The organism is Cellulomonas sp. plas2, assembly GCF_057221735.1.
The window spans coordinates 397,291-453,924 of sequence record NZ_CM170155.1; the positions used below are offsets into that span (position 1 = coordinate 397,291).

50 protein-coding genes and 1 pseudogene (2 of these 51 cut by a window edge) are annotated in these 56,634 nt (G+C 75.2%); 30 read left to right on the top strand and 21 right to left on the bottom strand.

Features of this window, described 5'->3' with window-relative positions; genetic code table 11:
* Positions 1 to 9, top strand: the 3' end of a protein-coding gene (locus tag AC2TDM_RS01755) for an SDR family oxidoreductase (RefSeq protein ID WP_090034650.1). Its footprint begins 672 nt before the window's first position; the window shows 9 of its 681 coding nt (coding positions 673–681); its start codon lies beyond the left edge, outside the window; it ends in the stop codon at positions 7 to 9.
* A 2-nt stretch (positions 10 to 11) separates the two neighbouring features.
* Here AC2TDM_RS01755 and AC2TDM_RS01760 read toward each other — a convergent pair whose 3' ends face one another.
* The 4 genes from AC2TDM_RS01760 to AC2TDM_RS01775 form a co-directional block, all read right to left on the bottom strand.
* Positions 12 to 737, bottom strand: a complete 726-nt coding sequence (locus tag AC2TDM_RS01760; protein WP_090034647.1) for a hypothetical protein — start codon at positions 735 to 737, stop codon at positions 12 to 14.
* On the bottom strand, positions 734 to 1,690 hold the full coding sequence (locus tag AC2TDM_RS01765) for an ATP-binding cassette domain-containing protein (RefSeq protein ID WP_090034644.1): 957 nt from the start codon (positions 1,688 to 1,690) through the stop codon (positions 734 to 736). The genes AC2TDM_RS01760 and AC2TDM_RS01765 overlap by 4 nt, the downstream gene beginning before the upstream one ends.
* On the bottom strand, positions 1,687 to 2,061 hold the full coding sequence (locus AC2TDM_RS01770; protein WP_090034643.1) for a GntR family transcriptional regulator: 375 nt from the start codon (positions 2,059 to 2,061) through the stop codon (positions 1,687 to 1,689). The genes AC2TDM_RS01765 and AC2TDM_RS01770 overlap by 4 nt, the downstream gene beginning before the upstream one ends.
* 103 nt (positions 2,062 to 2,164) lie before the next feature.
* Positions 2,165 to 2,803 carry a hypothetical protein gene (locus AC2TDM_RS01775; protein ID WP_484635641.1) on the bottom strand — a complete coding sequence of 213 codons (639 nt, stop codon included), beginning with the start codon at positions 2,801 to 2,803 and terminating at the stop codon, positions 2,165 to 2,167.
* A 242-nt stretch (positions 2,804 to 3,045) separates the two neighbouring features.
* Between AC2TDM_RS01775 and AC2TDM_RS01780 the strand changes: the two genes are divergently transcribed.
* Positions 3,046 to 4,179, top strand: a complete 1,134-nt coding sequence (locus tag AC2TDM_RS01780; RefSeq protein WP_484635642.1) for a hypothetical protein — start codon at positions 3,046 to 3,048, stop codon at positions 4,177 to 4,179.
* Between the two features lie 157 nt (positions 4,180 to 4,336).
* Here AC2TDM_RS01780 and AC2TDM_RS01785 read toward each other — a convergent pair whose 3' ends face one another.
* The 3 genes and pseudogenes from AC2TDM_RS01785 to AC2TDM_RS01795 form a co-directional block, all read right to left on the bottom strand.
* Positions 4,337 to 4,486, bottom strand: coding sequence for a hypothetical protein (locus tag AC2TDM_RS01785; RefSeq protein ID WP_484635643.1), 150 nt, complete (start codon positions 4,484 to 4,486; stop codon positions 4,337 to 4,339).
* A gap of 92 nt (positions 4,487 to 4,578) precedes the next feature.
* Positions 4,579 to 5,301, bottom strand: a pseudogene (locus tag AC2TDM_RS01790) (methyl-accepting chemotaxis protein); the annotation flags it as partial.
* 7 nt (positions 5,302 to 5,308) lie between these two features.
* A complete protein-coding gene (locus AC2TDM_RS01795; protein ID WP_484635644.1) occupies positions 5,309 to 5,851 on the bottom strand; it encodes a PAS domain-containing protein in 543 nt (180 codons plus the stop codon).
* Between the two features lie 150 nt (positions 5,852 to 6,001).
* Here AC2TDM_RS01795 and AC2TDM_RS01800 point away from each other — a divergent pair, with 150 nt between their 5' ends.
* The 4 genes from AC2TDM_RS01800 to pntB all read left to right on the top strand — a co-directional run bounded on the left by AC2TDM_RS01800 (position 6,002) and on the right by pntB (position 11,187).
* Positions 6,002 to 6,454, top strand: coding sequence for a hypothetical protein (locus tag AC2TDM_RS01800; protein ID WP_484635645.1), 453 nt, complete (start codon positions 6,002 to 6,004; stop codon positions 6,452 to 6,454).
* A 141-nt stretch (positions 6,455 to 6,595) separates the two neighbouring features.
* Positions 6,596 to 7,939, top strand: a complete 1,344-nt coding sequence (locus AC2TDM_RS01805; protein WP_090034629.1) for a hemolysin family protein — start codon at positions 6,596 to 6,598, stop codon at positions 7,937 to 7,939.
* A 207-nt stretch (positions 7,940 to 8,146) separates the two neighbouring features.
* Positions 8,147 to 9,769, top strand: a complete 1,623-nt coding sequence (locus tag AC2TDM_RS01810; RefSeq protein WP_484635646.1) for a Re/Si-specific NAD(P)(+) transhydrogenase subunit alpha — start codon at positions 8,147 to 8,149, stop codon at positions 9,767 to 9,769.
* Entirely contained in the window at positions 9,769 to 11,187 is a 1,419-nt protein-coding gene (pntB, locus tag AC2TDM_RS01815) for a Re/Si-specific NAD(P)(+) transhydrogenase subunit beta (RefSeq protein WP_484635647.1), read from the top strand. Before AC2TDM_RS01810 ends, pntB begins: the two co-directional genes overlap by 1 nt.
* Positions 11,188 to 11,233: 46 nt before the next feature.
* Here the strand turns inward: pntB and AC2TDM_RS01820 are convergent, their stop codons facing one another.
* The gene (locus AC2TDM_RS01820; protein ID WP_484635648.1) at positions 11,234 to 12,421 is read right to left on the bottom strand and encodes a LacI family DNA-binding transcriptional regulator; all 1,188 of its coding nucleotides are present in this window, start codon (positions 12,419 to 12,421) and stop codon (positions 11,234 to 11,236) included.
* Positions 12,418 to 14,373 carry a heparinase II/III domain-containing protein gene (locus AC2TDM_RS01825; protein ID WP_484635649.1) on the bottom strand — a complete coding sequence of 652 codons (1,956 nt, stop codon included), beginning with the start codon at positions 14,371 to 14,373 and terminating at the stop codon, positions 12,418 to 12,420. The genes AC2TDM_RS01820 and AC2TDM_RS01825 overlap by 4 nt, the downstream gene beginning before the upstream one ends.
* A gap of 234 nt (positions 14,374 to 14,607) precedes the next feature.
* Here AC2TDM_RS01825 and AC2TDM_RS01830 point away from each other — a divergent pair, with 234 nt between their 5' ends.
* From AC2TDM_RS01830 to AC2TDM_RS01875, 10 genes are all read left to right on the top strand, one after another.
* Positions 14,608 to 15,627, top strand: coding sequence for a hydroxyacid dehydrogenase (locus AC2TDM_RS01830; protein ID WP_484635650.1), 1,020 nt, complete (start codon positions 14,608 to 14,610; stop codon positions 15,625 to 15,627).
* Positions 15,624 to 17,684, top strand: coding sequence for a DUF2264 domain-containing protein (locus AC2TDM_RS01835; RefSeq protein ID WP_484635651.1), 2,061 nt, complete (start codon positions 15,624 to 15,626; stop codon positions 17,682 to 17,684). The genes AC2TDM_RS01830 and AC2TDM_RS01835 overlap by 4 nt, the downstream gene beginning before the upstream one ends.
* Entirely contained in the window at positions 17,681 to 18,979 is a 1,299-nt protein-coding gene (locus AC2TDM_RS01840; protein ID WP_484635652.1) for an ABC transporter substrate-binding protein, read from the top strand. Before AC2TDM_RS01835 ends, AC2TDM_RS01840 begins: the two co-directional genes overlap by 4 nt.
* 7 nt (positions 18,980 to 18,986) lie before the next feature.
* On the top strand, positions 18,987 to 19,940 hold the full coding sequence (locus AC2TDM_RS01845) for a carbohydrate ABC transporter permease (protein WP_090034612.1): 954 nt from the start codon (positions 18,987 to 18,989) through the stop codon (positions 19,938 to 19,940).
* A complete protein-coding gene (locus AC2TDM_RS01850) occupies positions 19,940 to 20,845 on the top strand; it encodes a carbohydrate ABC transporter permease (RefSeq protein WP_484635653.1) in 906 nt (301 codons plus the stop codon). The genes AC2TDM_RS01845 and AC2TDM_RS01850 overlap by 1 nt, the downstream gene beginning before the upstream one ends.
* 5 nt (positions 20,846 to 20,850) lie before the next feature.
* The gene (locus tag AC2TDM_RS01855) at positions 20,851 to 21,570 is read left to right on the top strand and encodes a hypothetical protein (protein ID WP_484635654.1); all 720 of its coding nucleotides are present in this window, start codon (positions 20,851 to 20,853) and stop codon (positions 21,568 to 21,570) included.
* A 65-nt stretch (positions 21,571 to 21,635) separates the two neighbouring features.
* A complete protein-coding gene (locus AC2TDM_RS01860) occupies positions 21,636 to 22,418 on the top strand; it encodes a ThuA domain-containing protein (RefSeq protein ID WP_484635655.1) in 783 nt (260 codons plus the stop codon).
* 25 nt (positions 22,419 to 22,443) lie between these two features.
* A complete protein-coding gene (locus tag AC2TDM_RS01865; RefSeq protein WP_484636372.1) occupies positions 22,444 to 23,346 on the top strand; it encodes an ABC transporter ATP-binding protein in 903 nt (300 codons plus the stop codon).
* Between the two features lie 100 nt (positions 23,347 to 23,446).
* Entirely contained in the window at positions 23,447 to 24,487 is a 1,041-nt protein-coding gene (locus AC2TDM_RS01870; RefSeq protein ID WP_484635656.1) for an ABC transporter substrate-binding protein, read from the top strand.
* Position 24,488: 1 nt separating this feature from the next.
* Positions 24,489 to 26,618 carry an iron ABC transporter permease gene (locus AC2TDM_RS01875; RefSeq protein WP_484635657.1) on the top strand — a complete coding sequence of 710 codons (2,130 nt, stop codon included), beginning with the start codon at positions 24,489 to 24,491 and terminating at the stop codon, positions 26,616 to 26,618.
* Between the two features lie 33 nt (positions 26,619 to 26,651).
* On the opposite strand, the gene AC2TDM_RS01880 is transcribed toward AC2TDM_RS01875, so the two are convergent.
* Complete coding sequence (locus AC2TDM_RS01880; protein WP_484635658.1) at positions 26,652 to 27,791, bottom strand: LacI family DNA-binding transcriptional regulator; 1,140 nt, start codon at positions 27,789 to 27,791, stop codon at positions 26,652 to 26,654.
* Between the two features lie 232 nt (positions 27,792 to 28,023).
* On the opposite strand from AC2TDM_RS01880, the gene AC2TDM_RS01885 reads away from it, so the two are divergent.
* The 3 genes from AC2TDM_RS01885 (at position 28,024) to AC2TDM_RS01895 (ending at position 30,935) form a co-directional block, all read left to right on the top strand.
* Entirely contained in the window at positions 28,024 to 29,187 is a 1,164-nt protein-coding gene (locus AC2TDM_RS01885; protein ID WP_484635659.1) for a Gfo/Idh/MocA family protein, read from the top strand.
* Positions 29,188 to 29,240: 53 nt separating this feature from the next.
* Positions 29,241 to 30,146: a sugar phosphate isomerase/epimerase family protein gene (locus tag AC2TDM_RS01890; protein WP_484635660.1), complete on the top strand. Its 906-nt coding sequence runs from the start codon at positions 29,241 to 29,243 to the stop codon at positions 30,144 to 30,146.
* Positions 30,147 to 30,215: 69 nt separating this feature from the next.
* Complete coding sequence (locus tag AC2TDM_RS01895; RefSeq protein ID WP_484635661.1) at positions 30,216 to 30,935, top strand: hypothetical protein; 720 nt, start codon at positions 30,216 to 30,218, stop codon at positions 30,933 to 30,935.
* Between the two features lie 19 nt (positions 30,936 to 30,954).
* Here AC2TDM_RS01895 and AC2TDM_RS01900 read toward each other — a convergent pair whose 3' ends face one another.
* On the bottom strand, positions 30,955 to 31,206 hold the full coding sequence (locus AC2TDM_RS01900) for a hypothetical protein (protein ID WP_484635662.1): 252 nt from the start codon (positions 31,204 to 31,206) through the stop codon (positions 30,955 to 30,957).
* Between the two features lie 77 nt (positions 31,207 to 31,283).
* Here AC2TDM_RS01900 and AC2TDM_RS01905 point away from each other — a divergent pair, with 77 nt between their 5' ends.
* Both AC2TDM_RS01905 and AC2TDM_RS01910 read left to right on the top strand, forming a co-directional pair.
* Positions 31,284 to 32,198, top strand: coding sequence for a ribonuclease Z (locus AC2TDM_RS01905; RefSeq protein WP_484635663.1), 915 nt, complete (start codon positions 31,284 to 31,286; stop codon positions 32,196 to 32,198).
* 133 nt (positions 32,199 to 32,331) lie between these two features.
* Positions 32,332 to 33,798, top strand: a complete 1,467-nt coding sequence (locus AC2TDM_RS01910; protein WP_484635664.1) for a DUF4214 domain-containing protein — start codon at positions 32,332 to 32,334, stop codon at positions 33,796 to 33,798.
* An 11-nt stretch (positions 33,799 to 33,809) separates the two neighbouring features.
* Here AC2TDM_RS01910 and AC2TDM_RS01915 read toward each other — a convergent pair whose 3' ends face one another.
* Both AC2TDM_RS01915 and AC2TDM_RS01920 read right to left on the bottom strand, forming a co-directional pair.
* Positions 33,810 to 35,939, bottom strand: a complete 2,130-nt coding sequence (locus AC2TDM_RS01915; RefSeq protein WP_484635665.1) for an FAD-binding protein — start codon at positions 35,937 to 35,939, stop codon at positions 33,810 to 33,812.
* 55 nt (positions 35,940 to 35,994) lie between these two features.
* The gene (locus tag AC2TDM_RS01920) at positions 35,995 to 36,789 is read right to left on the bottom strand and encodes a 3-ketoacyl-ACP reductase (protein WP_484635666.1); all 795 of its coding nucleotides are present in this window, start codon (positions 36,787 to 36,789) and stop codon (positions 35,995 to 35,997) included.
* A gap of 628 nt (positions 36,790 to 37,417) precedes the next feature.
* Here AC2TDM_RS01920 and AC2TDM_RS01925 point away from each other — a divergent pair.
* A complete protein-coding gene (locus tag AC2TDM_RS01925) occupies positions 37,418 to 38,017 on the top strand; it encodes an NAD(P)H-dependent oxidoreductase (RefSeq protein WP_484635667.1) in 600 nt (199 codons plus the stop codon).
* Positions 38,018 to 38,035: 18 nt separating this feature from the next.
* Here the strand turns inward: AC2TDM_RS01925 and AC2TDM_RS01930 are convergent, their stop codons facing one another.
* From AC2TDM_RS01930 to AC2TDM_RS01955, 6 genes are all read right to left on the bottom strand, one after another.
* Positions 38,036 to 39,271 (bottom strand): MATE family efflux transporter, encoded by a 1,236-nt coding sequence (locus AC2TDM_RS01930; protein WP_484635668.1) that lies wholly within the window; start codon positions 39,269 to 39,271, stop codon positions 38,036 to 38,038.
* A 133-nt stretch (positions 39,272 to 39,404) separates the two neighbouring features.
* Positions 39,405 to 40,418, bottom strand: coding sequence for a phosphotransferase family protein (locus AC2TDM_RS01935; protein ID WP_484635669.1), 1,014 nt, complete (start codon positions 40,416 to 40,418; stop codon positions 39,405 to 39,407).
* A gap of 1 nt (position 40,419) precedes the next feature.
* Complete coding sequence (gene lacZ / locus AC2TDM_RS01940; protein WP_484635670.1) at positions 40,420 to 43,482, bottom strand: beta-galactosidase, LacZ type; 3,063 nt, start codon at positions 43,480 to 43,482, stop codon at positions 40,420 to 40,422.
* Complete coding sequence (locus AC2TDM_RS01945) at positions 43,479 to 44,276, bottom strand: carbohydrate ABC transporter permease (RefSeq protein WP_090034582.1); 798 nt, start codon at positions 44,274 to 44,276, stop codon at positions 43,479 to 43,481. Before AC2TDM_RS01945 ends, lacZ begins: the two co-directional genes overlap by 4 nt.
* 4 nt (positions 44,277 to 44,280) lie before the next feature.
* Entirely contained in the window at positions 44,281 to 45,222 is a 942-nt protein-coding gene (locus AC2TDM_RS01950; protein WP_484635671.1) for a carbohydrate ABC transporter permease, read from the bottom strand.
* Between the two features lie 133 nt (positions 45,223 to 45,355).
* Complete coding sequence (locus AC2TDM_RS01955) at positions 45,356 to 46,672, bottom strand: ABC transporter substrate-binding protein (protein WP_484635672.1); 1,317 nt, start codon at positions 46,670 to 46,672, stop codon at positions 45,356 to 45,358.
* A gap of 347 nt (positions 46,673 to 47,019) precedes the next feature.
* On the opposite strand from AC2TDM_RS01955, the gene AC2TDM_RS01960 reads away from it, so the two are divergent.
* The gene (locus tag AC2TDM_RS01960) at positions 47,020 to 48,054 is read left to right on the top strand and encodes a LacI family DNA-binding transcriptional regulator (RefSeq protein WP_090034669.1); all 1,035 of its coding nucleotides are present in this window, start codon (positions 47,020 to 47,022) and stop codon (positions 48,052 to 48,054) included.
* A 102-nt stretch (positions 48,055 to 48,156) separates the two neighbouring features.
* Here the strand turns inward: AC2TDM_RS01960 and AC2TDM_RS01965 are convergent, their stop codons facing one another.
* Positions 48,157 to 48,399: a hypothetical protein gene (locus tag AC2TDM_RS01965; RefSeq protein WP_090034576.1), complete on the bottom strand. Its 243-nt coding sequence runs from the start codon at positions 48,397 to 48,399 to the stop codon at positions 48,157 to 48,159.
* A 90-nt stretch (positions 48,400 to 48,489) separates the two neighbouring features.
* On the opposite strand from AC2TDM_RS01965, the gene AC2TDM_RS01970 reads away from it, so the two are divergent.
* Positions 48,490 to 49,512, top strand: coding sequence for an alpha/beta hydrolase fold domain-containing protein (locus AC2TDM_RS01970; protein WP_484635673.1), 1,023 nt, complete (start codon positions 48,490 to 48,492; stop codon positions 49,510 to 49,512).
* A 130-nt stretch (positions 49,513 to 49,642) separates the two neighbouring features.
* Here the strand turns inward: AC2TDM_RS01970 and AC2TDM_RS01975 are convergent, their stop codons facing one another.
* On the bottom strand, positions 49,643 to 50,710 hold the full coding sequence (locus AC2TDM_RS01975; RefSeq protein ID WP_484635674.1) for an alpha/beta hydrolase: 1,068 nt from the start codon (positions 50,708 to 50,710) through the stop codon (positions 49,643 to 49,645).
* Between the two features lie 132 nt (positions 50,711 to 50,842).
* Between AC2TDM_RS01975 and AC2TDM_RS01980 the strand changes: the two genes are divergently transcribed.
* The 6 genes from AC2TDM_RS01980 to AC2TDM_RS02005 form a co-directional block, all read left to right on the top strand.
* Positions 50,843 to 51,967, top strand: coding sequence for a LacI family DNA-binding transcriptional regulator (locus tag AC2TDM_RS01980; protein WP_484635675.1), 1,125 nt, complete (start codon positions 50,843 to 50,845; stop codon positions 51,965 to 51,967).
* 7 nt (positions 51,968 to 51,974) lie between these two features.
* Positions 51,975 to 52,184 (top strand): PxKF domain-containing protein, encoded by a 210-nt coding sequence (locus AC2TDM_RS01985; RefSeq protein ID WP_484635676.1) that lies wholly within the window; start codon positions 51,975 to 51,977, stop codon positions 52,182 to 52,184.
* A gap of 119 nt (positions 52,185 to 52,303) precedes the next feature.
* Positions 52,304 to 54,925: an ATP-dependent chaperone ClpB gene (clpB, locus tag AC2TDM_RS01990; RefSeq protein ID WP_484635677.1), complete on the top strand. Its 2,622-nt coding sequence runs from the start codon at positions 52,304 to 52,306 to the stop codon at positions 54,923 to 54,925.
* Between the two features lie 67 nt (positions 54,926 to 54,992).
* Positions 54,993 to 55,652, top strand: a complete 660-nt coding sequence (locus AC2TDM_RS01995; protein WP_090034566.1) for a UdgX family uracil-DNA binding protein — start codon at positions 54,993 to 54,995, stop codon at positions 55,650 to 55,652.
* A gap of 201 nt (positions 55,653 to 55,853) precedes the next feature.
* A complete protein-coding gene (locus AC2TDM_RS02000; RefSeq protein WP_090034563.1) occupies positions 55,854 to 56,453 on the top strand; it encodes a recombinase family protein in 600 nt (199 codons plus the stop codon).
* Positions 56,450 to 56,634, top strand: the start of a protein-coding gene (locus AC2TDM_RS02005) for a hypothetical protein (protein WP_484635678.1). Its footprint extends 466 nt past the window's final position; only the first 185 of its 651 coding nucleotides appear in the window; it begins with the start codon at positions 56,450 to 56,452; its stop codon lies beyond the right edge, outside the window. Before AC2TDM_RS02000 ends, AC2TDM_RS02005 begins: the two co-directional genes overlap by 4 nt.

Sequence of the window (56,634 nt, forward strand, 5' to 3'; positions counted from 1 at the left end):
GAGGGCTGACGTCAGGCGGGGGCGCGGCGCAGGACGAGCCACGCGCCGGCGCCGGCGAGCACGCCGACGAGCGCCAGCAGCGTCGACAGCACCAGGGGCCCGAGCGAGCCGAACCAGGCGAAGAGCCCGGCCCAGCCGTCCACCCGCCCGACGGCCCACAGCCCCACGACGACCAGCAGCGCGGTCGCGGCCAGGAGCGTGACGATCCCGGTCGCCCGCCAGCGCAGGTACGCGGCGGCGAAGGGCAGGGTGAGCCCGGCGGCGAACACCATGGGCAGCGCGTACACCACGGGCAGCTGCCACGCGGGCACCTCGGTGAACCAGGCGACGCGGAAGAACCGGCCGCCGAGGCCGAAGCCGTCGGTGAGCGCCTCCAGCCCGTGGAGCGCCGTCAGCGCCAGGCTGCTGACCGCGGCGTAGGCCAGCAGCATCAGCGCGGTGCCGCCCAGGAACGACCGTCGGGTCACGCCCATGCCGACGAGGTAGGGGAAGCCCCGGCTCACCAGCACGGCGACCATCGCCATCGAGTAGCCGTACAGGCTGCTGATGCCGCCGGTGCCGCCCTCGGCCGCACCCTCGACGAGGACCCAGACGAGCAGGTTGATGACGAGGGCGCTCCCGAGGACCACCCAGGGCAGGACGAGGACGTTGACGGCGTCCATCGCCTGCACGCGGGCGACGGTCAGCGCGCGGTGGGCGGGCAGCCGCACGGGGGCGGTGGCGAGGGTGGCGCTCATCGCAGGACCTCCTGGAGGGGACGGGCCGGTTCGGCGGCGGTGGTCAGCCCGACGACGACCTGCTGCAGGGACACGGGCGCGAGGTCCACGCCCAGCCTGTCGGCACGGGCGCGCTCCTCCCGGGTGGCGCGGGTCGCCACGGTGGCGCGGGCGGTCCCGCCCAGCACCTCCCGCCGCAGCAGGCGCCGGCCGCCGGTGAAGGCGTCGACGGCCGCGGACGGCCCCGTGACCTCCACCGCGCTGCCGCGCACCTCGTCGGCGTCCGCGTCGAGGACGACGCGGCCGTGGTCGACGACGACGACCCGCTCGAGCAGGTGGTCGACCTCGTCGATGAGGTGCGTCGAGAGCACCACCGTGCGCGGCTCGAGCGCGACCTCCTCGAGCAGCGCGTCGTAGAACAGCTGCCGGGCCACGGCGTCGAGGCCGAGGTAGGGCTCGTCGAACAGCGTGACCTCCGCGCGTGCGGCCAGCCCGACGACGACGCCGAGCGCCGAGGTCATGCCGCGCGACAGCTTCTTCACCGGCCGCCGGGTCGGCAGCGCGAACCGGTCCACCAGCTCGGCGGCGCGGTCGTCGTCCCACCGCGGGAACAGCAGGGACGCGGCGCGCAGGACGTGGTGCACGCGGAAGCTCTCCGGGTAGACCTGCGACTCCTTGACGAAGCAGAACCGGCCGGCCAGGCGCGGGTTCTCGAACGGGTCCTCCCCGAGCAGCCGGGCCGTGCCGGCCGTCGGGCGGTCGAGACCGGTGAGGAGCCGTAGGAGGGTCGTCTTGCCGGCGCCGTTGCGGCCCAGCAGGCCGTGGACGCGCCCCGCCTCGAGCGCGAGCGTGGCGCCCTCGAGCGCCGTGGTGGCGCCGTAGCTGCGCGTCAGCCCGGACGTCGCGATCGCGACGTCGGTGCTCGCTCCGGTGCGGGTGCCGGTGCTCGGGCCGGTGCTCGGGCCGGTGCTCATCGGACCGCCCCCGCCCCGCGCGTGGCGTCGACCACCAGACGCGCGACCTCGTCGGGCGCGAGGCCCAGCCGGCCCGCCTCCCGCACGAGCGGCGCGACGAACTCGTCGACGAACGCGGCCCGCCGCTGCTCCTGCAGCCGCGCCCGCGCCCCCTCGGACACGAACATCCCGATCCCCCTCCTCTTGTGGAGCACCCCGGTCGCGACGAGCTCGGCCATCCCCTTGGCCACGGTGGCCGGGTTGATGCGGAGGAAGGCCGACAGCTCGGTGGTCGACGGCACCTGGCTCCCCTCGGGGAGCGTGCCGTCGAGGACGTCGCCGGCGATGCGCTCGGCGACCTGCACGAAGATCGGGCGGCTGTCGTCGAGCACGCGGCGCCCTCCTGGTTCAGTGGTTCGTTACTCCACTAATGAACCAGTGAGCAGGAGAGGGTGTCAAGAGGTGACGGTGCGGGAAGCGGGAGCCCCGCGGGCGTCAGCGGTAGCCGACGAAGAGCGCGCCGGAGGCGTCGATCGACAGCGTGGTCGTCAGGGCGGAGGTCGCGCCGTCGCTCCAGACGCCGGTGCCGCTGCAGACGAGGACGACCGAGCGACCGTCCGCGGCGGGCACGGCGTAGTCCGCGCGGTGGTCGGTGGTCGCCGTGCTGCCCGTGACCGCGGTGAGGGTGCGTCCGTCGGTGGCCTGCTCGGCCGACAGGGCCACGGCGCGCGCCTCGATGGCGGCGCAGTCGACGTCGGTGAGGGGACGGAACGTGGCGGGGTCGGGGTTGGTCGGGGAGTCGGCGGTGACGCCGGCGGTGGCGTCGTCCGTGCTGCCGTCCGTGCTCTCGCCCGTGCTGTCGTCCGTGCTCTCGCCCGTGCTGTCGTCCGTGCTCTCGCCCGTGCTGTCGTCCGTGCTGCCGTCCGTGCCGGCGGGGGCGCTGCCGTCCGTCGCGCCGCCGCCGGCCTCTCCTGTCGCAGGGGCTGGCGTGGCCCCGGTCGCGGAGGTGCGCCAGGGCGCCTCGTCGCCGAGCACGACGACCGTGCCCACGACGAGCACGGCGCCGAGTGCCGCGCCGGTCAGGAGCCCGGCGACCGTCCGGCGTCGGTCGGGACGGGGGCGGGGCTCGGTCATGGGTCTCCAGCGGCGGTGGTGGCGTGGCGTCGGGTGGCCGTCCTGATCCTCCGCCGCGGACGGGCCCCGACACAGGTCGTGGGCCCTTTTTCACCCGGCCCTCCGCCGTCCGACCGGCGGCTCGACCTGCCCGGGCACCGTGGCAGGGACGTACGTCCCGTCACCCGTGCACGGGACCGCGCGATCGTACGGGGGCCGAGAGACGGCACCCGCTCGGGGACCCCCACACCTGAGGAACGACCATGACCCGCCCGACCGACCACCTCCGCCGGACGACCGGCCCCACGGCCCACCGCACCGCCGGCCGCCGGGTCCGCCGCACGCTCGGCGCCACGGCGCTGCTCGTCGCGCTGACCGCCCTGCCCGCCTCCGCCCACGAGCGCTGGTTCTCCGAGAACCAGCCCGGCGGCGAGTGGTCGTTCTTCCTGCGCCCGTTGCCGCTGGCGCTGACGGCGCTCGTGGTCGTCGTGGCGCTCGCGTGGCGGTGGGCGGCGCGGCTGCTGCCCCGCCCCGAGCTGCGGGTCCTGGCGCCGGTCGGCCGGCTGACGCCCTACGTGCCGCGGCTGCTGGCCGTGCACCTCGGCGTCTCGCTGCTCGCGTTCGCGGTGACGGGCAGGTTCCTGGCGCCCTCGACCCACCTCGACGACGTGCCCGGCGCGGCGTTCGCCGGCGTCGTCGAGGCGGCCATCGGCATCTGGCTCATCTCCGGCGTCCGGCTGCGCGCCGCCGCGCTGCTCGTCGCCCTCCTCGGCCCGGCCACCGCCGTCACCTCGGGGCCGGTGGCGCTGCTCGAGGCGGCCGACGTCGTCGGGATCGCCGCCTTCCTCGCGGTCCTGCCGCCGTCCGACGCCGCCTTCGGCCGGGTCGAGGCCGACGCGCGCCGCGAGCGGTGGGCCCTGCTGCTCCTGCGGCTGGGCGTCGCGACGGCGCTGGTCACCCTGGCGTTCTCGGAGAAGTTCACGAACCCCGCGCTGGCCCGCGAGACGCTCGAGCAGTTCCCCCAGCTCGACGTCTTCGCCCTCGTCGGCCTGCAGGTGCCGGTCGACGTGTTCATCGTGGTCGCGGGCACGGTCGAGCTGCTCTTCGGGGCGCTGGTCCTGTCCGGCGCGATCCCGCAGGTCGCGGTGCTCGTCGCCATGGTGCCGTTCAACGCGACGCTGCTGCTGTTCGGCACGACCGAGGCGATCGGGCACCTGCCGGTCTACGGCGTGTTCCTCACGCTGCTGGCCTACGGCTCCGACCCGCGCACCGCGGCCGCCGTGCCGTGGCTGCCGGCGCCGGCCGACCTGCGGGCCGCCCTCTCGTCCGGTGCGGCCGGCCTGCGCGGCCTGCGGCCGGCCACGGCGGCCCGCGCCCTCGTCGGCGCCACCCGCTGAGGCGCCCTGCCGAGACGGACCTGCGCGCGCAGCACGACGACCGCCGCCCGGCACCTCGCGAGGTGCCGGGCGGCGGTCGTCGTCGTGCGGGGTCGGGACAGGGTCGGTACAGGGCCGGTGCAGCTCGGTGCAGCTCTCTGCAGCTCGGTGCGGAGTCTCACCCGCGCCGCATGGCGTGGAGCACGTCCAGCGCCTCCGTGCGCAGCACCTCGGCCATCTGCGCGAGGCCCTGGCCCTGCGCGTGGTCGCCGGCGCCGGACTGCCCGGAGTCCACGGCCTCGGCGATCGCCGCGACCATGCGGTCCATCTCGTCCATCGTCTGGCCGAGGTGCTCGATCGTCGAGTCATGCCCGCGACCGCGGACTGCAGCGACCCCACCTGCGCGGTGATGCGCTCCGTGGAGGTGCCGGTGCTGTCCGCGAGGGACTTGACCTCCTGCGCGACGACCGCGAAGCCGCGCCCGTCCTCCCCGGCGCGCGCGGCCTCGATCGTCGCGTTGAGCGCGAGGAGCCGGGTCTGCGACGCGATGCGCGCGATGAGGTCGACGACGGCCCCGATCTCGCGCGCCGTGCCGTCGAGCTGCCCGACCGCCGCGAGGGTGCCGCTGGCCTCGGCCACCGCGTTGCCGGCGTTGCCCGCCAGGCTCGCCGCCGACGCGCTCATCTCCACCGCTGCGGCGGCGAGCTGCTCGGCCAGCGCCATGACCGTGCCCTCGAAGGCGTCGGCCGTGGCGAGCCGCTCGGCGGCGGCCGCGTCGATGGCCGCCTGGCTCTCGGCCATGCGCCGGCGGGCGGCGTTGATCGTCGTCGCCCCGTGCTTGAAGGCCCCGGTCATGCCGGTCGGCAGGAACTCCCGGTAGTACCGGCCCTCCGACGCGGCCGCCAGCGAGGCGCCGGCCTCCCGGGTGAAGGCGTCGGTGCGGTCGAGGAGGCGGTTGACCGCCTGCCGCGTCTCGCACAGGCCGGCGACGTCCTCCATGCCGTCGACGTGCGCGACGCGCACCTCGAGGTCGCCGAGCGCGGCGGCCTGCATGACGCGCCGGATCTCGGCCACGACCGCGGCGGTCGCGTCCTCGGCGGCGCGGGCCGTGCTGCCGGCCCGGGGGCGCAGCGTCCTGGTCATCGTGCCCTCACCATCCCTGCGAGCCCGCGAGGGCCCACACCATCTCGTCGTAGTCCTGCCCGGCGGTGGACAGGTGCGTGTCCAGCGCGGCCCGGCCCGCGACGACGGCGTGGCGTGCCGCCCCCTGCTGCCGCTCCGCGGCGACGAGCGCCCGGTACAGCGGCTGCACCTGGTCGAGCGCCGCGCGCGTGGGCACCCGGCGGTTCGAGTGGTAGCCGACGACCGTGCCGGCCGGCGAGAGCGACGGCGTCACGTGCGCGAGGACCCAGTAGTGGGCGCCGTCGGCGGCGAGGTTCACCACGTAGGCGAAGATCTCCTGCCCGGCGACGATGCGCTCCCAGAGCAGCCCGAACACCGCGCGCGGCATGTCGGGGTGCCTGATGAGGTTGTGCGGCTTGCCGATCGCCTCGTCCTCGCGCAGCGCCGAGACGCGCAGGAACACGTCGTTGGCGTACGTGAGCCGACCCTGCAGGTCGGTCTTGGTGACGATGATCTCGTCGGGGTCGAAGGTGCGCTCGACCCCGGTGGGTCGCACGGCTGCTGCGTGCATGGGTCCTCCCCTGGACATGCGGAACCACCCCCCTCATCGGCAGCGGGGGACGTCCCCTGAACGGCCGAGCGCCGTCGGACGGCGTCCTCGGGCGGGCGCGCCGGGACCGCGCACCGCCCCCCGGGCGGCCGGCGGTGCCAGGATGTGGCCATGACCAGCGCGTCCACGGGTCCGGCCACGGGCTCGACCACCGGCCCGGCCCCCGCCCCCGTCACCAACAAGGCGTACGGCGCCCTCGTCGGCATCGCCTCCCTCGGGATCCTGCTGCAGGGCCTGTGGGCGGGGCTGTTCATGGCGGCCTGGGGCGGCGGCGGGCAGTCCGCGGACACGTGGGAGTTCGTCCACGCCCGCGGGGCGGACGTCACGCTGCTCGTCTCGGTGGTTGCGCTCGTGCTCGCGGTGACGAAGCTCAAGGCCCGCCGGGACCTCGTCGTCGGGACCGTCGTGCTCGTCGCCCTCCTCGTGCTGGAGTACGTGCTCGGGTCGCTCATGGCGGACGCCGGCGCGGCCTCGCTGACCGCCGTGCACGTGCCCCTGGCGATGCTGCTCATGGCGGTCGCCGTGTGGCTGCCGCTGCGGCACCGCCCGCGCCCGGTGCGCTGACGCGAGGAGGGGTCGCGCCCCTCGGGGAACCCGCGGAGGGCGTCCGGCGTTGTGCCCGGGCGTGAGCGATCCCTCTGCGAGTCCCGGCCACCCCCCGTCCCGCCGCGCGCCCGGTGCGCGTGCCACGGGGGGTGGGCACTGATGGACTCCGGCACCCTGACCAACCTCGGGCTGGTCCTCGTCTTCATCGTCGTCGGCGGCGTCTTCGCCGGCACGGAGCTCGCGCTCGTCTCCCTGCGGGAGAGCCAGCTGCGCCAGCTCGAGCGCGACGGCGGCCGCGGCGCCAAGGTCGCGGCGGTGGCCCGCGACCCCAACCGCTTCCTCGCCGCGGTGCAGATCGGCGTGACCGTCGCCGGGTTCTTCTCCGCGGCCTACGGCGCCTCGACGCTGGCGCCCGACCTCGCACCGGTCCTCGTCGGGCTCGGCCTGCCCGAGGGGCTCGCGCAGACGGTCGCGCTGGTCGCGCTGACGCTCGTCGTCGCGTTCCTGTCCCTCGTGCTCGGCGAGCTCGTGCCCAAGCGCATCGCGCTGCAGCGGTCGGCCGCCGTCGCGCGGCTGGTCGGGCCCCCGCTGGACCGGTTCGCGCAGGCCATGCGGCCGGTGATCTGGCTGCTGTCGGTGTCCACCGACGCCGTCGTGCGGCTCTTCGGCGGGGACCCCTCCGCGCGCTCGGAGGAGATGACGAACGAGGAGCTGCGGGACCTCGTCGTCACCCACCGGGACCTGCCGGAGGCGGAGCGGCGCATCGTCGCCGACGTGTTCGACGCCTCGGACCGGTCGGTCAAGGAGGTCATGCGCCCGCGCGGCGAGGTCGCGTTCCTCGCCGCCGACCTGCCCGTCACGACCGCGCGCGAGCAGGTGGCGGCCCTGCCGTACTCGCGCTACCCCGTGACCGGGGAGGACTTCGACGACGTGCTGGGCTTCCTGCACGTGCGGGACCTGCTCGTGCCCTCGCCCGCCGGCGCGACCGTGCGCGACCTCGTCCGGCCGGTCCTCGCGGCCCCGTCGACGAACCGGGTGCTGACGACGATGGCCACCATGCGCCGCGAGGGCGTGCACCTCGCCGTCGTCGTCGACGAGTACGGCGGCACCGACGGCATCGTCACGCTCGAGGACCTCGTCGAGGAGCTCGTCGGGGAGATCCGCGACGAGTACGACGCCGAGGCCTCGCCCGTGTCCCGCACGACGGGGTCGGTGGACGCCGGCATCACCATCGAGGAGCTGGCCGAGCGCACGGGCGTCGTCGTGCCCGAGGGTCCGTACGAGACCGCGGCGGGGTACGTGCTGTGGCGGCTCGGACGGCTGGCGCGGGTCGGGGACGTCGTGCCCGCCGGCGACGAGGACGCCGCGCGGCTCGAGGTCGTGGCGGTCGACCGGCGCCGCATCACGCGCCTGCGGGTGGTGGCGCCGACGAACGCGGCGGGGCTGGTCGGGACGGCGGAGGCGGGGACGAACGCGCAGCCGAGCGCGCAGCCCACCGGGTAGCCGCCGCGTAGCCGACCGCCTGGCCGACCGCCTGGCCGATCGTGTAGCCGACCGGGCGGGGGCACGGGCAGGACCGACGTCATGTCCCGTGTCCCCGGTCGGTGGGACGCTCTTCCTGCGGGGGGTCGCCGCCCGCTAGAGTGCGGCAAGCGCTTTCCAACCGGCGCGGCGCGGGAGCCGCCGCCGGCTCGACGACGAGGAGCAGGCATGAGGATCGGCGTCCCACGGGAGTCACGACCCGGAGAACGGCTCGTCAGCGCCACCCCGCGCACGGTGGCGCAGCTGGTGGCGCTGGGGTACGAGGTGGTCGTGGAGCGCGGTGCGGGCGCCGGGGCGACGCACCCCGACGAGGCGTACGCGGCCGCCGGTGCGCGCGTGGCGGACGTCGACGCGGTGCTCGGCGCTGACGTGGTGACGACCGTCGGGGTGCCGTCGGAGGACCGGCTGGCGGCCCTGCGTCCGGGGACCACGCTCGTGTCGATGCTGGCACCGGCGGCGCGGCCCGCGCTCGTCGAGCGGCTGGCCGCGCAGGGCGTCACGGCGCTGGCGCTGGACGCCGTGCCGCGCATCTCCCGGGCGCAGGCGCTGGACGTGCTCTCGACGATGTCGAACGTCGCCGGGTACCGCGCGGTCATCGAGGCGGCGGCCGAGTACGGCGGCATGTTCACCGGCCAGGTCACCGCCGCCGGGAAGACGGCCCCGGCCACCGTGTTCGTCATCGGGGCCGGTGTCGCGGGCCTCGCCGCGATCGGCGCGGCGGGCAGCCTGGGCGCGCAGGTGCGGGCCTTCGACGTCCGGCCCGAGGTGGGCGAGCAGATCGAGTCGATGGGGGCGACGTTCGTCCAGGCGCGGGCGGCCCAGCAGGCCGTCTCCGCGGACGGGTACGCGGCGGCGCTGACCGCGGAGCAGGAGGCGCTGACCGCGGCGATGTACGCGGAGGAGAGCGCCCGGGCGGACGTCGTCATCACGACGGCGCTGGTGCGCGGCACGGCCCCGACGACGATCACCGCGGAGATGGTCGCGGCCATGCGGCCCGGGTCCGTCGTCGTCGACCTGGCGGCGTCGGGCGGCGGCAACTGCGAGCTCACCGTCCCCGGGGAGCGGTACGTCTCGGAGAACGGCGTCGTCGTCCTCGGGTACACCGACCTGACGAGCCGGATGCCGGCGCACACCTCGCAGCTGGTCGGCACCAACGTCGTCAACCTGCTCAAGCTCCTCACGCCCGGCAAGGACGGCGTGCTGGTGCTCGACCTGGAGGACCCGGTGCTGCGCGGCATGACGGTCGCGCACGGCGGGGAGGTGCTGTGGCCGCCGCCGCCGGTGCAGGTGTCGGCGGCGCCGGTGACCGCCTCGGCGACGAGCGCGGTGGCGGGTGCGGCGACGAGCGCGGCGACGAGCGCGGTGGCGGGTGCGGCGCCCGGGGTGACGCCGACCGTCGACCCGGCCGTCGACCCTTCCGCGCGGGCGGCGCGCGAGGCGGCGGCCGGGCGTCGCCGGGCGGTGCTGGCCGGGCTCGCGGCCGTGCTCGTCGCGCTGGCCGTCGCCGTGTCGCCGCCGGCCTTCGCCGGGTACCTGACCGTGTTCGTGCTCGCCGTGATCGTCGGGTACTACGTCATCTCGCACGTGTCGCACTCGTTGCACACGCCGCTCATGGCCCAGACGAACGCCGTCTCCGGGATCATCCTCGTCGGCGCGCTGCTGCAGCTGGGGTCCGACTCGTGGGTCGTCACGTCGCTGGCGTTCGTCGCCGCCGCGGTGGCGTCCATCAACATCGTCGGCGGCTTCCTCGTCGCCTACCGCATGCTCGGCATGTTCCGGAAGGAGGCGTGATGACGCTCTCGTCCCTCGCCCAGGGCCTGTACCTCGTCGCCGCCGTGTGCTTCGTCCTGTCGCTCGCGGGGCTCTCGCAGCAGGCGACGGCCCGCCGCGGCAACCTGCTCGGGATGGCCGGGATGGCCCTCGCGCTCGTCGCCACCGTCGCGCTCGCGGTGGACGTGTCCGAGCGCCCGGCCCCGGTGACGCTGCTGCTCATCGCGATGGTGTTCGCCGTGGGGGCCGTCGTCGGCACCTGGCGCGCGCGCACCGTGGAGATGACGCAGATGCCCGAGCTCATCGCCGTGCTGCACTCGTTCGTCGGCGCGGCGGCCGTGCTCGTCGGGATCAACTCCTACCTGACGGAGGAGGCCGACGTCGTCCACCTCGTCGAGGTGGGCCTCGGCGTGCTCATCGGTGCGGTCACGCTCACGGGGTCCGTGGTGGCCTACCTCAAGCTCGCGGCGCGGATCAGGAGCGCGCCGCTGACGCTGCCCGGGCGCAACCTGCTCAACGCCGGCGCGCTCGTCGTGTGCGCCGTGCTCGTCGGGTGGTTCGTCGCCGCGCCGTCGCTGGTGCCGCTGCTGCTGCTGACCGTGGTCGCGCTGGCCCTGGGGTGGCACCTCGTCGCGTCGATCGGTGGCGGCGACATGCCGGTCGTCGTGTCGATGCTCAACTCGTACTCGGGGTGGGCCGCGGCGGCCGCCGGCTTCATGCTCGGCAACAACCTGCTCATCATCACCGGCGCCCTCGTCGGGTCCTCCGGCGCGATCCTGTCCTACCTCATGTGCACGGCCATGAACCGCTCCTTCGTCTCCGTCATCCTCGGCGGGTACGGCGTGGAGGCCGGGACCGCGGCCTCGGGCGACGAGGAGGTCGGCGAGCACCGCGAGGTCACCGCGGCCGAGGTCGCCCGGATGCTCGTCGGGGCGCGGAGCGTGGTCATCACGCCGGGCTACGGCATGGCGGTCGCGAAGGCGCAGTACCCGGTCGCGGAGCTCGTCAGCCGGCTGCGGGCGCAGGGCGTCGGGGTGCGGTTCGGCGTGCACCCCGTCGCGGGCCGCCTGCCCGGTCACATGAACGTGCTGCTGGCCGAGGCGAAGGTGCCCTACGACCTCGTCCTGGAGATGGACGAGATCAACGACGACCTCGCGAGCACCGACGTCGTGCTCGTCATCGGCGCCAACGACACCGTCAACCCGGCCGCCGAGGACCCGGGCTCGCCCATCGCCGGCATGCCGGTGCTCGAGGTGTGGAAGGCCAAGCAGGTGGTCGTGTTCAAGCGCTCCATGGCCACGGGCTACGCCGGCGTGCAGAACCCGCTGTTCTTCCGGGAGAACACGGCGATGCTCTTCGGGGACGCGAAGCAGCGGGTGGAGGACATCGTCGCGGCGGTACCGGCCGCCACGGGGACGCCCGTGAGCGCGTCCGCCTGACCGGCGGCGGGGCTCGGGGACGGGCGCGTCGGCGGTGCCGCCGGGGTCAGGGGACCGGCGGCGCCGTCGAGGCGCGCACCCGCAGCGAGGGGCTGACGAGCACGCGGTGCACCGGCCGGCCGGGGTCGGCCAGGCGGGCCGCCAGCAGCGCGACCGCGGCCCGCCCCACCGACCGGCGGGGCGGCCGGACGGCCGTGAGGGCGGGGCTGAACAATCCGGCGACCTCGTCGTCGTAGGCCACCACCGACAGGTCCCCGGGCACGGACAGCCCGCGCTGCTCGCAGCGCTGCACGAGCGCGATCGCCTCGGGGTCGGAGTGCACGAGCAGGCCGGTCGCGCCGCCGCCGGCGCACCGGTCGACGAGGGCGTCGACCGCGTCCTCCCAGCCCGGTGCCTCGTGCGGGGGCAAGGGCAGGGCGAGGTCGTCGTCGCACGGCAGGCCCAGGTCCTCGCACGCCTCCCGCCAGCCGGCGAGCACGTGCCGGGTCGTCGGGCTCGTCCGGCTGGCGGCGACGAGGACGCGGCGGTGACCCAGGCCGGCGAGGTGCCGGACGGCCATCGCGGCGCCGAGCCGGTGGTCCGACACCACGGACTCCGCCGCCTCGTGGTGCGGGCCGAGGGCGGCCGAGCGCTCGAGCAGCACGACCGGCACGGGGGACCGTGCCAGCCAGTCGAGGGTCGCGGCGGCGCCTGGACCGTCGAGCGTCGGCGCCACGAGCAGCCCCCGCACGCCGGGCTGCGTCGCGAGGCGCTCGAGCTGAGGGCTCTCGTCGTCGCCCGCGTAGGAGGAGCCGCGCAGGACGATGCGCAGGCCGCGCGAGCGGGCCTCCTCCTCCGCGCCGCGGACGACCCCCGGCCAGTAGTAGTCGAGCGACGGCACGAGCATGCCGAGCGCGCCGGTGGGGGTGGCGGGGGTCGCGGTGTCCACGTCGCCGGGCGCGGAGGCGTCGGGCGCGTAGTCCGGTGACGTGCCGGCCGGTGGGGAGCCGGTCGGAGCCGCGCCGGTCGTGGTCGGGGTCGGCAGCACGCCGGGCAGCAGCGTGGCGCCTCCGTGCACGCGCTGCACCAGCCCCTCGGCGGCGAGCTGGCCGATGTCGCGGCGCAGCGTGATGGCGGTGACGCCGAGCTCGTCGACGAGGTCGGCGATGCGGACCGTCCCGCGCGTGGCCAGGGCCTCCAGGAGCTGGGCCCGCCGGGTCACGGGCAGGACGCGCCGGGTGTCGGTGACGCTCATGCCGGGACCTCCAGGTGCAGCGTGAACGAGCCCGACGCGGCCGGCTCCACCAGCGTCAGCGACAGGCGCCGCAGCCGGTTACCCCACACGTCGACGAGCAGCGGGTCGTCCAGGGGCCGGTCCTCGACGTCCGGGTGCGCGGCGGCCGCGTCCCAGGTGAGGACGATAGCGGCGCCGGCCAGCCCGACGAGCTCCGCACGGCCCGGCCCGAGCGCGGCCACCTCGCCCGCCACCACCCAGTGCAGGCGGGTCGGCCCGGCGGCGCCGGTGGCACCGGCCAGGTCGCTCCACTCCTCCCGCACGGTCACGGCCCCGGTGGCGCGGTCGAGGCGCGCGGTGCGCCGCCAGGTGCCGACCCCCGCGGCCGGCGGGTAGGCGGCGGCGAGGTCGAGGGACAGCTCGGCCACCCTGTCGTCGAGCCGGGCGCGGACGTCCCGGGCGGCGTGCTGCGCGCCGTGGCCCTGCTCGTGGCCGCGCACCACCGGCACGTCGTGCCAGCCGGACTGCATCGGCCACAGCGTGTACCGGTCGGGGCCGAAGGTGACGGCCGTGTAGGTGGGACGCCCGGGGTCGACGAGGACCGGCACGCCCCCCAGCGCCACGACCACGCTGCCGACGTCGTCGTGGTTGTGGTGCTCCCCGTTGTGGCCGCCCTTGACGGCCAGGACGACGCGGCTGTCGTCGGCGGCCGGCCGCGCGAGCAGCACCTGCGTCGACGGCAACCACACGTCCCGGACCAGCGGGGACGCGCCGGGCACCGCCCCGCACCACGCCGGGTCGGTCACGGCGCGCAGCAGCCGGCCGAGGCCGGGGACCTCGTCGGCGGCCGGGGCGCCCGGGCGGCGGTGGGCGGCGGCGTGCGCGACGGCCTCCGGGACGCCGAGCCGGCGCCCCCACCGGTGCAGCACCTGCCAGGGCAGGTCGTCGCCGGGGCGGGCGGGTCCGTCGGCGAGGTTGAGGTACCAGGGCCCGCCGAGGTGCATCCGGTGCGGGAACGCCACGACCTCCGCGAGCGGGGGGATCCCCGCGGGGTCCAGGGCGCCGCCCGTCGCGTGCTCGACGACCTCCAGGAGCTCCAGGAGCCGCGCGGCGCCGTTCCACCAGTAGCCGAAGCCCTCGTCGACCGCGCCGTCGGCGGGCAGGGAGGCGGCGTACCGGTCCACGTCGACGAGGGCCGCGGCGACGACCTCGGCGCGCACGTGCTCGTCGTCCTCGAGCACGAGCGCCGCGGTGACGACGTTGCCGAGGATCCACGGGTTCCAGTTGTGCACGTCCCCGTCGAGGCCCAGCCAGTGCCAGTCGCGCCGGGTCCGGTACGGCGTCAGGACCCGCGCGCGCACCTCGTGCCGCACGCGGGCGAGCAGACCGGGCGTCCGCGCCTCGAGCTCGGGACCGAGCAGGTGCACCGTCCACGCGAGCTGGGCCGCGACCTCGCCGGCCCCGAGGTCGAGGAAGGGGTCGGTCACGGTCGGCAGGAACGCGCCGTGGCGCGCCCGGGTGTCGTCGTGGGCCGGCCAGCACCACGAGCTCTGCTCGCAGAGCCCGACCGTGCCGTCGACGACCTCGTCGAGCCAGGCGTCGTCGAGCGTGACGGCGGCCGCGACGACGGCGCGCGTCAGCCGGCGCTGCCGCTCGAAGACCGCCGCCTCGTAGCCCACGCGGTCCCCGTCGCGCGCGTACCGGGCGAAGCCGGACGCGGTGGGTTGCGGCCACGGGGTGCCGCGCTCGCGGGTCGCGCGGTCGACGACGGCCCGCAGGGTCGCGCCGTCGGCGGCGGGTGCTGCGGCGGGTGCTGCGGCGTCGGCCCCGGCGCCCCACACGTCGCGGCGTGCGGCCGGAAGCAGGGGGAGCGCGTCCGCCGGCGGCCGGAGCGCGACCCGCAGGGCCGCCGGCCCGGCGGCCGCGCCCCAGGTGCGCAGGAGGGGGCCCGGTGCGTCGGTCGTGGCGGTCATGGCTCCTCGTCGAGCGTCGGGCGGTACGAGCCGTCGATCCTGCTTCATCGGGTCGACCCCAGCAGGTGATCGTTCGTGATCGTAACAGCGGCGCATGCGGGGTTGACAGAGCGTCTCTGATCGGTCTTGGATGATCAGGTCGCATCGAAGCGATCAGGACTGATCTGATCCGGCCGCCGACCGGCCTCTGCCCCGCTGCACGACCGCACCCTCCCTCGACGACGAAGGACCGCTGTGCCCCCCACCTCCCGGCCCACCGCGCTGCTGGTCATGGACCCGGCGACGTTCGCGCTGCAGTTCCGCGCCGACGAGCTGGCCCGCCTGACCGCGCTCGCGGACGTCGCCGAACCGGTGTGGACGCCGGATCTCGACAGCCCGGCCGCGCGGCGCCGGCTCGCGGACGCCGAGGTGCTCCTCACCTCCTGGGGCGCGCCGGCGCTGACGCCCGAGCGCCTGGCCGCCGCACCCCGCCTGCGTGCGGTGCTGCACGCGGCGGGCAGCGTGCGCGGGCTCGTGGGCGACGAGGTGTTCCGGCGCGGCGTCCTGGTGAGCACGGCCGCGGAGGCCAACGCCGTGCCCGTCGCCGAGTTCACGCTCGCGGCGATCATCCTGGCGGGCAAGAAGGCGCCGTTCCTGGCAGCGCAGGGCCGGCACGCACCGGTCTCCTGGGGTGCGGTGGTCGGGCGCGAGGACCTGTCGAACCGCGGGCGCACGGTCGTCGTCGTCGGGTTCTCGCGCATCGGCCGTCGCGTGGTCGAGATGCTGCGGCTGCTCGACACGGCGGCGGTGCTCGTCGTCGACCCGTACGCGGACCCGGCGGCGGTGCGGGCCGCCGGCGGCGAGCCCGCCGGGCTCGACGAGGCGCTGCGCCGCGCGGACGTCCTGTCGCTCCACGCGCCGGCGCTGCCGGAGACCCACCGCATGATCGGTGCGCGGGAGCTCGCCCTCCTGCCGGCCGGGGCCACGCTCGTCAACACCGCCCGGGGCAGCCTCGTCGACACCGACGCCCTGCTCGCGGCGTGCGCGGCCGGCCGGCTCGACGCGATCCTCGACGTCACCGACCCCGAACCCTTGCCGACCGGCCACCCGCTGCTCGCGCTGCCCAACGTCATGGTGACGCCGCACGTCGCGGGTTCCCTGGGCGCCGAGACCCGGCGCATGGCCCAGCACGCGCTCGACGAGCTGGAGGCCTTCGCGCAGGGGCGCCCGCTGGCCACGCCGCTGACCGTGGACGCGACGGCGGTGAGCGCGTGAGCGCCGGCGCGGGCTGGGACCGCGACCGCTGGGCCGCCCTCGCCGACCACCTGCTGCTGTCGGTGCGCCCCTACGCCTCCCCGGACCACGCGCTCGTGACCCCGCCCGGCGGCCCGGGCGGCTACGGCACGGCGGTCGACGGCCTCGAGGGCTTCGCGCGGACCTTCCTCACCGCCGGTTTCCGCCTCGCGGGGGAGCGCGGCGCCGACCCGCTCGACCTCGCCGGCTGGTACGCGCAGGGGCTGGCCGCGGGCACGGACCCGCGCGGCCCGCACCGCTGGGTGCGGCTGGAGGAGCACGGGCAGGCGAAGGTCGAGGCGGCCTCGATCGCGCTCGTCCTCGACCTCACGCGGCCGTGGATCTGGGACCGGCTGTCGCCCCGCGTGCAGGAGCAGGTCGTCGACTACCTGGCGCCCGCGGTCGGCGACGACACCTACCCGCGCATCAACTGGGTCTGGTTCCGCCTCGTCGTCCAGACGTTCCTGCGCTCCGTCGGCGGTCCGCACGCGCTCGACGAGATGCGCGCCGACCTGGCCACGCACGACTCCTTCGCGCGCGCCGACGGCTGGCTGTCGGACGGCGCCGAGCGCTCGTTCGACCACTACGTCGGCTGGGCGCTGCACCTCTACCCCACCCTGTGGGCCCGCATGGCCGGGGCGACGGACCTGGCGGCGCCGCGGCGCGAACGGGACACCGCGGCGCTGGACCGGTACCTGCAGGACGCGGTGCACCTCGTCGGTGGCGACGGCTCACCCCTCGTGCAGGGCCGCAGCCTCGCCTACCGGTTCGCGGCGGCAGCGCCCTTCTGGGTGGGGGCGGTCGCCGAGGTGCCGTCGACGCCGCCGGCTGTCCTGCGCCGCTGCGCGTCCGCGGTCGTCGACCACTTCGTCACCCGGGGCGCCCCCGACGAGCGCGGCCTGCTGACCCTCGGCTGGCACGGCGCCTGGCCGGCGCTGGCCCAGTCCTACTCGGGTCCGGGCTCGCCGTACTGGGCGAGCAAGGGGCTGCTCGGCCTGGCGCTGCCGGCGGACCACCCGGTGTGGACCGTCGCCGAGGCGCCCCTGCCGGCGGAGGCGGGCGACGACCTGCGCCGGGTCCGCGCCGCGGGCTGGCTCGTGAGCGGCACGGCGGACGACGGCGTCGTCCGCGTCGTCAACCACGGCACCGACCACGCGGTCCCCGGCGCCACGGGCGGCGACTCCCCGCTGTACGCGCGGCTCGGCTACTCCACGGCGACCGCCCCGCTGCTCGACGAGGGCGCCTGGACGGCGCCGGTGGACCAGTCGGTCGTCCTCGTGGACGCCGCGGGCCGGCGCTCGCACCGCACGGGCTTCGCCGTGCTGGGGCTCGACGACGCTCCGACGACGACGGCCGACGGCTCGCCGGCGGCGGTGTCCGCGACGGCCCTCGTCGCCGGGTCCCGCGCCGCGGCGCACTGGGTGAGCGCCGAGCCGGGCCCCGCGCACGGCAGCGGGCTCGCCGGGACCGCGCAGGGCGCCGGGACGGTGACGACGGTCTCGGTCGTCCGTGGTGCGTGGGAGGTGCGGCTGGTCCGCGTCGAGGACGCGGCGCCGGCGGCGGTGGCCCTCGAGGTCGGCGGCTGGGCGTTGGCCGACGGGACGCCGCCCGCCGAGGGGCCGGCCGGCACGGTGCGCACGGACCGGCTCGTCTCGGCGGTCGTGCCGCTGCCTCTGGGTGGCGAGCGCGAGCAGGGCGGGCTCCGGGTCGAGCGGCGGACGGACGCCTCTCCGCTCGGCACCCATGCCGCGGTGCCGGTGCTCCGGCTGCCCGTCACGACGCCCGGGACGGCAGGAGGCGCGACGGCCGACTGGCACGCGGTGGCCGTCGCCCTCGTCGGGCGCGCACCGGGGTCGCCGACGACCGACGACCCGGCCGCCCCCCGGCTGGACCGGCCGGACCACGCCCACGTGCAGCTGACGTGGGACGACGGAGCACGCACCAGGGTGCGGCTCCCGCAGGACGGGGACGGCGCCGCCGTCCCGTCAGGAGAGGTCGGCGACGACGGACGTCGCCGGACGGTGGAGGAGACGCGATGAAGCGCAGGATCGTGCAGGGGCTCGCCGCCACGGCGGTGACCGCCCTGCTGCTGGGCGGCTGCGGCAGCGGCGGCGAGGCCGCGGCGGACGAGACGCTCGACCCGGACGCCCCCGTCACGCTGACGGTGTCGGTGTGGAACCTCGAGGGGACGCCGGAGTTCGGCGCGCTCTTCGACGCCTACGAGGCGGCGCACCCGAACGTCACGATCGAGCCGGTCGACATCCTGGCCGACGACTACCCGACGAAGGTGACGACGATGCTCGCCGGCGGCGACAGCACCGACGTCATCACGATGAAGAACGTCATCGACTACGCGCGCTACGCCACGAACGGCCAGCTCGCCGACGTCTCCGACCTCGCGGAGGAGACCTCCGACCTCGCGGGCCTGGACGCCTTCGACCAGGACGGCAGCTACTTCGCGCTGCCGTACCGCCAGGACTTCTGGGTCCTCTTCTACAACAAGGCGATCTTCGACGCCGTCGGCGAGGAGTACCCGACCGACCTCACCTGGGACGAGTACGCCGAGCTGGCGGAGCGCATCACCGAGGAGGCCGCCGCGGCCGGGGTGACGCCGGCCGAGGGCCAGACGACCTACGGCACCTACCAGCACACGTGGCGCTCGACGGTGCAGGCGATCGCCGACGCGCAGACCGACGGCGACCAGCTCTCGGGCGACTACGAGTTCTTCGCGCCGTACTACGAGCGGGCGCTGGAGCTGCAGGACGCGGGCGCCACCCTCGACTTCAGCACCGCCTCCACGCAGAAGATCAGCTACCGCACGATGTTCACGACGGGCCAGGCCGCGATGCTGCCCATGGGTTCCTGGTTCATCGCCGGCCTGCTGCAGGCGGAGGCGGCCGGGGAGACCGACGTGGACTGGGGCATCGCCCCGATGCCGCAGGCCGAGGACGCCGACGAGGTCACCACCTTCGGCTCGCCCACCGCGTTCGCGGTGAACAAGAACGCCGAGAACAGCGCCGCCGCGCGGGACTTCGTCGCCTGGGCCGCGAGCGAGGAGGGCGCGAAGGCCATCACCGCCATCGGCGTCGTGCCCTCGCTGCAGTCCGACGCCATCACGGAGGCCTACTTCGCCCTCGAGGGCATGCCGACGGACGAGACCTCGCGGGCTGCCTTCGAGCCCGACGAGGTGGCCCTCGAGATGCCGGTCGCCCCGACGACGAGCCAGGTCGACCAGATCCTCAACGAGGAGCACCAGAACATCATGACGGGCTCCGTGCCCCTCGAGGACGCCCTGGCCACGATGGCCGACCGCGTCCAGAACGAGGTCGGCTGAGGCGACGATGGCCTCCACGACGCTCGACCGCCCCGCCGCCGCACCGCGGCGGGGCGGTCCCGCCGGGCGGCGCCCGGCCTACGTCAACCGGCGCCAGGTGCGCCGCAACACCCTGCTGGGCTGGTCGTTCATCCTGCCCAACTTCGTCGGGTTCGCGCTGCTGACGCTCGTACCCGTCATCGCGACGTTCGGCATCGCCTTCACGCGGTGGAACGCGTACGCCGCCCCCGAGTTCACGGGGCTGGACAACCTCACGCGCCTCGTCGGCGACGAGAACTTCCGCGTCGCCCTGGTGAACACGCTGTACTACACGGTCGGGCACGTGCCGCTGACGATGGCGGCCTCCCTCGGCCTGGCCCTGGCGCTGAACCGGAAGATCCGCGGCCTGGCGTTCTTCCGCACGGCCGCGTTCTTCCCGTACATCACGTCGATCGTCGCCGTCGCCGTGGTCTGGAACATGCTCTACAACCCGTCCCAGGGACCGATCAACCAGCTCCTGACGACGTTCGGCGTCAGCGACCCGCCGGGCTGGACGTCCGACCCCACCTGGGCCATGCCGGCGGTGATCCTCACCGGGGTGTGGAAGGACATGGGCTACTACATGATCCTGTTCCTGGCCGGCCTGCAGACGATCCCGCCGGAGCTGTACGAGGCGGCGAAGACCGACGGCGCCAACGCCCTGCAGCGGTTCCGGCACGTGACGGTCCCGTGCCTGCGCCCCACGACGTTCTTCGTCCTCATCATGCTGACCATCGGCTCGTTCAAGGTCTTCGACCTCATCGTCGTCATGACGAACGGCGGCCCGGGCCGCAGCACGCTCGTGCTGTCCCAGCTCATCTACCGCGAGGGCATCGTCAACGGCCGGTTCGGGTACTCCTCGGCCGTCGCGCTGGCGCTCTTCCTGCTCGTCCTCGTGATCACCCTGCTGCAGTACGCCCGCAACCAGCGGCTGGAGACGTGATGACGACCGCTCTCGGACCCCGCACCGGCACCACCGCCCCGTTGCCCGCCGGCACCCCGGCCGCCACCCGCGACCGCGCCCGGCCCGTGCGCCCGTGGGCGAAGCCGCTCACCTACGTGCTGCTCGTCGCGCTGTCGGCGCTGCTGCTCGTGCCGTTCTTCTGGATGGTCTCGGCGTCGCTGAAGACGAACGACCAGGTCTTCACGGTGCCGATCCGGTGGATCCCGGAGGAGCTCCACTGGGACAACTTCGTCACCATCTGGGACCGGGTCCCGCTGCTGACCTACCTGCGCAACTCGGCGTTCCTCGCCGGGGTCATCACGCTGCTGCAGGTGCTCACCGGGAGCTTCGCGGCGTACGGGTTCTCCAAGATCCGGTTCCCCGGCCGCGACGGGCTCTTCCTCGCCTACATCGCCACCATCGCGGTGCCCTGGCAGGCCTACATGATCCCGCAGTACATCCTCATGCAGCGGGCCGGCCTGGTGAACACGTTCACCGCGCTCATCCTGCTGCAGGCGTTCAGCGCCTTCGGGGTGTTCCTCATGCGGCAGTACTACATGTCCGTGCCCGACGAGCTCGTCGAGGCCGCGCGCATCGACGGGCTGTCGGAGTACGGCATCTACCGGCGGATCATGCTGCCCCTGTCGGTGCCGGCGCTGGCCAGCCTCGCGCTGCTGACCTTCGTCAACACGTGGAACGACTTCATGGGCCCGTTCATCTACCTGACCAGCAACGACCTGTGGACGATCCAGCTCGGGCTGCGCCAGTTCGTCGGCCAGTTCGACGCGGAGTACGCGATGATCATGACCGGCTCGGTGATCTCCGTGATCCCCATCCTGCTCGTCTTCCTCCTCGGGCAGCGGTACTTCATCCAGGGCATCGCGACGAGCGGCCTGAAGGGCTGACCGCCGTGCCGCACCTGTCCTTCGAGACGGCGACGCGCGCCACCGGCGCGGTCTACACGGCGCTGGCGACGAACCTCGCGCTCGCCCTCGCGCTGGGCCCGCTGCTCGTGCTGCTCGCCGCGCTGCCGGCCGGCGCCGGGGGCTGGCCGCTCCTGCTGCTCGTCGCCGGGGCGCTCGGGGCGCCGGCGCTGGCCGGCGCCGCGGCCGTGTGCGCGGCCTGGTCCGCGGACGGCTCGACGACCGCGCTGCGCACCTTCGCGCGCGGCTGGGCCAGGTCGCTCCGGCGGACGGTCCCCGTGGGCCTGGGCGTCGGCGCGGTGCTCGTCGTCGTCGGCGTGGACGCCGTCGTGCTGACCGGGGCACCGGGAGGGACGTCGGTCGGCGCGCTGCTCCTGCCGCTGCTCGTCGTGGTCGGGGCGCTGGCGGTGGCCACCGGCGTGCTGGCGGTCGTGGTGCTGGCGGAGCGCCCGGCGGCCCGCCTGCAGGACGTGCTGCGGCCCGCCGTGTGGATCGCGGTCCGGCGCTGGCCGCTGACGCTGCTCTCGCTGGGGGTGCTGGGGCTCCTCGTCGCCGCCGTGGCCGCGCGGCCCGCGCTCGGCCTCGGCCTCGCGGCCACGCCGCTGCTGTACGTGGTCTGGGCCGGCAGCCGGTGGTCGCTCACGCCCGTCCTGGGCGAGGTGCGCCCTGCCGGCGGCGCTGCGGCGCACCCGGTCGGGACGGCGTGAGGGGTCGGGTACCGTCCGCGGGGCGTGCACCGGCCGGGTCCGGTGCCGGTGCCGAGGGGGCGACGATGACGACGGGCAGCAGCACGGGCAGCAACGACGACACGGGGAGCGGCACGCGCGGCGGCACGGGACCGGCCGGTGGCGACGTGCGCCGGGCGCTCGTCCTCGTCGGTCGCGGGCGCTACGCCGACCCCTGGCACGACGACGCGGCGACCGGCCACCGCGTCGCCGGGGTGCTCGCCGCCCGCGGCCTCGTGCCGGAGGTGCGGGGCACGGCTCCGGACGTGCTCACGGGTGACCTCGCGCCGGCGCACGTCCGGGCGCAGGTTCCGGCGCTGCTCGTCGTCGTCGCCGGCACAGGACGTCGTGACCCCGGCTGGGACGGCGACGACGCCGCCTGGTCCGCCTTCCACTCCCGGCTGGCGGCGCTCGTCGTCGAGCACGGGGTGCCGCTCCTGGCCCTGCACCAGGCGGCCAACACCTTCACCGACGCGCCCGGCTGGGCGGAGCTCGTCGGCGGCCGCTGGGTGCCGGGGCTGTCGATGCACCCGCCGATCGGGCCGGCGACCTTCACGCCGGTACCCGGGGAGGACCATCCGGTGGTCGCGGGGATCGCACCGGTCGAGGCGTTCGACGAGCGCTACTGCCTGCTGCAGCCGGCCGCGTCCTCGCGCGTGCTCGTGACCACGGCCCACGACGGGACGGACCACCCGGTGGTGTGGCAGGCGGCGGGCCCGGGCCGCGTGCTCTACGACGCCCTCGGGCACGACACGCGCTCCTACGACAGCCCGGGGCGGCTCGCCCTCCTGGGGCGTGAGGTGGAGTGGCTTGTCAGCACGGTGAGGTAAGCCTTACCTTCTCCGCGTGACGACGATGCGACCCGCCGACGCCGCGGCCCCGGCCGCGCACGTCCGCGCGCACGCCACCGTGGACCCCGTGCCCGCCGGCCCGGCGCTGTCGGGCCGCGGCCTCCACCTCGCCTACGACGGCCACGTCGTGGCAGCCGACGTCTCGCTCGCCTTGCGCGCCGGCACCGTGACGGCCCTCGTCGGGCCGAACGGCAGCGGCAAGTCCACCGTGCTGCGGGCGCTGGCGCGCCTGCACCGCCCGGGCGCGGGCGAGGTCCTGCTGCCCGAGGGCGACGCGGCCGCGCTCGACGCCCGCTCGTTCGCCCGACGCGTGACCCTCCTCGCGCAGAGCCGGCCGGTGCCGGGCGGTGTCACCGTCCGCGAGGTCGTCGCGTACGGCCGCCACCCGCACCGCGCGCGCTGGCGCGGCACGGACCACGACGGCGCCCGGGCCGTGGCCCACGCCCTGGCCGTGACGGGGACCGCCGCGATGGCGGACCGCTCGGTGGACGAGCTGTCGGGCGGGGAGCTGCAGCGCGTGTGGTTCGCCACCTGCCTCGCCCAGGACACCGCGGTCCTCCTGCTCGACGAGCCGACCAACCACCTCGACCTGCGCTACCAGGTGGAGGTCCTCGACCTCGTCCGCGACCTGGCCGACGAGCACGGCGTGGCCGTCGGGGTCGTCCTGCACGACCTCGACCAGGCCGCGGCCGTCGCGGACCAGGTGGTCCTCCTGCACGGCGGTGCCGTCGTGTCCGCCGGGACGCCCGCCGAGGTGCTCACGGCCGGGGACCTCACCGCCGTGTACGGCCTGCCCGTCGAGGTGAGCACCGACCCGCGCACCGGCCTCGTCCGCACGCACCCCGTGTCCCGCCACGCGGCCCGGCGTCCTGCCGTGCGCCGGCCGGAGCCGGTGCCCGTCGCCTGAGCGACGCCCCCGCCTCCCCACCGACCACCACCGCGCCGCCGCCCGCCCGGGCGCGGCCTCCGCACCCGCCCCTGCCCGGGGCACCGACCCGAGGACGACCATGCCCATCGCCCCCGCCCCCCTGCACGCCCGACCGCCGGCCCGCCGGCTCCGCCGCGGCCGGTCCGCGGTCCTCGCCGCCGGCCTCCTGGCCGCCGCCGTCGCCCTCGCCGGCTGCGGCACCACGGAGGACGCCGCCGCGCAGGACGACGCCGCGACCACCGCGGCCCCGGCCGGCGGCCCGGTCACCCTCACCGACGAGCGCGGCGAGGTCACGCTCGACGCCCCCGCGCAGGACGTCGTCTCCCTCGAGTGGGGCCTGACGGAGAACCTCCTCACGCTCGGCGTCGAGCCCGTCGGGCAGGCGGACGTGGCCGGCTACAACACCTGGGACACCGTCGTGCCGCTCGACGCGGACACCCCCGACGTCGGCTTCCGCGGCGAGCCGAGCCTCGACGCCATCGTGGCGCTGGACGCGGACCTCGTCGTCACCACCACCGACCTGCCCGAGGCCGTCATCGCGCAGATCGAGGAGACGGTCCCGGTCCTGGCCCTGCGCGGGTCGGACGCGGGCGACCCGCTGGGCTACATGCGCTCGACCGTGGAGCTGCTGGCCGAGGCCACGGGCACCGAGGACCGCGCCGAGACCGTGCTGGCCGACTTCGACGCGGCCGTGGCCGACGGGCGGGCGGCGCTCGAGGAGGCCGGCGTCGCCGGCGGGACCGTCACGATGGCCGACGGCTGGGTCACGGACGGCGTCGTGTCCGTCCGCATGTACACCCCCGGCTCCTACCTGGGCGCGCTGCTGGCCGAGCTCGGCCTCGAGAACGGCTGGACGGGCGAGGGCGACCCGGACTACGGCCTCGCGACGACCGACGTCGAGGGTCTGACCGCGCTGGGCGAGCTCGACTTCCTCTACGTGTCGAACGGCGCCGAGACGGACCCGTTCGCCGAGGGCCTCGCCGGCAACGCGGTGTGGGAGGGCCTGCCCTTCGTCGCGGCCGGCGACGTGCACCGTCTGCCCGACGGCATCTGGCTCTTCGGCGGCCCGGCCTCCGGCACGGCGTACGTCGAGGCCGTCGTCGACGCGCTCGCGGGCTGACGTGACCGCCGTCGCGGGGGCCCCGGCGGTCGCGGCCCCCGCGGGTGGCGCCCCGTCCGGCGAGGTGGCCCCTCCCGACCGCCGTGCCGCCGGCCGCCCGGCCGCGGCCGTGCTCGTCGGCGTCCTCCTGCTCGTCGTCGTGCTCGGCGCCGTGGACCTCACGCTCGGCACGTCGTCCGTGGGCCTCGGCGACCTGGTGCGGCTCGTCGTCGGGGAGGGCGACGAGCGCACCGCCGCCGTGCTCGTCGCCTCCCGGCTGCCGCGGGTCCTCGCGGCGGTGCTCGTCGGGCTCGCGCTCGGCGTGGCCGGGGCCGTGCTGCAGTCCGTGGCGCGCAACCCGCTGGCGTCGCCGGACACGCTCGCGGTGAACGCCGGGGCGCACCTCGCGGTCGTGCTCACGGCCGTGGCCGGCGCCTCGCTGCCGCTGCTGCTGCGCGGGTCGGTGGCCTTCGTCGGCGGGCTCGCGGCGGCCGGGCTGGTGCTCGCGCTGAGCCGGGCCGGGGCCGCGGGCCCGACCCGGCTGGTGCTCGCGGGGTCCGCCACGACGCTGGCGCTGGCCGCGCTCACCACGGTCCTCCTCGTGCTGTTCGCGCAGGAGACGACGGGCCTGTTCGCGTGGGGCAGCGGGTCGGTCGTCCAGTCCGGGACGCGGACCGTCCTGCAGGTGCTGCCGGTCGTCCTCGTGGTGGGCGCGGGCACCGTCGCGCTCGCCTCGCGCCTGGACCTCCTGGCGCTGGGCGACGACGCCGCCGCCTCCCTCGGCCTGGCCGTCGGCCGCACGCGGGTGCTGGCCGTGGTGCTCGCCGTGGTGCTGTCCGCCGCCGCGGTGACGGTGGCCGGACCGGTCGGGTTCGTCGGGCTCGCGGCGCCCGTGCTGGCGCGGCTCGTCGCCCGGCGGGTCCCGGGGCTGTCCCGGCACCGGCTGCTGCTGCCGTTCGCGGGGCTCGTCGGCGCCGTCGTCGTGCTGGCCGCGGACCTGCTGCTGCGCGTCCTCCTGCCCGGCACGGACGCGGTCGCGGTGCCCACGGGCGTGGTGACCACGCTGCTCGGCGCGGTCGTCCTCGTCGTCGTCGCCCGCCGGCTGCGCGACGAGGTCGCCCGCCGGAGCGCCGGCGCGGGAGCCGGCGTCCGCCCGCGCACCGCCCGGCGGGCGCTCGCCGTCGGCGGCGGCCTGGTCGCCGCGCTGGTCGGGGCCGTCGTGGCCGCGCTGCTGCTCGGGGACCGGCTGCTGCTGCTCGGGGACGTCGCGCTGTGGCTCGACGGCACCGCCGGGCGGACGGTCTCCTTCGTGCTCGACCAGCGGGTGCCGCGCGTGCTCGCGGCGGTCCTGGCCGGGGCGGCGCTCGCGCTCGCGGGGGCGGTCGTGCAGGCGGTGTGCCGCAACGCGCTGGCCGAGCCGTCGCTGCTCGGGGTGACCGGCGGTGCGGGGGTGGGCGCGGTGGTGCTCATCGTGCTGGTGCCGACGGCGGGCCCGTGGGTCGTGCCGGCCGCGGCCGCCGCGGGGGCGCTGGTCGCGTTCGCCCTCGTGCAGGCCCTCGCCGCGCGCGGGGGGCTGGGGTCGGACCGGGTCGTGCTCGTCGGCCTCGGGGTGCAGGCGGCGACGACCGCGCTCATCACCGTGCTCGTCGTCGTCACCAACCCCTGGAACACGACGATGGCGCTCACCTGGCTCTCGGGCTCGACCTACGGGCGCTCCCTGGCGCAGTGCGCGCCCGTCGCGGTCGCGCTGCTCGTCGTGCTGCCCGTGGCCCTCGCGCGGCGGCGGACGCTCGACCTCGTCGCGCTCGACGACGACACCCCGCGCGTCCTGGGCGTGCGGCTCGCGCGCGAGCGGGGCGTCCTGCTGACGCTGGCCGCGCTGCTCACGGCCGCGGCGGTGGCCGCGGTCGGGATCGTGGGCTTCGTCGGGCTCGTCGCCCCGCACCTGGCCCGGCGGCTCGTCGGCGCGGGGCACGCGCGCGTCCTGCCGGTCGCCACCGTGCTGGGTGCGCTGCTCGTCAGCGTGTCCGACACGATCGGCCGGACCGTCATCGCCCCGGGCCAGGTCCCGGTCGGGCTCGTCACCGCGCTCGTCGGGGCGCCGTACTTCGTGTGGCTGCTCTGGCGCACGCGGCGGCGCGCCGGGGTGTGAGCGCGGGCGCGGGACGAGGGCCGCGGGCCGGGCTCAACCGCGCGGAGGCGTGCTGTCCCGCAGCACGACCTCCGTGCGGATCTCGGTCGCACGGACCTCGTCGCCCCGCGGGGTGAGCGCCAGCTCGGCGGCGGCCTCACCCGCCTCGTCGAGCGGGATGCGGACGGTGGTCAGCCCGGGCACGACGTCCCTCAGCGTCGCGATGTCGTCGAAACCGGCGACGGCCACGTCCTCGGGCACGCGCACGCCCAGCGCCCGGGCCGCCGAGAGGGCCCCGAGGGCCATGACGTCGTTGGCGGCGAAGACGACCTCCGGCCGAGGGCGCGTGCGCAGCAAGGTGGTCATCGCCTCGGCGCCGCCCTCCCACGTGAACGCCCCGTGCACCACGTCGGCCGGGTCGATCCGGCCGCCCGCACCGGTCCAGGCGGTGACGAAGCCGTCGCGCCGGTTCTGCGCCGTGAGCCGGTCGGTCGGTCCGCCGAGGATCGCCGCCCGCCGGTAGCCCAGCCCCCACAGCGCGAGCGCCAGGTCCCGCGCGCCGCCGGCGTTGTCGATGACGACGCTGTCCACGCCGTCCAGCGGCTGCCCGACGAGGGCCACCGACGCGCCGCCCGCCTGGAGGTCCAGCAGCGCCGCGCGCAGGCGCTCCTCGCGGTCGGGGTCGGCGAGCCGACCGCCGGCGACGATGACGGCCCGCGCGCGCAGGCGCTGCATGAGCGCGACGAGCTCGATCTCCCGGTCGGCCTCGTTCTGCGTGCTCGCCAGCGTCACGTGCAGGCCCACGCGGTCCGCGGCGCGCGTGACGGCCGCCGCGATCGTCGAGAAGTAGGGGTCGGCGATGTCGTGCACGACGAGGCCGACGGAGGTCGTCGCGCCGCGGGCCATGGCCTGGGCGTTGGCGTCGGGCGCGTACCGCAGCTCCGCGGCGGCGGCGACCACGCGCTCGCGCAGGGCCGGCTGGACGGTGCGGTTCGAGCTGCCGTTGAGCGCCCGGGAGGCGGTCGCGAGCGACACGCCGGCCTGGCGTGCCACGTCGCTCAGCGTCACCCTCGCCACCACGGGGAGAGGGTAGCGGTCGGAGGCCCGCCCGCGGCGGCCCGCGCGGCGCAGCGCGCGGTCGGTCGCCGGCTCCGGCGGGCGAGCCGCCCGGGCGTCGGGCAGGACGTCGGTCACGGCGGCTCCTTCGCCGGTCGCGCCCGCCGGCCCTCGTCGGCCGGTGGGAGGAAAGCGCTTGCAGGTCCGACTGTACTCATCCGGACGGGGGACGGAACCCCCTCGCGCCGCGCCGACGGCGGTTCCCGGAGCGCTGCGGCCGGTGCTTGACGGACCCGCCACCGGCCCCTACCGTGGAAAGCGCATTCCTCCGGCGCCGGTGCCGGGGGCGGACGAGGACCCTGGAGCTGGAATGGCCACGCGCACGCTGCGGATCGCGATGAACGGCATCACGGGACGGATGGGGTACCGCCAGCACCTGGTGCGCTCGATCCTCCCGATCCGCGAGCAGGGCGGCATCACCCTGCCCGACGGGACGACCGTGCAGGTCGAGCCCGTCCTCGTCGGCCGCAACGCGGAGAAGGTCGAGGCGCTGGCGCGGCAGCACGACGTCGAGCACTGGACGACGGACCTCGAGCAGGCCATCCACGACGACGCGACCGACATCGTCTTCGACGCCTCGATGACCAGCCTGCGCGCGGACACGCTGAGCCGGGCCATGAAGGCCGGCAAGCACGTCTACACGGAGAAGCCGACGGCCGAGACGCTGGCCGAGGCCGTCGACCTGGCCCGCCTGCGCGAGGAGACCGGCGTCACCGCGGGCGTCGTGCACGACAAGCTGTACCTGCCGGGCCTGGTCAAGCTGCGCCGCCTCGTCGACGAGGGCTTCTTCGGCCGGATCCTGTCCCTGCGCGGCGAGTTCGGGTACTGGGTGTTCGAGGGCGAGCACCAGGCGGCCCAGCGCCCGTCGTGGAACTACCGCAAGCAGGAGGGCGGCGGCATGACCGTCGACATGTTCTGCCACTGGAACTACGTGCTCGAGGGCATCATCGGGACGGTCCGCACGGTCTCGGCGCAGACCGCCACGCACATCCCGGTCCGCTGGGACGAGCGCGGCGACGTGTACGACGCCACCGCGGACGACGCCGCCTACGGCATCTTCGGCCTGGAGACCCCGGCCGGGGACCCCGTCGTCGCCCAGATCAACTCCTCCTGGGCGGTGCGCGTGCACCGCGACGAGCTCGTCGAGTTCCAGGTGGACGGCACGCACGGCTCGGCCGTCGCCGGGCTGTTCCGGTGCGTCGCCCAGCAGCGCGCCCACACGCCCAAGCCGGTGTGGAACCCCGACCTGCCGACGACCGAGCGCTTCCGCGACCAGTGGCTGGACGTCCCCGCCAACGCCGAGCTGCAGAACGGGTTCAAGGCGCAGTGGGAGGAGTTCCTCGCGGACGTCGCCCAGGGGCGCCCGCACCGCTTCGACCTCTTGTCGGCCGCGCGCGGCGTGCAGCTCGCCGAGCTCGGGCTGCGCTCCTCCGACGAGGGTCGCCGCCTCGACGTCCCGGCGATCACGCTGTGACGACGGCACCCGAGGTGGCTGCGCGCACCGCGGTCGCACCCGTCGGTCGGGCCGTGGCCGGCCGTCCGGCCGAGCTCGCGCGGCTGTCGTTGAACACGGCGACGACGAAGGCGCTGACGCTCGGGCAGGCGTCGGCGGCCGCGGCCGGCGCCGGCCTGTCGTCGATCGGCCTGTGGCGGGACCGCGTGCAGGAGGTGGGTGCGGCGCGGGCTGCGCGCATCGTCGCCGACCACGGCCTGCGCGTCTCCTCGCTGTGCCGCGGGGGCTTCCTCACGGCCGCCGACGAGACCGCCGCCCGCCATGCGCTCGACGACAACCGGCGCGCGATCGAGGAGGCCGCCACCGTCGGCACCCGGGAGCTCGTCATGGTCGTCGGCGGGCTGCCGGCGGCGAGCGCCCCCGGGGGCCCGGCGCAGCCCTACCCCGGGGACCGTGCCGCGGACCCGGGCCGCGACGTCGTCGCCGCCCGGGCGCGGGTGGCCGAGCGGATCGGCGAGCTCGCGCCGTTCGCGGCCGGGCACGGCGTGCGGCTGGTGCTCGAGGCGCTGCACCCGATGTTCGCGGCCGACCGTGCCGTCATCTCGACGCTCGGCCAGGCGCTCGACCTCGCGGAGCCGTTCCCGGCGGAGGTCGTCGGCGTCGTCATCGACACCTACCACGTGTGGTGGGACCCGGACCTGCGCGCGCAGGTCGCGCGGGCGGGCGTGTCCGGCCGCATCGCCGGCTACCAGGTGTGCGACTGGACCCTGCCGCTGGCCGCCGACCCGCTGCTGTCCCGCGGGCACGTCGGCGACGGCTACGTGGACTTCGCGTCCATCACCCGCTGGGTCGCCGAGGCCGGGTACACCGGCGACGTCGAGGTGGAGATCTTCCACCAGGGCGTCTGGGACACCCCGGCCGAGCAGACCCTGGGCACCATGGCGGAACGGTACGTCCGGCACGTCCTGCCGTACCTCTGACCCGACCGCTCAAGGGCGGCCCTCCGTCACCCGATGGGAGCAGCGGGGCACGGCGGACGGAGGGCGGTCATGGACGGCATCGCGGGGATCGGCGGCAGGATCGCGGCGATCGAGAGCGGCATCGCCGAGCTGCGGACCGGTGCCGGCGTGGCGACGGCGACGACGTGGCCCGCCGGCGCGGCCGGCGGTGTCCTCGGCATGTCGAGCTTCGCGGGGCCGTCCTCGTCGGCGGCCGGCACCACGACCGGCACCACGACCGGCACGACCGGCACGACGGCCGGAGGCTTCGCGTCCGTGCTGGCGGACCAGGTGGCACGGACGACGACGGCCGGACCGGCGGCGGCGCCGTCACCGGTCGGTGGCACCGCCCTGCCGGCGGTCGCCGGGTTCACCGCCGAGCAGGTCGGCAACGCCGCGGCGATCGTCGCGGCCGGGCGGGCGCTGGGCCTGTCCGTGCGCGACCAGACCATCGGCGTCATGACGGCGATGGGGGAGTCCTCGCTGCGCAACGTCGACCACGGCGACGCCGCGGGACCCGACAGCATCGGCCTGTTCCAGCAGCGCGACAACGGCGCGTGGGGCACGCTCGCGGACCGCACCGACCCGACCCGCAGCGCCACAGGCTTCTTCCGCGCCCTGCAGGGCGTCGCCGGGCGGGACGCCATGGCGCCGACGCTCGTCGCCCACGCCGTGCAGCGGAACGCCGACCCGCAGCACTACGCGTCGCGCTGGGCCGACGCGGTGCGGGTCGTCGGCGCCCTCACGGGCGCGGCGACCACCGGCGCCTGAGGGCACCGGCCGGCAGGGGTCAGCCCACCTCGCCCAGCACCGTGACGCTCGACCCGACGCTGAGCCGGTCGGCGACGCGCTGAGCCGTGGCGAGGGCCTCGTCCTCCGATGCGGCCGTGACGTGCAGGGTGAACTCGACGCCCTCGTCCTGCCGGAGCGCCTCCTCGACGGCGACGCCGCTCTCGTCGGCGACGGCGGCGTCGAGCGGCGAGGCCTGCCCCTCGAGCCAGTCGGCGGTCTGCGCGGTGCCGGAGATGCGGTAGGCGGCCATGGGTCCAGCCTGGGATCGTCACGCGCGACCCGCCACCCGGGCGGCCGGCGAGGGCCCGTGAGCGGCAGACTGGCCGGGTGCGCGAGCTCGTCGTCCTCGGGACGGCCTCCCAGGTGCCCACCCGGACGCGCAACCACAACGGCTACGTGCTGCGGTGGGACTCCGAGACGTACCTGTTCGACCCCGGCGAGGGGACGCAGCGCCAGCTCACGCTCGCCGGGGTGGCGCCGCCGGCCATCACGCGCATCTGCCTGACCCACCTGCACGGCGACCACAGCCTCGGTCTGCCCGGCGTGCTGTCGCGGCTCGTGCTCGACGGGGTGCAGCACCCGGTCCACCTGCACTACCCTCGCGGCGGCGAGGACGTGCTGCGCGCCCTCGTCGGCCTGGCCACGCCGGGGCTGGACCTGCGCCTGCACCCGCACGACGAGGCGGGACCGGTCGCGGACGGGCTCGAGGTGGCCCCGCTGCGCCACCGCGTGCCGACCTTCGGCTACCGGGTCGTCGAGCCGGACGGCCGCACGCTGCTGCCCGACCGGCTGGCCGCTGCGGGGCTGGCCGGGCCCGCGGTGGGGGAGCTCGTCCGGACCGGGACGGCGACGACCGCGGCCGGGCCCCTGCGGCTGGAGGACGTCTCCGTGCCGCGGCCGGGGCAGCGGGTCGCCGTCGTCATGGACACGGCGCCCTGCGTCGGCGCCGAGGCGCTCGCGGACGGTGCCGACCTGCTGCTGGCCGAGTGCACGTTCGCCGACGAGGACGCAGACCTCGCCGCGGCCTACCGGCACCTCACCGCCGGCGAGGCCGGGGCGCTCGCCGGCAGGGCGGGGGCGCGGCTGCTGGTGCTCACGCACTTCTCGGGGCGCTACGACGACCTCGAGCCGCTGGCGGTGCAGGCCCGCGCGGCGGCCGGCGACGCGCGGGTCGTCGTCGCCCACGACCTCGACCGCATCGGGCTGCCGCGGCGGCGCGGCGCGGCACCCCGGCGGCGCTAGGGTCGCCCCGCCGCCCTGCCCGGGCCCCTTCGTCCCGCCGTGACCTCCGCGCCCGTCCGCGAGCGGTCGACGGGCGGTCGGCGTGCCGGGGGACGGCGCCCGACGACGACGGCCCGTACCGAGGAGCAGGACGATGACGACAGCAGCGTGGCGACGAGGACGGGGGGCCGTGGTCGCGGTCCTCACGGCGGCGGTGGTCGTCGTGCCGGGCGCCGTGGCGGCGTCGGCCGCGTCGGGCACGGGCTCCGTGTCGGTCGCCGACGGGAGCGGCTACCGGCCGGTGCGGACGGACGTCGCCGCGACCTGGCTGGTGGACGAGGGGCGGGGCGTCGAGGTGCCCTCGGACACCTGGGAGGCGCGGGTCCGGCTCCCCTGGGAGATGGACCAGCTGCTCCGCGAGTCGGACGGCAGGCCGACGACCTGGACGACCGTCGACGGCTGCCAGGACCGCTACTCCTCCTCCTACTACGACGGCGTCGTCGCCGTGAACCACGTCGACGCGAGGGCGCGGTGCTCCGTCACGGACGCGACGGCGCCCGTCCTGGTGACCGTGGCCGGCGAGGGCGGCGGCACGCGGGTCGCGCTCACCATCGAGGTCGTCTCGACCGGGACGCCGGTGCCGGGTGGCTCGGCGATCGTCGACGTCGACCTGCCGGTCGACCACGGCGGCGAGGAGTCGCGCGAGTACGTGGTCGCGCCCGTCGAGGTCGGGACGCGCGTGGTGCTCGACCTGTCGATCCCCGACCTCGTCCGGTCCGGCGCCTTCGTCCCCTCGTACGTGCGGCGGGACGGCGCCGCGACGCGGCCGTCGACGATGACGGCCCGGCACGCGCCCGGCGACCCTGCGGTGGACATCGCCCTCCCCGGTGCCGTCGAGGACGGCGACTGGGCCGTCCTGACCCAGACGGAGACCCTCGACGACCTGACCCGCCACGTGAGGATCAGCGTCCCGCTCCGCCGTGCCGTCGTCGCCGAGCCCGTCGACGCGTACGTGACCCACGTGTACGGCGACCTCTTCGGCCGCGCGCCCGAGCCCGCGGGTCTCGCCGGGTGGTCGCAGGCGCTCCGGGCAGGAACGCCGTACTCCGCCGTGGCGGACGCGATCACCGCCTCGGCGGAGTTCCGCTCCGGGCTCATCCGGGAGTCCTACCTGCACTACCTGGGCCGGAGCCCGGACGCCGCGGGCGCGGCCGGATGGCTGGACGCCATGGGCCGCGGCATGCCGATCCAGCAGATGGAGTCGGGGTTCATCGCCTCGCAGGAGTACTTCCTCTTCTCGGGCGGGACGATCGAGGGCTGGGTCGAGGCGCTGTACCTCGACGTCCTCGGTCGCGAGGCGTCGCCCGACGAGGTGGCGGGTTGGCGCACCGCGATCGAGCGGGGTGCCGGGCGCGCGCAGGTCGCCACCGGCTTCCTGTACTCGACGGAGCACCTCTCGACCGTCGTCGGCGCGTACTACCGGGAGCTCCTGCACCGGGAGGCGGACCACTCCGGCGTGCTGGGGTGGGTCCGGGCCCTGCAGGCCGGTGAGCGGTCGGAGCGCATCGTCTCCGGCATCGTCGCCAGCCCCGAGTACCGGGCCGGCGTCCCGCTGCCCTGAGCCCAGGGCGCTCAGACGACGTTGCCGTGCTCGCGGAACTCGCGCCAGACGTTCTCGAAGAAGTCGTCGTCCTGAGGGATCGGCCGCCGCGGGCGCCAGCGGAAGACCGGTGAGCCGGCGGCGTCGTCGGCGGCGCGCTCCTCGACCGGCGCCCAGTCGACGAGCACGGCGTCGGCGGACACCGGCGGCTTGCCGCCCGCGGGCACCCAGGCCGTCTCCTGCACCTCGTCGTCGAGCGACCCCCGGTCGAGGCGGAACCGGAAGACCTCCGGGAGGTCCAGCTCGGCGTCCGCCGTCGGCCCGTACCCGACGTGCGGCAGGTCGCCCTCGGGGTCGGTGTAGAGCACCGACCCGCGCGAGCGCCCGCCGTGGGCGACGTAGTCGGCCATCGCCGACAGGTACACGTAGGCGCTGGTGAGGATGTCGCGCACGAGGAACGTGCGGTTCACGGCCCGGCGCGACCCGGCGTCGGCGGTGACGAGGTCCTCGTACCGGGACAGCCAGTCGTGCACCTGCACGAGCGCCTCGTGGATCGATGCAGCCGAGCGCACCGGCCCGGCCTTGGCGCTCATGAGCACCTGGACGTCGCGCAGGAGGTCCCCGGTGTTGTCCGGGACGCCCGCGGCGGCGCGGGCCGTGGCGCGCCCGACGAGGTCCAGCGCGCCGTCCAGCACGGGTGCGGCGGCCGCCGCGAAGGCGGCCTCGTCGAGCGGGGCGTCCGCGCGGCGCGCGGCGACGAACTGCGCCGCGCGCGTGGCTCCGACCTGGCCGCTGTTGAGCGCGGCGCCGCCGGGCCGGTAGACGCCGTGCGCACCGCCGGCCTCGCCCACGGGGAAGAACCCCGCGACGTTGGACTGCCACCACGCGTCGACGACGAGGCCGCCGTTGTTGTGCTGCGCGCAGACGTCCACCTCGAGCATCTGCGTCTCGAGGTCCACGTACGGGTTCTTGTCCAGGTAGAACTGGTACGCGGGCTCGTTCATGCGGCGCAGGCGCTCGATGGGCGTGCCGAAGAGGACGCCGGCGCGGTCGAGGTACTCGTACGCCTCGGGGCTCAGCGCCGACGGGTCGAACGTGTCCTGCACCGGGTTGCGTCGGAAGTCGAGGAAGACGCGTCGCCCGCGCAGCGTCGTCTCGCGGTAGACCAGCAGGTCGACGAGCGAGGAGCCGTCGAGTGCCTTCCGGATGTCGAACGGCCACTGGTAGCCCTTGAGGAACACCAGCGACATGAGGCGGCCGTAGTCGCCGATCGTCTCGGTGAGGAACTCCCGCTCGTCGCCGCCGTCGGCGTCGGTGGACACGAAGCGCGGGATGACCTGCATGTACGTGCCGGACACGTTCCAGCGCGGCTTCGTCGAGGCGAGGCCGAACTGCCACTCGGTGAGGTTCTTGCCGTGGACCCCGGCCCGGTACGCGGCGCCCGAGGCGCCCCACTGGCCGTTCGGGAAGACGCGCGTGGCGTACATGCCGGCGGGTCCGCCCGTGGCGTAGACGAGGTTCGTGCAGCGGAAGAGCAGGAACGGGCTCTGCTCCCCGTCGTGCGGGACGTCCGTGCGCAGGACCAGCAGGCCCGCGACCGCGGTGCCGCCGTCCTGGGTGGGGCGCGTGACGACGTCGACGACGCGGCACTCGTCGAAGATCCGGGTGCCGTTGCGGTGCACCTTCTTCTCCAGCTGCTCCACCATGCTGCGGCTGGTGTAGGGGCCGACGGAGGTGGCGCGGCGGCGCGGGTCGTGGTCGGTCTTGTAGCCGATGAACTCGCCGTAGCGGTTCTGCGGGAAGGGGACGCCGAGGTCGCACAGGTGCAGGAACCCGCGGGCGGACAGCGCCGCCTCGGCCAGCGCGTTGTCCCCGTCCATCGCGCCGCCGGCGAAGAGGGTGTCGGACATCTCCCGCACGGAGTCGCCGTCGCCACCGGACAGCGTGAGCTTGTAGTACGTCTGCTTGTCCGAGCCGGCGTTGCGGCTGGCGCCGGCGTTCACCTTGTCGGCGACCATGACGACGTCGTCCTGGCCGAACTCCCAGAGGCGGTCGGCGGCGCAGAGGCCGGCCGAGCCCGTCCCGACGACGACGGTGTTGGCTGTCACGACGGGCATGTCGTGCGTGCCGATGCGGACCGTCTCCGGCTCGTGCGTGCTCATGCGGGCCTCCTCGGCGCCGGTCGTGCGGGTGGCGGGCCCCTCGTCGGGCCCGCCGTCAGAGCGTGGGGATGTGCATGCCGCCGTCGACGTGGAAGACCTCGCCCGTCGAGTACGGCGTCTGCCCGGAGGCCAGGATCGCGACGGCGCCGGCGACGTCCGAGGGCCGGCCCCACCGGGCGATGGGCACGGACCCGCCGGCGAAGACCGCGTCGTACTTCTCGGTGACGCCGGCGGTCATGTCGGTGGCGATGACGCCGGGGCGGACCTCGTAGACGACGACGCCCTCGGGTGCCAGGCGCGCGGCCCAGAGCTGTGTCGCCATGCCGACGCCGGCCTTGGAGATGCAGTAGTCGCCGCGGTTGACCGAGACCGTGGTGGCGGAGATCGACGAGACGTTGACGACCGTCGCCACCGGGCCGGCGGGCGGCTCGGGCAGGGCCTCGAGCGGACCGCGCAGGCGGATGACCTCCTGCGCGAACCGCTGCGTGAGGAAGTAGGGACCGCGCAGGTTGATGCCGAGCACGCGGTCGAAGCTCTCGGTGCCGGCCTCGAGGATGTCCGCGCGCACGCTCGGTGCGACACCGGCGTTGTTGACGAGGAGGTCCAGCCGCCCCCAGGCGTCGACGGCGTCCTGCACGTACCGCTCGTGGTCGGCCGGCTCCGCGACCGATCCCTGGACGTAGCGCACTCGGGCCTCGTCGCCCGCCAGCTCCCGCAGCTCGCCCAGCACGTCCTCGGGGGCGGGCCGCGTGGCCAGGATGGAGACGGCCCAGCCGTCCTGCAGCAGGCGGCGGGTGATCCCCAGCCCGATCCCGCGGTTGCCGCCCGTCACCAGGGCCGTTGCCGGCATCGTCGCCCTCTTCCGTCGTGCTGCGCCACGCACGTGGCGGCGCCGTCGTCGAGGGCGAGCATGGCACGCGGGAGCGGCGCAGGCAAGCGCTTTCCGCGCAATCGCCACCTCTGCCGGGGCAGGAACGACCGCTGACGACCCGGCGGCTGCACCTGTCCGACGGTCAGCGCGCGTCCGCCCGCGAGCCCGCGTCCCACGGCACGGCCGGGGACCACCGGGCGGCCGGCCGCCAGAGCGTCCCGAGCAGCGCGGGCACGACACCCTTGCCCGCGTCCTCGCGGACGCCACCCCGCCCCGACGTCGGAGCGGGACGAGTGCGAGCTCCTCCCCACCGATGAGGGCGACCCCCGCCACCGGGCGCGGACCGGCCTGCGACAGGGCGGCCGTGTACCGGCCGACCGCCCGCACCCGCGCCCAGGGCACGTCCGCGACGAGGGACGGTGCCCGCCCACCGCGCCAGAGCCGCAGCCCTTCGTCGTCCAGGACCGCCGTGAAGACGGGGTTGTGCCACCACCGCAGGGCCCCGGGGTGGTGCAGCAGACCGCCGCGGCGCAGCGTCCCCCGCAGCTGGACGACGTCGTCGTGGGGGTGACGCGCGGTGGGCGCGGAGCCCGGCAGGATCGTCGCCGTGCGCACGCTGATCGTCACCGCCCACCCGGACCCGGCCTCGCTGACCCACCACGTGGCGGCACGGCTCGCGGAGCACCTCGGCCCGGCGGGGACCGCGACGGCACACCTGGCGCAGGAGGGCTTCGACCCGCGGTTCCGCCTCGAGGACCGGCACGCCTACCTCGGGCGGTCGCGGCCCGCGGCCGACGTCCTCGCCGAGCAGCGACGGGTCGACGAGGCGGAGCACCTGGTCCTCGTCTTCCCCGTGTACTGGTGGTCGCTGCCCGCGCTGCTCAAGGGCTGGGTCGACCGGGTGTTCGTCGCGGGCTGGGCCTTCGACCTCGACGCCGACGGGCGCGTCGTGCCGCGCCTGCAGCGCCTGACCGTGCACCTGGTGCCCCTGTCGGGGACCTCCGCGAGGTCCTTCGCACGGCACGGCTACGACGCGGCGTTCCGGACGCAGGTCGAGGCGGGTGTCGTCGGGTACTGCGGCGCGCGGCGGGGCGTCACCGCGTTCGTCCACGACAGCGAGGACGGCGACCGCGCCGCGGTGGCGGCGTCGGTCGGGTCGGCCGTGGGCGAGGTCGCCGAGGCGATCACCGGGGCCGTTCCACGGTAGGACGTCTCCGCTGAGCCGTCAGGACGCCGCCCGCGACGTGCGCGATCGTGTCCGGGCGGCCCGCCGAGCCGGTCCCGCGAGCCGGAGCACCGCCGCGGCGCAGACGGCCGACAGCACCTCCGCGACCGCGAGCGCGGGCAGGACCGCGCGTGTCCCGTGCGGGGCGGCGACGAGCACGGCAGGGATCCGCACGGCCACGAGCGTCCCGAGCGTGAGCACGTAGGCGGGACGGGGGCGCCCCACGGCCTGGCAGCAGGCGGCCACGACGGGCACCAGCCCGGAGACCGCGACGCCGACCGCCAGGACCCGCAGCGCGCGGGTCCCCGCCGCGGCGACGTCGGTCCCCGCGGTGAAGACGCCGACGAGTGCGGGCGCCGCCAGGGCGACGACGACCGCGGCCGCGCAGCCGTACCTGGTCGTCGCGACGACCGCGATCCGCCGCGCCGCCGCCACGCGCGCGTGCAGCCCCCGGCCGGCGTTGTACCCGAGCACCGGTGCGAGCCCCTGCGCGATGCCGAGGAACGGCATCGTCACGAAGGCCACGACCCGGGCCGCCAGCGCGTACCCCGCGAGGTCCGCGGGGTCGTCGGCGCGCGCCAGCGCCGCGTTGACCAGCACGGCCACGACGGTCGTGCCCGCCCCGGCGAGGAACGCCGGCGCCCCGAGGGACAGGACCGCGCCCACGGTCCTGCCGTCGGGCAGCAGGTCGCGCGGCCGGATCCGGTAGGGCCGGTCCCGCTGCCCGACGAAGAACCACGCGCTCATGGCGGCGGACACCAGCTGACCGCCGACGGTGCCGAGCGCGGCGCCGCGCACACCGAGGTCGAGCACGAGGACGAGCAGCGGATCCAGCGCGATCTGCACGAGGACGGGGACGAGCCACACCGCCGTCGCGTACCGCAGCCGTCCCTCGGCGCGGATCAGGGCCGAGAACCCGGTGGCGACGAGCGACCCGGCGAGGAGGACGGCCGCGTAGGCGCGGGCGTCGTCGCGCAGGGCGGAGGGCGTGCCCAGCAGGGTCAGCAGGGGCTCGAGCAGCACGAGCCCCAGGACGGACACCGTCAGCGCGCCCACCGTCCACACGGCGACCGCCCCACCCGCGGCCCGTGCGGCGCCCGTCGGGTCCCCTGCCCCGAGCGACCGCGAGACCAGGGACGCGCCACCCGTGCCGACGGTCGTCGCCAGGGCGCCGAGGACCAGGAGGACGGGCGTGACGAGGGTGACCGCCGCGACCGCCTGCGGTCCCACCCCCACGGCGACGAACCACGCGCTCGTCAGCCCTAGACGCCGTAGACGGCGACGGCGCCGGTGGTCTGGCTGCACGCGTGCCACAGCAGCCGGCCGACCGGCCGTGTGCCCAGCTCGGCCGTGGGGTCCCGTGCGGTGGTCAGGGGCGCCCGTCGCGCAGGGCGGCGACGACCTCGGCCAGCCGCGCCCGCGCCCAGTCGTACTGCGTCGGGTCCGTGTGCCCGCGGTAGACGGTCTCGACGACCATCACGAGGAGCAGGTGCAGCGAGTACAGCTGCCGCCGGCGCAGCTCGGTGTCGGTGAGGACGCCGGGGTGGCCGTACCCGCGCAGGAACGCCGCCGGGTCCCCGAGCTCGGGTGTCGTGATCCCGCAGAAGCCCGCCTCGACGAGCGGGTCGCCGTAGAACGCCCGCTCGTGGTCGATGACCGCCACGACCTCGCCGTCGTGGACCATGACGTTCGGGGGCCACAGGTCCCACTCGACCATGCGGGGCTCCGTCACCTCCTCGAGGGTGCCGCCGTGCGCGCGCAGGAGGGCCCGGACCTCGTCCGGCTCGACGCCGGTGTCCACCGCGCGCCGCTCCCCGTCGCGCAGCACGTCCTCGACGAGCCGCGTGAAGGTCGCACGCCAGGTGCGCTCGCCGGGCCCGGCGAGCGGGCCGAACCAGGGGCCGCGCACCTCGTTGATGCGTCGCGTCAGGTCACCGCGCACGGCGTCGAGCCGGTCGAGCTCGGCGGGCAGCAGGGTCGTGGACAGCTCGCCCAGGTCCTCGCCCTCGACGAGCGCCATGGTGAACCAGTCCGCGTCCACCAGGTCGTGCGTCGTGTCGACGTGGTGCACCTCGGGCACCGGCACCTCCGTGCGCTCGCGCAGCAGCGCGATCGTCGCGAGCTCGATGCCCATGGCACCCCGCTCGTAGGTCATCACCTCGACGTCCGCGGGTGGGGCGATCTTGGCGACCACCTCCCGGCCGTCGCGCAGCCGCAGGCGGTAGGCGACGTTGAACCAGCCGTGGCCGAGCTCGGACCACCACCCCTCGTCGCCGTCCCGCTCGTCGGGCACCTGGTCCGGCCCGTAGGCCCGCGCGAGCATCGCTCGCAGCGTCGCGGGCGTCTGCCGGTTCTTCGTGATGCTCGCGGTGACGGGCAGCACCTCACACCCCCCGGAACGCGAAGCGGAACGTGAGCTCCTGACCGCGGGGGAGCAGGAACTCCGGGTGGGTGCGGGCGCCCCAGGAGTTGTCGCCGCCGACGCCGCGGCGCATGAGCGCCGGCCGCAGCACGGTGCGGTGGACCGGGGGCAGCTCGTTCGGGTGGGTCGCGCTCTCGATCTCGTCCGGCGTCCAGGGCAGGACCGACAGCTCCATGCCGCCGGTCGGGCCGGGGTCCCCGACGTGCTCGAGCCGGATCCCCGTGCCCGCGTCGTCGGTGACCTCCGCCCACCGCACGCCTGTGCGGCTGCCCGCCTCCTGCGGCCGCAGGTACGGCGTGAGCGCCGTCCGGACGTCCCGGGTGTGCACGTCCAGCCGGGCGCCGGCGCGGCGGTCGACGTAGCACTCCTCGGGGCCCTCGCCGTACCAGCGCAGGTGGTGCAGCGCGGGGTCCATGGTGAGCAGCATGCCGAGCTCGGGCATGTCGGGCAGGCCCTCGCCCGGCCGCACGACCTGCGTGACCTCGACGCGGCCCGTGCCGTCGACCCGGTAGGTGACGTCGCACGTGCTCGTCGGCGCGGTCGGCAGGAGGTAGCGGAAGGTGAGCGCCACGCCCCCCTCGTCGGGCACGACCTCCGGCTGCGGGACGTCGGGCACGAGGCGCGGGTAGCGGCCGGCCAGCAGCCACTGGCCGTCCTCCGCCGGCCCGCCCCAGCCGCGCTCGTTGGACGTGGGGGCGTGCCAGAAGTTCGGCCTCGGCACGGAGGCGACGAGCTCGCGGCCGCCGCCGGTCGCCGTGCCGGGGCCGTAGCGGTAGGAGAGCAGGCCGCCGTGGAGGCGCGAGAACAGCGCGCTGAAGCCGGGGCCGTGCACGCCGACGTTGTGGATGCCGTCGACGACCTCGGGGGCGGGTGCGGCGCCGGTCACGCGGGCCCGCTCGGGCGCGGTCACCTGCGGCACGACGACGACCGCCTGCTCGTGCGCGACCTCGTGGCCCGCCGGCGCCCACCGCGTCGCCTCCCGGAGCCGGAACGAGACGTCGACGGTGTACTCGCCCGGCTCGTCCGGCAGCGCCAGCGGCAGCGGGACGGTGGTGGTCGTGCCGGGCGCGACGGCGGTCTCCAGCGGCTGCTCGTCGAGCACCACGCCCTCCCGCGCCAGCGTGACGACGCACGCGTGGGCCGACGAGGGCGTCACCAGGTGCCGGTTCTCCACCCGCAGCGCGGGCCGGCCGCCCTCGTCGACGAGCGCGACCCGGTAGGGCTGGTAGAGGTACCGGACCTCCTGGACGAAGGGCTTCGGGGTGTGGTCGGCGAAGAGGAGGCCGTTGCCGGAGAAGTCCCCGTCGTGCGGCACGTCCCCGAAGTCACCGCCGTAGCCGAAGAACGGGACGCCGTGCCGGTCCGTCAGCGGCAGCGCCTGGTCCGCGAGGTCCCAGATGAAGCCGCCCTGGAACAGCGGGTCGCGGTAGGCCAGGTCGAGGTACCTCCCGACGGCACCGAAGGAGTTGCCCATGGCGTGCGCGTACTCGCACAGGATGACGGGCCTGTCACGGTGGTCGGCCAGGAACGCCTCGACCTCGGCGGCCGGCGTGTACATGGTGCTGACGACGTCGGTCGTCGACGGGTACCGCGGGTCCCAGTGCACGCCCTCGTAGTGGACCGGGCGGTCGTCGACGGACCGGAACCAGTCCGCCACCGCGAGGACGTCCGTGCCGCCGTAGGACTCGTTGCCGCAGGACCACATGACGACGCTGGGGTGGTTCTTGTCCCGTTCGAGCATGGCGGCGGCGCGCGCGAGCAGGGTGGGCAGCCACTCGGGCCGGTCCCCGGGGAGGGCCTCCTCGGGCGGCAGGCCCCGGCGCAGGAGCCGGTCCCACATGGCGTGCGACTCGAGGTTCATCTCGTCGACCACGTAGAGCCCGTACTCGTCGCACAGGTCGTAGAAGAAGCCGTTGTTCGGGTAGTGGCTGGTCCGCACCGCGTTGATGCCGACCCGCTTCATGAACCGGAGGTCGGCCTCGGTCTCCTCGCGCGTGACGACCCGGCCGCGGAGCCCGAACTCGTGCCGGTTGACGCCCGTGAGCACCAGCCGGCGCCCGTTGATCCGCAGGACGCCGTCCTCGATGCCGAACCGGCGGACGCCCACGCGCAGGGGCACGTGCTCCGTCACGGCCCCGGCGGCGTCCCGGACCTCCAGGTGCAGGTCGTACAGGGCCGGGTCCTCGGCGCTCCACAGCCGGGGGTCTGTCACCTCGACGACGAGGTCGCCGTCGCCGTCGACCGCCAGCGGCCCGACGCCGTCGAGCACGGCCGTCACGGACCCCTCGCCGGTCAGCCGGACGCGGACGCGGACCGTCGCGCGGTCCAGCCCGTCCGCGACCCGGGTCGTCACCCGCACGTCCTCGGCGTGCACGGCCGGCCGGCGGCGCAGCACCACGTCGCGGAAGAGGCCGGAGAACCGGAAGAAGTCCTGGTCCTCGATCCACGAGCCGGCCGTCCACGTGACGACGCGCGCGGCCAGCGTGTTCTCGCCGTCGACGAGGGCGTCGGTGACGTCGAACTCCGAGGGCGTGAAGGTGTCGGTGCCGTAGCCGACCCAGGTGCCGTTGACCCAGACCAGGACGGCGCTCTCGGCGCCCTCGAACACGACGCTCACGCGCTCGCCCGGTGCGAGCGGACGGTCGAGGGTGAAGGTGCGCACGTAGGTGGCCACGGGGTTGCTGCGGCGGGGCGCCCGGCCCGGCTCGAGCGTCTCGTGGCCGTCCCACGGGTACTGCACGTTGACGTACTGCGGCCGGTGGTGGCCCTGGAGCTGCAGGTGGCCGGGGACCTCGATCTCGTCCCACCCGCTGCGGTCGGTCCCGGGCTGCTCGCAGCCCGGCACGACGGCGTCGGGGTTCTCGGCCACCTGCACGCGCCAGGTGCCGCTGAGCCGCTGCTCGAAGCTGCTGACCCCGCCCGCCGCCTCCCGCGCCGACGCGAACCAGCGGTGGTCCGCGTGCGGCGGGAGGCGGTTCTCGGCGACGCAGGTCGGGTCGTCGATGCGGGCGAGGTCCGGCGTCACTTGATGGCCCCCGTGATGCCCTCGGCGAAGCTCTTCTGCAGCGCGAGGAAGACGACCATGGCGGGCAGCGACGCGATGAGGACCGCGAGCATGAGCATCCCGTAGTCCGTGACGTAGCCGGCCTGGATGTTCGTGAGGAGCATCGGCAGGGTCTGCACGTCGTTGTTGACCAGGACGACCTTCGGCCACAGGAAGTTGTTCCACGCGGTCATGAAGGTGATGACGGCGGCGGCCGCGAACGTCGGCCTCATCGTGGGCAGGTAGATGCGCAGGAAGATCTGCAGCTCCTTGAGGCCGTCGATCCGGGCCGCCTCGATGACCTCGTGCGGGAAGGACCGCGAGGCCTGCCGGAACAGCAGGACGAGGAACGGCGTGGAGATCGCGGGGAGCACCACGGCGATCCAGCTGTTGACCAGCCCGAGGTCGGCGAACATCCGGAACAGCGGGATCATCGTCGCCGCGAACGGGATCATGATCGCCAGCAGCAGCAGCGCCATGAACCGGTCCTTGGCCTTGGTGTGGAACACCTCGAAGCCGTACCCCGCGATCGAGGTCACCGCGAGGGCCAGGACGGTCGTGCCGACGGCGATGATCGCCGAGTACCACAACGCCGTGCCGAGCGGCTGCGCCCCCACCAGGGTCTGGAAGTTCTCCAGCAGGTGCGTGCCGGGGAGCAGCTTGGAGGCCAGGACCTCGTTGCTGGTGTTCGTGGCCGAGACGACCATGAAGTACAGGGGGAACACGCTGGCGACCGCTGCGAACGCCAGGAAGACGTACCCCGGCACCTTCTGCATGGACCTAGTCACGCTTGTCACCGACCTTGAGCTGCACCACCGCGAGGGCCGCGACGATGATGAGGATCACGTAGGAGATGGCCGAGGCGTAGCCGAAGTTGGGGCTGTTGCGGAACGACACCTGGTACAGGTAGTGCGAGATCGTCATCGACGTGTTCGCGGGACCGCCGGCGGTCAGCGCGTAGGACTCGTCGAAGAGCTGCAGCGTGCCGTTCGTGGACATGATCGCGGTGAGCAGGATCATGGGCTTCAGCTGCGGCACCGTCACGTACCAGAAGGCCTTGGCGGAGCTGGCGCCGTCGATCTTCGCCGCCTCGATGGTCGAGCGGTCGATCGTCTGCAGCGCGGCCAGGTAGAAGATCATGTTGTAGCCCGTCCAGCGCCACAGCAGGCCGAGGACGAGGACGAACCGGGCGGTCCCGGTCTGGCCGAGCCAGTTGACCGGCGAGTCGAGGATGCCGACGCCCATGAGCAGGTCGTTGACGAGGCCGTCGTTGGCGAACATCGTCCGGAAGACCAGCGCGTAGGACACGAGACCGACCGCGCTCGGCAGGAAGATGGCCGTGCGCCACATGCTCTTGAACCGCAGGTTCGGGTTGTTCAGGAGGTTCGCCAGGACCAGCGCCATGATGAGCATGAGCGGGACCTGGATGACCAGGTAGATGAACGTGTTCTGCAGGGTGAGCCTGAAGGTCTCGTCCTCGAGCAGCCGCTGGTAGTTCGACCACAGCGGCTCGGCGAAGCTGAGTCGCGTGCCGCGGCCGGTCTGCAGCGACAGGATCGCCGCCTGGATCATCGGCCAGAAGCTCAGCCAGAGGATGAGCAGCGACGCGGGGAGCAGGAAGGCCCAACCCGTCAGGCTCTTGCGGCGCTCGAGCCGCGAGAGCTTCGGGCGGGGCGGCAGGGGAGCAGCGACGGTGCCGGTGACGGGGGCGTCTCCCGGCACAGGCCTCCGGGCCGTTGCGGTCGGACGAGCCACGGCGGACCCACCTCTCAGGGGTACGGGGTGCAGGGGTCGGGCGAACAGGGATCCGCGCGGCGGGCGGCTGGTGCGTGCCGGGCCCGCCGCGCGGGGAGGGTCAGCCGCCCATGGCGAACTCGACGGTCGACTGCGCCTCGGCGAGTGCGGCCTCCGGGTCCGTGCCGTTCATGATGTTCGTGATGGCGACGCTGACCGCGTCACGCCCCTCGTAGTAGTAGGCGCCGGTGTTGTTGCTGGGCACCTCCTCCGCGTAGCCGACGACCTTGCTGTAGATGGCGTCGCCGCCGAAGAACTCCTGGGGCTCGCCGTAGACGTCGCTCTCGCTGGCGGGGATCCAGTTCGCCAGCGCACCCGCGCCGGGGAGGATCGTGTCGTAGAACTCCGACGAGCCCGCGAACGTCGTCGCCAGGAAGTCCTGGGCGAGCTCGACGTCCGCGTTGGAGCTGATGGCCCACGAGGAGCCGCCGTTGGCGGTGTAGTTCGTCGCGCCGTCGACGCCGTCGAGCGAGGGCACGTTCGTGATGGCCCACTTGCCGGCCTGGTCCTCGGCGCTCTGGATCGAGCCGAGGATCCAGACACCGTTCACCGTCGCCGCGACGGTGCTGTTGACGAGGGTGTTGATGTACTCGTCCCAGGTGTTGACCTCGACGAGGACGCCGCTCTCCACGAGCCGCTGGTAGGTGTCGATGGCGGCGGTGAGCGCCTCGTTGTCGACGATCGTCGGGTTGCCCTCCTCGTCGAAGAGGCTCGCACCGGCGCTCTGCAGCATCATCACGGGCAGGTCGGCGGAGCCGGCCTGCCCGGACAGGAGCGGTTGACCCGTCTTCGCCAGCACGTCCTCACCCAGGGTGATGAACTCGTCCCAGGTGATGTCGGTGAAGTCGTCGACGGTGTACCCCGCCTGCTCCAGCACGTCCGTGCGCAGGGCCGTGACGGCGGTGCCGTTGTCGAAGGGCACGCCGTAGTGGACGTCGTCGACCGTCGAGTACGCCACGACGGACTCGGGGAACTCCGAGAAGTCGACGTCGCTGCCCTCGAGGTCGCTGAACAGGTCGGGGTAGTTGAGCACGTTCTTCTGGAACGCGTTGTTCTGCATGAGGAAGATGTCGGGCAGCTCGCCCGTCTGCTGGGACTGCGCGAGCGTGGTCAGACGCGTCTGCACGTCCTCCCAGGGAACCTCCTGGATGTCGAGCGTGAAGTCCGGGTTCTCCTGCTGGTAGACCTTCTCGGCCTCCTCCAACGCGTAGATGTTGAACGCCGGGTCCCAGGCCCACACCGTCAGGGTGTTGTCGCCCTCGGCGCCGCCACCGCCGCCGCCGGAGCCCCCGTCCGAGCCGCCGCTGCAGGCGACCAGGGCGAGCCCGAGGGGCAGGACCGCCCCCAGGGCGACGAGCTTGCGTGCTGAAGTCCTCATCGGAACGCCGTCTCCTTCTGCTGTGCGTCGCGTCGTCGCGTGTCACACGGGGTGACCGAGGGCCGGCTGCGCGCCGACCTGGTCCCGCCCGCCGGCGGTGGAGGGCCGCCCTGCGGCGCCCGGCGGGCATGCCGGGCCCCTGCCCGTGGACATCGCTGTCCACGGACGTATGACCTGCTCCTGACGTCGTCGTCCTGAATGGTGACGTGAACATAGCAGCGCCGGACCGGCCCGGCGCAAGGCCCTGCATCACGCTCGGATAACGATGCGGCGGGTCTCGCCCGGACGGGCGGGGCGTCGATGGTGACGTCCCCATCGACGGCTGCCGGCGGTCTAGCATGCCCGCCATGGGCACACCGACGACGGCGCGGCGGAGGACGGGCGGCCCCTCCATCGAGGACGTCGCGCGCCTGGCCGGGGTGTCCGCGCAGACCGTGTCCCGGGTCGCCAACGGCGCGACGGTCGTGCGGCCCGTGACGCGGGACCGGGTGCTCGAGGCGATGGCGCAGCTGGGGTACTCGCCCAACCGGGTCGCCCGGGCCCTGCGCAGCGGCCGGTTCGGCACGATCGGCCTGCTGGCCCAGTCCTTCGACCGCACCGGTGAGGCGCGCGTGACGGAGGCCGTGCTCGAGGCGGCGGAGGTCGAGGACTACTCCGTGACCCTGCTGCACGTGCGCACCACCGGTGCGGCGGAGTGGACCCACGCCGCGCAGCAGCTCTCGCACCGCGCGATCGACGGCCTCGTCATCATCCGCGCCGAGCACGACACGCCGGAGACGCTCGCGCTGCCGCCCGGGCTGCCGGTCGTCGCCTCCTACTCCCGGCTCGTCGGGCACTACCCGGCCGTGGCCGCCGACCAGGTGCAGGGCACCCGGGACGCGGTCGGGCACCTGCTGGCGCTCGGCCACCGGACCGTCCACCACGTCTCCGGCCCGGCCAGCTCCGAGCCGGCGATGGTCCGCGCCGCGGCCTGGCGGCGCCGGCTCGAGGAGGAGGGCGTGCGTGCGCCGCGCCCGTACCCCGGCGACTGGACGCCCCGCTCGGGCTACGCGGCCGGCCTCGAGATGGCTGACGACCCGGAGGTCACGGCGGTGTTCTGCGCCAACGACGAGACCGCGTTCGGCGTGCTGCGCGCGCTGCACGAGCGCGGCCGGCGCGTGCCGCAGGACGTGTCCGTCGTCGGTTTCGACGGGATCGCCCTGGCCGAGTACTCCTCGCCGCCGCTGACCACGGTCGCGCAGGACTTCCACCGCAGCGGCCGCGAGCTCGTCGCGCTCCTGCTGCGGCAGATGCGGACGTCGGAGCCACCGGACCTCGAGCCCGTCATGATCCCCACGCAGCTCGTCGTGCGCGCGAGCACGGGACCGCCGTCGTCCCGCTAGGCGCCGGCTCCTGCCAGCCGGTCGTCGCCGTCGCGGGGTCGTCACCCTGCACGAGGCTGACGACGGCCTCCTCGCCGGGTCCCGCGGGGGGGCGAGCCGCCGTCAGTTGGCGCCCGGGCCCTCCCCGGTCGAGCTGTGGAGCCCGAGGTCGAGCGTCGTCCCCGCGGCCTCCCACAGCAGGATCTGCTCGACGTCGCCGCGGTCCGACAGCTCGTGGCCCGGGCCGTAGAGGTACCGCCCGCCGGTGACCGGGACCGGCGTCGGCGCCGGCTCGCCGACGTGGCCGTCCGGCACGTCGGCCTGCTCGTCGTGCAGCGGACCACCCTCGTAGCGCTTCATCGGCATGCGCCCAGCATCACGAGGTGCGCGGCCCGGCGCATCCGCTGGCATGCTGCGACCGGTCGGCGCGTGCCGACGGGCGACGAGGAGGTGCGCGTGACGGCAGCGGACGGGCAGGGCGAGCGGCCGACGGTGGGCGACCTCGTCGCGGTGCGCGAGGGTCCCGGCGCCGGCCTGGTCGTCGACCCCGTCCTCGCGGAGCGGCTGCCGCTGCTCACGGGGATCGGCGGGCGCGGTCCCGTGAGCCACACGGTCGACGAGCTGGCGCGCCTCGAGGCCTACCACGCGCCCGTCGAGGGCTACCGACCGCCGGCCGCGGACGTGCAGGACCTGCGCGTGCCGGGGCCGCACGGCGACGTGCCCGTGCGCGTCTACCGCCAGGCGGGCGGCGGGCCCGCCACCCGCGGGCTCGTCTGGCTGCACGGCGGTGGGTTCGGGGCCGGCACGCTCGACTGGCCGGAGGGCGACGTCGTGGCCCGCGAGGTGGGCGCGGCGGCCGGCGCCGTCGTGGTGTCCGTGGACTACCGGCTCGTCACCGCGGACGTGCACTTCCCCGTGCCGCACGACGACGTGCGGGCCGCCTGGGCGTGGGCGGTCGGGGAGGACGGGCCGGGCGCGTCGCTGCCGTGGGCGCTCGGCGGTGCCAGCGCCGGGGGCAACCTCGCCCTCGGCGTCGCCCAGCGGCTGCGCGACGAGCGCGGGTCGGTCCCGGCGGCCCTGCTGCTCGCCTACCCGTGGCTGCACCACGAGCTGCCGGCCGCCACCCCGGACCTCGCGGAGCGGCTGGCGCGCCTGCCCGACCCGCTGCGCTTCACGCGCGAGGGCTGCCGGGCGATGAACGCCGCCTACCTGGGGCCGCACGCGCCCGACGAGCCCTACGCGACGCCCGCGCTCGGGCGGCTCGACCGGCTCCCGCCGACGTTGGTGCTGCTCAGCGAGCTGGACGACCTGCGCCCCTCGGGGGAGCTCGTCGCCGACGAGATCGCGGACGCGGGCGGCGAGGTCGCCGTCGTCGTCGAGCACGGCGCCCCGCACGGCCACCTCAACGTCGCGGGACTGCCGACGGCCGTCCGCTCGAACCGGACGATGGCCGAGCACCTCCTGCGCTGGACGTCCTGACCGACCCCTCGGACCTCCGCCCTACCGCGGCGTGCGGCGGTAGCGCGCCACGGACAGGGGCACGAAGACGGCGTGGGATCGGCTGCGGTCCCGCGGGACGGTGCCCGTGCGGGACGACGCGATCCTCCCGTCAGCGGTGGGCCGGCGTCGAGGGGCCCGTGCCCGACGAGGGGTGCGCCGGCGCGTGCGTCCTCAGGAACGCGAGGACCTCGGCGAGGTAGACGTCGCGGGCCGGGACCGCTGACAGCGCGAGGTCGTGCGCGCCACCGGGCACCTCGACGAGGCGGACGTCCCGCCCGAGCCGGGGAGCCCGCGCGCGCATGTCGGCGGGGTCGAGCACGCAGTCGGCGCTCAGCAGCCCCTCGTGCCACCGGTCGCCACGGCCCGCCGCGTCGGAGGTGAGGACCAGCACGGGTACGTCGACGTCCAGCCCCCGGGCCACCCGCCGCTGCCCGTCGCGCACGGCCCGGACGAACCCGGCGTGCACGGGGAACCCGGCGAACGGCTTCCAGGCCTGCTCGAAGGTCCACTCCCCGCCGCCCTCCGCGTGCAGCGCCCGCGCGTAGTGGGGCCCGAGGTGGGACACGACGGCGTCCGGCGCCACCCGCCCGATCGCGGAGGCGAGCGGCCCCACGGCGTGCTTCGTCAGCCACCCGCCCCGCAGGTCGAGCCAGGGGCTGTTGAGCACGAGGCCGTCGACGAGCCCGAGCCCGCGCCGGGCGTCCGCCCACAGCGCGGTCACCAGCCCCCCGGTCGAGTGCCCGAGCAGCACCACCGAGGCGTAGCGGCGGCGCAGGCGGCGCACCGCGAGGTCGATCTCCTCCGCGTGCGCGCCCAGGCCCGACGTCGTGGTCGGCGGGCGGCCCGGGCGGATGGAGCGACCGTGGTCGCGCAGGTCGAGGGCGTGCAGGTCGTAGCCGTGCTCGCCGAGGAACGCGCCGACGTGGGCGTGGAAGAAGTAGTCGGTGAACCCGTGCACGTACAGCACGGCCACCGCGCGGGGGTGCTCGTCGGACCCGGCGGGGGAGACGAGGGTGGCCACGGGCGCCGGCGCGCCGCGCCGGGCGAGGGCGTCGGGCCGCAGGGCCAGGGTGCGCGCCACCCACTGCTGCCCCAGCACGTCCTCGACCGGATGCTCGTCGGCGACCTCCGTGGCCCCGCCCGTCGGCAACCCTGCCGTCCTCTGCGTCCCGCTCATGCCCGGATGCTGCCACCCTTCCTCCGGAGCGCGGTACCTGTTAGCGTTCACAACGCCGTGGTTCCCTCGGGGGCGCCGGGGCAGGGGCTTCCGAGGAGAGAACCGAGTGTGACACGACACCCGACGGGGGGCGTGGCCGACGACGTCGCGGCCCCGTCGAGCACCGCCGCACCACGTCAGGGCCGGGCGCCGGACCGCAGCACCAATCGCAGCACGGACCGCAGCACGGACCGGCCGCCGGCGATGAGCGACGTCGCGCAGGCTGCCGGCGTCTCCCACCAGACGGTGTCGCGCGTGCTCAACGAGCACCCGAACGTCCGGCCCGAGACGCGCCGTCGCGTCCAGGAGGCCATCGAGGAGCTCGGCTACCGCCGCAACACCGCCGCGCGCGCCCTGGTGACCCGCCGGACGGGCGCCATCGGCGTCATCACGGAGGACTCACCCCTCTACGGCCCGACGATGACCCTCATCGCGCTGGAGAACGCGGCCCGCAACCAGGGGCTGTACGTGTCGGTCGCCACGGCCACGCGGTGGGACGTCGCGACCGTGCGCGGCTCCCTCGAGCACTACCTGGACCAGGGCGTCGACGGCGTGGTCGTCATCGCCTCGCACGACGAGGCCGTGCGCGCGGTCCAGGGCTACCGCAGCCGGGTCCCGGTGGTCATGGTGGGGCCCTCGGAGCTGGACGGCGACGTGCACACGGTGGCCGTGAACCAGTACGCCGGCGCCCGCCTGGCGACGCGCCACCTGCTCGAGCTCGGGCACCGGGACGTCGTGCACGTCGCCGGGCCGTCGGTGTGGCTCGACGCCCGGTCCCGCACGCGCGGCTGGCGCGACGCGATGCTGCAGGCGGGACTGCAGCCGCGGGAGCCGCTGGTGGGAGACTGGACCGCGTCGACCGGGTTCCGGCTGGCGAAGGACCTGTTGGCCCGCTCCCGCGCCTCCGACGACCCGGCCGACCGGCTGCCGACGGCCGTCTTCGCCGCCAACGACCAGCTCGCCCTCGGGGTGCTGCACGCCTTCGCCGAGGCGGGCGTCAAGGTGCCGCAGGACGTCTCCGTCGTCGGCTTCGACGACGTCGAGGGCGCGGCGCACTTCTTCCCGCCGCTGACCACGGTGACGCCGGACTTCGTCGCGCTCGGTCGCGTGTGCCTGGAGCAGATGGTGTCCGCGATGGCCGGCTCGCCGCCGTCGTCGCTGCTCGTGGGGTCGTCGTCGACGGTGCGGTCGAGCGTGGGTCCGCCGCGCCGGACGTGACCGGGATGTGACGGCGACGCGCGTCGGCTGCACGAGCGGCTCCGCCGAGGACGCCGTGGAGACGACGGCCGCGGGCGGGACGTCCCTGCGGTACGACGCCACCGCCGGGCGGTTCGTCTACAACTGGAAGACGCCGGCCCAGGCGGGCCAGTGCCTGGAGGTCACCGTCGGCACGCGTGACGGGTCGAGCCTCTCGGCCCTGTTCCGGCTGACCTGACAGGAGCCACGGACGGGCCTCCGGACCGGGTGCGCACGGGGTTGAGCGGAATACACTCAACTCTGCTCGGGTTGCGATCGACAGCATCCCGACCAGCACACCGACCGGAGGTCCGTCCCGTGGACGTCAAATACACTACCAAGTCCCAGGAGGCCCTCGGCGACGCCATCTCCCAGGCGTCGGCCGCGGGCAACCCGCAGCTCGAGCCCGCGCACCTCGCCAACGCCCTGCTCGCGCAGGAGGGCGGGGTCGCGCTCGCGCTGCTCGATGCCGTCGGCGCCGACCGGCAGGCCCTCGGCCGCGCCGTGCGCGCGACCCTCGTCAACCTGCCGCACGCCTCCGGCGACGCGGTGGCCCGGCCGACCCCGAGCCGCACGCTGTCCGCGGCGATCGAGGCGGCGTCGGCCGAGGCGCGGACGCTCGGCGACGACTACGTGTCCACGGAGCACCTGCTCCTCGGCCTGGCCGCCGGCCAGAGCGGCGTCGCCGACGCGCTGCGCGCCCAGGGCGCCACGCGGGAGGCGCTCGCGGCCGCGCTGCCGTCGGTGCGCGGCACCGGCCGCGTCACGAGCCCGAACCCCGAGGGCACGTTCAAGGCGCTCGAGCAGTACGGCGTCGACCTCACCCAGCGCGCCCGCGACGGCCGGCTCGACCCGGTCATCGGCCGCGACGCGGAGATCCGCCGCGTCGTGCAGGTGCTCTCGCGCCGGACGAAGAACAACCCGGTCCTCATCGGCGAGCCCGGCGTCGGCAAGACCGCCGTCGTCGAGGGCCTGGCCCAGCGCATGGTCGCGGGCGACGTCCCGGAGTCCCTGCGCGGCAAGCGCCTCGTCTCCCTCGACCTGGCCGCGATGGTCGCCGGCGCGAAGTACCGCGGCGAGTTCGAGGAGCGCCTCAAGGCCGTCCTGTCGGAGATCACGTCCTCCGAGGGCGAGGTCGTCACGTTCATCGACGAGCTGCACACGGTCGTCGGCGCGGGCGCGGGCTCCGAGGGCTCGATGGACGCGGGCAACATGCTCAAGCCCATGCTGGCCCGCGGCGAGCTGCGCCTCGTCGGCGCCACGACGCTCGACGAGTACCGCGAGCGCATCGAGAAGGACCCGGCCCTCGAGCGGCGGTTCCAGCAGGTCTTCGTCGGCGAGCCGTCCGTCGAGGACACCGTCGCGATCCTGCGCGGCCTCAAGGAGCGGTACGAGGCGCACCACAAGGTGACGATCGCCGACTCCGCGCTCGTGGCCGCCGCGGCCCTGTCGGACCGGTACATCACCGGCCGGCAGCTGCCTGACAAGGCCATCGACCTCGTCGACGAGGCCGCGTCCCGCCTGCGCATGGAGCTGGACTCGTCGCCGGTCGAGATCGACGAGCTGCAGCGCGCCGTGACCCGGCTGGAGATGGAGGAGGTCGTGCTCTCCGAGGCCGACGACCCCGCCTCCGCCGACCGCCTCGAGCGGCTGCGCGCCGACCTGGCGGACCGCCGCGAGGAGCTGGCCGGGCTGACGGCCCGGTGGGAGCGCGAGAAGGCGGGCCACAACCTCGTCGGCGACCTGCGCGTGCGGCTCGACGCCCTGCGCGCCGACGCCGAGCGTGCCCAGCGCGAGGGCGACCTCGCCGCGGCGGGCCGGATCATGTACGGCGAGATCCCCGACGTGGAGCGCCAGATCGACGAGGCCGAGCGCCGGGAGGCCGAGACCGGCGCCGCCGCCCCCGCGGGCGAGGCGCCGATGATCGCCGAGAAGGTCGGCCCGGACGAGGTCGCGGAGGTCGTCGCGATGTGGACCGGCATCCCCGCCGGGCGCCTGCTCGAGGGGGAGACGGCCAAGCTGCTGCGCATGGAGGAGGAGCTGGGCCGCCGGCTCATCGGGCAGCGGGCGGCCGTCGCGGCGGTGTCCGACGCGGTCCGCCGTGCCCGGGCCGGCATCTCCGACCCCGACCGTCCCACGGGCTCGTTCCTCTTCCTCGGCCCCACGGGTGTCGGCAAGACGGAGCTGGCCAAGTCCCTGGCGGACTTCCTCTTCGACGACGAGCGCGCCATGGTCCGCATCGACATGTCGGAGTACGCGGAGAAGCACTCGACGGCCCGCCTCGTCGGGGCGCCTCCCGGGTACGTCGGCTACGAGGAGGGCGGCCAGCTCACGGAGGCGGTCCGGCGGCGTCCGTACTCCGTCGTGCTGCTCGACGAGGTCGAGAAGGCCCACCCCGAGGTCTTCGACATCCTCCTGCAGGTGCTCGACGACGGGCGGCTCACGGACGGGCAGGGGCGGACGGTCGACTTCCGCAACGCCATCCTCATCCTCACGTCCAACCTCGGGTCGGCGTTCCTCGTCGACCCGACGACGAGCGAGGAGGCCAAGCGCGAGGCCGTCATGACGGCCGTGCGTGCGGCGTTCAAGCCCGAGTTCCTCAACCGGCTCGACGAGGTCGTCCTCTTCGACCCGCTGTCGCTGGACGAGATCGGGTCGATCGTCGACCTGCAGGTCGCGTCCCTGGCCCGCCGCCTCGCGGACCGGCGGCTCACGCTCGACGTGACGCCGGCGGCGCGCGAGTGGCTGGCCCTCGAGGGCTACGACCCGGCTTACGGTGCGCGGCCGCTGCGCCGGCTCGTGCAGAAGCAGGTGGGGGACCAGCTCGCGCGCCGGCTGCTGGCGGGCGAGGTGCACGACGGCGACACGGTCCGCGTCGACCGCGCGGATTTGTCCGGCGGCCTGACGGTCGAGGCCGTCACCCCGGCGACCACCGGCTGAGGCGTACCGCAGCCCGGTCCGGGCGGCCCCGCGTGCGGGCCGTCCGGGCCGGCCGGAGCCTGGGGGCATGGCGACGACGGGACGGGTCCAGCGGCCGGGTGCGCAGGAGTGGGTGCCGCCCGCGGCCGACGTCGACGACCTGCGGGCGGCCGCACCCGCCTGCCGCGGCTGCGAGCTGTGGGAGCCGGCGACCCAGGTCGTCTTCTCGGCCGGGCCGTCCGACGCACGCCTCGTCCTCGTCGGCGAGCAGCCGGGCGACCGGGAGGACCGCGAGGGCGAGCCCTTCGTCGGCCCGGCCGGGCGGGTGCTATCCGACGCCCTGGTGAGCGCCGGCATCCCGCGCGGCGACGTCTACGTGACGAACGCGGTCAAGCACTTCCGCTTCGAGGAGCGTGGCCCGCGCCGCCTGCACAAGAGCCCCGCGGTGACGCACATCCGCGCCTGCCTGCCGTGGCTGTCGGCGGAGCTGGCGGTCGTGCGCCCGCAGGTGGTCGTGTGCCTCGGCGTCACCGCGGCCAAGGCGGTGGTGGGTGAGGCGGCGACGCTGGGCGCGCTGCGCGGCCGGATCCTGGGCGACGACGAGGTCGGCACGGGCCTCGGCGCCGGCCGCCGGGTGCTCATCACGGCGCACCCGTCGTCCATCCTGCGCCTGCAGGACCCGGCCGAGCGCCGCGCCGCGACCGGCGCCCTCGTCGAGGACCTCTGCATTGCCGCCGCTGAGGCGTGACTCGCGCCCTACCAGGGAGGGCTGGCGGAGGTGCCGGGGGCGCTTCAAGGCCAAGCTCCCCTTCGCGTTCGCCCGGTATCCATCGATTGCGGACGCCTTGCCGACCAACCGCGACACGCCCTTGACTGCGCGTCCGAAACCCCCGTCCGAAACTTGATGCGTCCGCAACGCCGCGGAGGACGTTTTCGATACGTTTGAGGCATGGCTCACCTGCTGGGGTACGCGCGCGTCTCGACGACCGCGCAGGACGTGTCGCTGCAGCGCGATGCTCTGGCCGCGGCCGGCTGCGCGCGGATCTGGGTCGACGTCGCCTCGGGCTCGCGCGACGACCGCACCGAGCTCGCCGGGGTCCTCGCGGCGCTGCTGCCCGGGGACACGCTTGTGGTGTGGCGGCTGGACCGGCTGGGCCGCTCGCTGCGGCACCTGATCGACGTCGTGGTCGACCTCGAGGCGCGCGGGGTGGGCTTCCGCTCGCTCACCGAGTCGATCGACACCACCACCCCGGGCGGCCGCCTGACGTTCCACCTGTTCGGCGCCTTGGCCGAGTTTGAGCGCCAGCTGATCCGGGACCGCACCGTCGCTGGCCTGGAGGCCGCTCGCGCCCGAGGTCGCGTCGGAGGACGCCCGACCCGCATGCCGCCCGGCCGGATCGAGGAGGCCCGGCGCATGCGCGCCGAGGGGCGCACGATCACCGAGATCGCCTCAGTCCTCGGGGTCGGGCGAGCGACGATCTACCGCCATCTCGACGACGAGCACGCGACGACAGGCTCGACGCGCACCGTAGGGGAGAGGACGTCATGAGCACCGAGCCGCACGGCGACGGGCAACCTGCCGTGCCCGACGACGACCGGACGCAAGGTGCGCAACCAAGGAGAGCGCGTTCACGACGCTGGGTAGGGATCGTCGCCTACCTGGTGGCAGTCCTAGCCGTGACGGCCGTGGCGACCGCGATCAAGGTCGCGTTCGGCGATCCGTTGGTCGA

Bases quoted from the DNA above. Each gene is read 5' to 3' on its own strand.
- AC2TDM_RS01760 (WP_090034647.1), bottom strand. From the start codon at position 737: ATGAGCGCCACCCTCGCCACCGCCCCCGTGCGGCTGCCCGCCCACCGC.
- AC2TDM_RS01765 (WP_090034644.1), bottom strand. From the start codon at position 1,690: ATGAGCACCGGCCCGAGCACCGGCCCGAGCACCGGCACCCGCACCGGA.
- AC2TDM_RS01775 (WP_484635641.1), bottom strand. From the start codon at position 2,803: ATGACCGAGCCCCGCCCCCGTCCCGACCGACGCCGGACGGTCGCCGGG.
- AC2TDM_RS01780 (WP_484635642.1), top strand. From the start codon at position 3,046: ATGACCCGCCCGACCGACCACCTCCGCCGGACGACCGGCCCCACGGCC.
- AC2TDM_RS01785 (WP_484635643.1), bottom strand. From the start codon at position 4,486: ATGGACCGCATGGTCGCGGCGATCGCCGAGGCCGTGGACTCCGGGCAG.
- AC2TDM_RS01795 (WP_484635644.1), bottom strand. From the start codon at position 5,851: ATGCACGCAGCAGCCGTGCGACCCACCGGGGTCGAGCGCACCTTCGAC.
- AC2TDM_RS01800 (WP_484635645.1), top strand. From the start codon at position 6,002: ATGACCAGCGCGTCCACGGGTCCGGCCACGGGCTCGACCACCGGCCCG.
- AC2TDM_RS01805 (WP_090034629.1), top strand. From the start codon at position 6,596: ATGGACTCCGGCACCCTGACCAACCTCGGGCTGGTCCTCGTCTTCATC.
- AC2TDM_RS01810 (WP_484635646.1), top strand. From the start codon at position 8,147: ATGAGGATCGGCGTCCCACGGGAGTCACGACCCGGAGAACGGCTCGTC.
- pntB (WP_484635647.1), top strand. From the start codon at position 9,769: ATGACGCTCTCGTCCCTCGCCCAGGGCCTGTACCTCGTCGCCGCCGTG.
- AC2TDM_RS01820 (WP_484635648.1), bottom strand. From the start codon at position 12,421: ATGAGCGTCACCGACACCCGGCGCGTCCTGCCCGTGACCCGGCGGGCC.
- AC2TDM_RS01825 (WP_484635649.1), bottom strand. From the start codon at position 14,373: ATGACCGCCACGACCGACGCACCGGGCCCCCTCCTGCGCACCTGGGGC.
- AC2TDM_RS01840 (WP_484635652.1), top strand. From the start codon at position 17,681: ATGAAGCGCAGGATCGTGCAGGGGCTCGCCGCCACGGCGGTGACCGCC.
- AC2TDM_RS01845 (WP_090034612.1), top strand. From the start codon at position 18,987: ATGGCCTCCACGACGCTCGACCGCCCCGCCGCCGCACCGCGGCGGGGC.
- AC2TDM_RS01850 (WP_484635653.1), top strand. From the start codon at position 19,940: ATGACGACCGCTCTCGGACCCCGCACCGGCACCACCGCCCCGTTGCCC.
- AC2TDM_RS01860 (WP_484635655.1), top strand. From the start codon at position 21,636: ATGACGACGGGCAGCAGCACGGGCAGCAACGACGACACGGGGAGCGGC.
- AC2TDM_RS01865 (WP_484636372.1), top strand. From the start codon at position 22,444: ATGCGACCCGCCGACGCCGCGGCCCCGGCCGCGCACGTCCGCGCGCAC.
- AC2TDM_RS01870 (WP_484635656.1), top strand. From the start codon at position 23,447: ATGCCCATCGCCCCCGCCCCCCTGCACGCCCGACCGCCGGCCCGCCGG.
- AC2TDM_RS01885 (WP_484635659.1), top strand. From the start codon at position 28,024: ATGGCCACGCGCACGCTGCGGATCGCGATGAACGGCATCACGGGACGG.
- AC2TDM_RS01895 (WP_484635661.1), top strand. From the start codon at position 30,216: ATGGACGGCATCGCGGGGATCGGCGGCAGGATCGCGGCGATCGAGAGC.
- AC2TDM_RS01900 (WP_484635662.1), bottom strand. From the start codon at position 31,206: ATGGCCGCCTACCGCATCTCCGGCACCGCGCAGACCGCCGACTGGCTC.
- AC2TDM_RS01910 (WP_484635664.1), top strand. From the start codon at position 32,332: ATGACGACAGCAGCGTGGCGACGAGGACGGGGGGCCGTGGTCGCGGTC.
- AC2TDM_RS01915 (WP_484635665.1), bottom strand. From the start codon at position 35,939: ATGAGCACGCACGAGCCGGAGACGGTCCGCATCGGCACGCACGACATG.
- AC2TDM_RS01920 (WP_484635666.1), bottom strand. From the start codon at position 36,789: ATGCCGGCAACGGCCCTGGTGACGGGCGGCAACCGCGGGATCGGGCTG.
- AC2TDM_RS01945 (WP_090034582.1), bottom strand. From the start codon at position 44,276: ATGCAGAAGGTGCCGGGGTACGTCTTCCTGGCGTTCGCAGCGGTCGCC.
- AC2TDM_RS01955 (WP_484635672.1), bottom strand. From the start codon at position 46,672: ATGAGGACTTCAGCACGCAAGCTCGTCGCCCTGGGGGCGGTCCTGCCC.
- AC2TDM_RS01960 (WP_090034669.1), top strand. From the start codon at position 47,020: ATGGGCACACCGACGACGGCGCGGCGGAGGACGGGCGGCCCCTCCATC.
- AC2TDM_RS01965 (WP_090034576.1), bottom strand. From the start codon at position 48,399: ATGCCGATGAAGCGCTACGAGGGTGGTCCGCTGCACGACGAGCAGGCC.
- AC2TDM_RS01975 (WP_484635674.1), bottom strand. From the start codon at position 50,710: ATGAGCGGGACGCAGAGGACGGCAGGGTTGCCGACGGGCGGGGCCACG.
- AC2TDM_RS01995 (WP_090034566.1), top strand. From the start codon at position 54,993: ATGGCGACGACGGGACGGGTCCAGCGGCCGGGTGCGCAGGAGTGGGTG.
- AC2TDM_RS02000 (WP_090034563.1), top strand. From the start codon at position 55,854: ATGGCTCACCTGCTGGGGTACGCGCGCGTCTCGACGACCGCGCAGGAC.